General features: G+C 66.7%; 59 protein-coding genes (2 of these 59 running past the window's edge). 24 read left to right on the forward strand and 35 right to left on the reverse strand.

All coding sequences use genetic code 11. The features are described from left to right. Positions 1-387, reverse strand: partial view of a GMC family oxidoreductase gene (locus tag AOM45_RS09650; protein ID WP_051782729.1) — the 5' end (the start) only. Its footprint begins 978 nt before the window's first position; the window shows 387 of its 1,365 coding nt (coding positions 1-387); the start codon lies at positions 385-387; its stop codon lies off the left edge, out of view. Positions 388-515: 128 nt separating this feature from the next. On the opposite strand from AOM45_RS09650, the gene AOM45_RS09655 reads away from it, so the two are divergent. Next, positions 516-1,544, forward strand: a complete 1,029-nt coding sequence (locus tag AOM45_RS09655; RefSeq protein ID WP_030465073.1) for an MDR family NADP-dependent oxidoreductase — start codon at positions 516-518, stop codon at positions 1,542-1,544. Between the two features lie 59 nt (positions 1,545-1,603). On the opposite strand, the gene AOM45_RS09660 is transcribed toward AOM45_RS09655, so the two are convergent. The 6 genes from AOM45_RS09660 to AOM45_RS09685 form a co-directional block, all read right to left on the reverse strand. Continuing rightward, positions 1,604-2,776: a nucleotide disphospho-sugar-binding domain-containing protein gene (locus tag AOM45_RS09660; protein WP_030465074.1), complete on the reverse strand. Its 1,173-nt coding sequence runs from the start codon at positions 2,774-2,776 to the stop codon at positions 1,604-1,606. 13 nt (positions 2,777-2,789) lie between these two features. After that, entirely contained in the window at positions 2,790-3,563 is a 774-nt protein-coding gene (locus AOM45_RS09665) for an NAD-dependent epimerase/dehydratase family protein (RefSeq protein ID WP_030465075.1), read from the reverse strand. Positions 3,564-3,572: 9 nt separating this feature from the next. Beyond that, entirely contained in the window at positions 3,573-4,022 is a 450-nt protein-coding gene (locus AOM45_RS09670) for an ester cyclase (RefSeq protein ID WP_030465076.1), read from the reverse strand. Positions 4,023-4,121: 99 nt separating this feature from the next. After that, positions 4,122-5,705, reverse strand: a complete 1,584-nt coding sequence (locus tag AOM45_RS09675) for an MFS transporter (protein ID WP_063756952.1) — start codon at positions 5,703-5,705, stop codon at positions 4,122-4,124. 6 nt (positions 5,706-5,711) lie between these two features. Further along, positions 5,712-6,887, reverse strand: coding sequence for a nucleotide disphospho-sugar-binding domain-containing protein (locus AOM45_RS09680; RefSeq protein ID WP_063756955.1), 1,176 nt, complete (start codon positions 6,885-6,887; stop codon positions 5,712-5,714). Between the two features lie 111 nt (positions 6,888-6,998). Continuing rightward, complete coding sequence (locus AOM45_RS09685; RefSeq protein ID WP_030465079.1) at positions 6,999-8,408, reverse strand: NDP-hexose 2,3-dehydratase family protein; 1,410 nt, start codon at positions 8,406-8,408, stop codon at positions 6,999-7,001. A 169-nt stretch (positions 8,409-8,577) separates the two neighbouring features. Between AOM45_RS09685 and AOM45_RS09690 the strand changes: the two genes are divergently transcribed. Continuing rightward, positions 8,578-9,753, forward strand: a complete 1,176-nt coding sequence (locus tag AOM45_RS09690; RefSeq protein WP_035908862.1) for an acyltransferase family protein — start codon at positions 8,578-8,580, stop codon at positions 9,751-9,753. Positions 9,754-9,804: 51 nt separating this feature from the next. On the opposite strand, the gene AOM45_RS09695 is transcribed toward AOM45_RS09690, so the two are convergent. Beyond that, positions 9,805-11,016, reverse strand: a complete 1,212-nt coding sequence (locus AOM45_RS09695; protein WP_030465081.1) for a cytochrome P450 — start codon at positions 11,014-11,016, stop codon at positions 9,805-9,807. 118 nt (positions 11,017-11,134) lie between these two features. On the opposite strand from AOM45_RS09695, the gene AOM45_RS09700 reads away from it, so the two are divergent. The 6 genes from AOM45_RS09700 (at position 11,135) to AOM45_RS09725 (ending at position 16,377) form a co-directional block, all read left to right on the forward strand. Continuing rightward, the gene (locus AOM45_RS09700; protein WP_030465082.1) at positions 11,135-12,250 is read left to right on the forward strand and encodes an epoxide hydrolase family protein; all 1,116 of its coding nucleotides are present in this window, start codon (positions 11,135-11,137) and stop codon (positions 12,248-12,250) included. Between the two features lie 72 nt (positions 12,251-12,322). Further along, positions 12,323-12,874: an RNA polymerase sigma factor gene (locus tag AOM45_RS09705; RefSeq protein ID WP_030465083.1), complete on the forward strand. Its 552-nt coding sequence runs from the start codon at positions 12,323-12,325 to the stop codon at positions 12,872-12,874. Next, entirely contained in the window at positions 12,871-13,653 is a 783-nt protein-coding gene (locus tag AOM45_RS09710) for a zf-HC2 domain-containing protein (RefSeq protein ID WP_030465084.1), read from the forward strand. The genes AOM45_RS09705 and AOM45_RS09710 overlap by 4 nt, the downstream gene beginning before the upstream one ends. Continuing rightward, positions 13,653-14,465 carry an ABC transporter ATP-binding protein gene (locus AOM45_RS09715; RefSeq protein WP_030465085.1) on the forward strand — a complete coding sequence of 271 codons (813 nt, stop codon included), beginning with the start codon at positions 13,653-13,655 and terminating at the stop codon, positions 14,463-14,465. Before AOM45_RS09710 ends, AOM45_RS09715 begins: the two co-directional genes overlap by 1 nt. Continuing rightward, positions 14,465-15,817, forward strand: coding sequence for a hypothetical protein (locus AOM45_RS09720; protein WP_030465086.1), 1,353 nt, complete (start codon positions 14,465-14,467; stop codon positions 15,815-15,817). Before AOM45_RS09715 ends, AOM45_RS09720 begins: the two co-directional genes overlap by 1 nt. Continuing rightward, positions 15,814-16,377 carry a hypothetical protein gene (locus tag AOM45_RS09725; protein WP_030465087.1) on the forward strand — a complete coding sequence of 188 codons (564 nt, stop codon included), beginning with the start codon at positions 15,814-15,816 and terminating at the stop codon, positions 16,375-16,377. Before AOM45_RS09720 ends, AOM45_RS09725 begins: the two co-directional genes overlap by 4 nt. Before the next feature lie 15 nt (positions 16,378-16,392). Here AOM45_RS09725 and AOM45_RS09730 read toward each other — a convergent pair whose 3' ends face one another. The 3 genes from AOM45_RS09730 to AOM45_RS09740 are packed head-to-tail and all read right to left on the reverse strand — an operon-like array spanning position 16,393 to position 18,672. Beyond that, a complete protein-coding gene (locus AOM45_RS09730) occupies positions 16,393-17,559 on the reverse strand; it encodes an NAD(P)/FAD-dependent oxidoreductase (RefSeq protein ID WP_030465088.1) in 1,167 nt (388 codons plus the stop codon). Continuing rightward, the gene (locus tag AOM45_RS09735; protein ID WP_030465089.1) at positions 17,559-18,335 is read right to left on the reverse strand and encodes an SDR family NAD(P)-dependent oxidoreductase; all 777 of its coding nucleotides are present in this window, start codon (positions 18,333-18,335) and stop codon (positions 17,559-17,561) included. The genes AOM45_RS09730 and AOM45_RS09735 overlap by 1 nt, the downstream gene beginning before the upstream one ends. 13 nt (positions 18,336-18,348) lie before the next feature. Then, complete coding sequence (locus AOM45_RS09740; RefSeq protein WP_030465090.1) at positions 18,349-18,672, reverse strand: 2Fe-2S iron-sulfur cluster-binding protein; 324 nt, start codon at positions 18,670-18,672, stop codon at positions 18,349-18,351. A 157-nt stretch (positions 18,673-18,829) separates the two neighbouring features. On the opposite strand from AOM45_RS09740, the gene AOM45_RS09745 reads away from it, so the two are divergent. After that, positions 18,830-20,248 carry an alpha/beta fold hydrolase gene (locus AOM45_RS09745; protein WP_030465091.1) on the forward strand — a complete coding sequence of 473 codons (1,419 nt, stop codon included), beginning with the start codon at positions 18,830-18,832 and terminating at the stop codon, positions 20,246-20,248. 33 nt (positions 20,249-20,281) lie between these two features. Here AOM45_RS09745 and AOM45_RS09750 read toward each other — a convergent pair whose 3' ends face one another. Genes AOM45_RS09750 through AOM45_RS09760 form a run of 3 tightly spaced genes read right to left on the reverse strand, consistent with a single transcriptional unit; the run spans position 20,282 to position 22,757 of the window. Next, entirely contained in the window at positions 20,282-21,238 is a 957-nt protein-coding gene (locus AOM45_RS09750) for a Gfo/Idh/MocA family protein (protein ID WP_035908866.1), read from the reverse strand. Continuing rightward, positions 21,211-22,302 (reverse strand): acyl-CoA dehydrogenase family protein, encoded by a 1,092-nt coding sequence (locus tag AOM45_RS09755; RefSeq protein ID WP_035908867.1) that lies wholly within the window; start codon positions 22,300-22,302, stop codon positions 21,211-21,213. Before AOM45_RS09755 ends, AOM45_RS09750 begins: the two co-directional genes overlap by 28 nt. Next, on the reverse strand, positions 22,299-22,757 hold the full coding sequence (locus AOM45_RS09760) for a nuclear transport factor 2 family protein (protein WP_051782732.1): 459 nt from the start codon (positions 22,755-22,757) through the stop codon (positions 22,299-22,301). The genes AOM45_RS09755 and AOM45_RS09760 overlap by 4 nt, the downstream gene beginning before the upstream one ends. A 152-nt stretch (positions 22,758-22,909) precedes the next feature. Between AOM45_RS09760 and AOM45_RS09765 the strand changes: the two genes are divergently transcribed. Beyond that, positions 22,910-23,398, forward strand: a complete 489-nt coding sequence (locus AOM45_RS09765) for an SRPBCC family protein (protein ID WP_051782733.1) — start codon at positions 22,910-22,912, stop codon at positions 23,396-23,398. 103 nt (positions 23,399-23,501) lie between these two features. Here AOM45_RS09765 and AOM45_RS09770 read toward each other — a convergent pair whose 3' ends face one another. From AOM45_RS09770 to AOM45_RS09780, 3 genes are read right to left on the reverse strand one after another with little or no spacing between them, the layout of a single operon-like run. Further along, the gene (locus AOM45_RS09770; protein WP_051782734.1) at positions 23,502-23,768 is read right to left on the reverse strand and encodes an acetolactate synthase small subunit; all 267 of its coding nucleotides are present in this window, start codon (positions 23,766-23,768) and stop codon (positions 23,502-23,504) included. After that, the gene (locus AOM45_RS09775) at positions 23,768-25,480 is read right to left on the reverse strand and encodes an acetolactate synthase large subunit (RefSeq protein WP_030465097.1); all 1,713 of its coding nucleotides are present in this window, start codon (positions 25,478-25,480) and stop codon (positions 23,768-23,770) included. The genes AOM45_RS09770 and AOM45_RS09775 overlap by 1 nt, the downstream gene beginning before the upstream one ends. Positions 25,481-25,508: 28 nt before the next feature. Beyond that, on the reverse strand, positions 25,509-26,324 hold the full coding sequence (locus tag AOM45_RS09780; RefSeq protein ID WP_030465098.1) for an AfsR/SARP family transcriptional regulator: 816 nt from the start codon (positions 26,322-26,324) through the stop codon (positions 25,509-25,511). 383 nt (positions 26,325-26,707) lie between these two features. On the opposite strand from AOM45_RS09780, the gene AOM45_RS09785 reads away from it, so the two are divergent. Further along, on the forward strand, positions 26,708-27,772 hold the full coding sequence (locus tag AOM45_RS09785; RefSeq protein WP_156093546.1) for a sensor histidine kinase: 1,065 nt from the start codon (positions 26,708-26,710) through the stop codon (positions 27,770-27,772). A 249-nt stretch (positions 27,773-28,021) separates the two neighbouring features. On the opposite strand, the gene AOM45_RS09790 is transcribed toward AOM45_RS09785, so the two are convergent. From AOM45_RS09790 to AOM45_RS09800, 3 genes are all read right to left on the reverse strand, one after another. Further along, complete coding sequence (locus AOM45_RS09790; RefSeq protein WP_030465100.1) at positions 28,022-28,627, reverse strand: response regulator transcription factor; 606 nt, start codon at positions 28,625-28,627, stop codon at positions 28,022-28,024. A 244-nt stretch (positions 28,628-28,871) separates the two neighbouring features. Further along, positions 28,872-29,552: an SDR family NAD(P)-dependent oxidoreductase gene (locus AOM45_RS09795; protein WP_063756956.1), complete on the reverse strand. Its 681-nt coding sequence runs from the start codon at positions 29,550-29,552 to the stop codon at positions 28,872-28,874. Between the two features lie 66 nt (positions 29,553-29,618). Then, positions 29,619-30,209, reverse strand: coding sequence for a TetR/AcrR family transcriptional regulator (locus tag AOM45_RS09800; protein WP_030465102.1), 591 nt, complete (start codon positions 30,207-30,209; stop codon positions 29,619-29,621). Positions 30,210-30,298: 89 nt separating this feature from the next. Between AOM45_RS09800 and AOM45_RS09805 the strand changes: the two genes are divergently transcribed. The 3 genes from AOM45_RS09805 to lipA all read left to right on the forward strand — a co-directional run bounded on the left by AOM45_RS09805 (position 30,299) and on the right by lipA (position 32,604). Further along, positions 30,299-30,607, forward strand: a complete 309-nt coding sequence (locus tag AOM45_RS09805; RefSeq protein ID WP_051782737.1) for a hypothetical protein — start codon at positions 30,299-30,301, stop codon at positions 30,605-30,607. Next, entirely contained in the window at positions 30,604-31,506 is a 903-nt protein-coding gene (locus tag AOM45_RS09810) for an oxidoreductase (protein WP_030465104.1), read from the forward strand. Before AOM45_RS09805 ends, AOM45_RS09810 begins: the two co-directional genes overlap by 4 nt. 96 nt (positions 31,507-31,602) lie before the next feature. Further along, a complete protein-coding gene (gene lipA, locus AOM45_RS09815) occupies positions 31,603-32,604 on the forward strand; it encodes a lipoyl synthase (RefSeq protein ID WP_030465105.1) in 1,002 nt (333 codons plus the stop codon). A gap of 3 nt (positions 32,605-32,607) precedes the next feature. Here lipA and AOM45_RS09820 read toward each other — a convergent pair whose 3' ends face one another. From AOM45_RS09820 to AOM45_RS09835, 4 genes are all read right to left on the reverse strand, one after another. Further along, a complete protein-coding gene (locus AOM45_RS09820) occupies positions 32,608-33,633 on the reverse strand; it encodes a saccharopine dehydrogenase family protein (protein ID WP_030465106.1) in 1,026 nt (341 codons plus the stop codon). A gap of 9 nt (positions 33,634-33,642) precedes the next feature. Beyond that, the gene (locus AOM45_RS09825; RefSeq protein ID WP_030465107.1) at positions 33,643-33,936 is read right to left on the reverse strand and encodes a hypothetical protein; all 294 of its coding nucleotides are present in this window, start codon (positions 33,934-33,936) and stop codon (positions 33,643-33,645) included. A gap of 84 nt (positions 33,937-34,020) precedes the next feature. After that, on the reverse strand, positions 34,021-34,503 hold the full coding sequence (locus tag AOM45_RS09830) for a GNAT family N-acetyltransferase (protein ID WP_051782738.1): 483 nt from the start codon (positions 34,501-34,503) through the stop codon (positions 34,021-34,023). Between the two features lie 13 nt (positions 34,504-34,516). After that, positions 34,517-35,716 (reverse strand): cytochrome P450, encoded by a 1,200-nt coding sequence (locus AOM45_RS09835; protein WP_030465109.1) that lies wholly within the window; start codon positions 35,714-35,716, stop codon positions 34,517-34,519. 64 nt (positions 35,717-35,780) lie between these two features. Here AOM45_RS09835 and AOM45_RS09840 point away from each other — a divergent pair, with 64 nt between their 5' ends. After that, complete coding sequence (locus AOM45_RS09840) at positions 35,781-38,009, forward strand: LuxR C-terminal-related transcriptional regulator (RefSeq protein ID WP_162185598.1); 2,229 nt, start codon at positions 35,781-35,783, stop codon at positions 38,007-38,009. Between the two features lie 3 nt (positions 38,010-38,012). Here the strand turns inward: AOM45_RS09840 and AOM45_RS09845 are convergent, their stop codons facing one another. Continuing rightward, positions 38,013-38,381 (reverse strand): hypothetical protein, encoded by a 369-nt coding sequence (locus AOM45_RS09845; protein ID WP_030465111.1) that lies wholly within the window; start codon positions 38,379-38,381, stop codon positions 38,013-38,015. A 96-nt stretch (positions 38,382-38,477) separates the two neighbouring features. Beyond that, complete coding sequence (locus tag AOM45_RS09850; protein WP_030465112.1) at positions 38,478-39,344, reverse strand: hypothetical protein; 867 nt, start codon at positions 39,342-39,344, stop codon at positions 38,478-38,480. A gap of 383 nt (positions 39,345-39,727) precedes the next feature. On the opposite strand from AOM45_RS09850, the gene AOM45_RS50670 reads away from it, so the two are divergent. Then, positions 39,728-39,967, forward strand: a complete 240-nt coding sequence (locus AOM45_RS50670; protein ID WP_156093548.1) for a hypothetical protein — start codon at positions 39,728-39,730, stop codon at positions 39,965-39,967. 10 nt (positions 39,968-39,977) lie between these two features. Here the strand turns inward: AOM45_RS50670 and AOM45_RS09860 are convergent, their stop codons facing one another. From AOM45_RS09860 to AOM45_RS09880, 6 genes are all read right to left on the reverse strand, one after another. Further along, on the reverse strand, positions 39,978-41,261 hold the full coding sequence (locus tag AOM45_RS09860; protein ID WP_156093549.1) for a hypothetical protein: 1,284 nt from the start codon (positions 41,259-41,261) through the stop codon (positions 39,978-39,980). A 124-nt stretch (positions 41,262-41,385) separates the two neighbouring features. Further along, entirely contained in the window at positions 41,386-43,215 is a 1,830-nt protein-coding gene (locus tag AOM45_RS09865; RefSeq protein ID WP_156093550.1) for a PLL family lectin, read from the reverse strand. A 640-nt stretch (positions 43,216-43,855) separates the two neighbouring features. Next, entirely contained in the window at positions 43,856-44,434 is a 579-nt protein-coding gene (locus AOM45_RS09870; protein WP_030465116.1) for a hypothetical protein, read from the reverse strand. Further along, the gene (locus AOM45_RS53750; protein WP_162185599.1) at positions 44,410-44,883 is read right to left on the reverse strand and encodes a restriction endonuclease; all 474 of its coding nucleotides are present in this window, start codon (positions 44,881-44,883) and stop codon (positions 44,410-44,412) included. Before AOM45_RS53750 ends, AOM45_RS09870 begins: the two co-directional genes overlap by 25 nt. A gap of 180 nt (positions 44,884-45,063) precedes the next feature. Beyond that, the gene (locus AOM45_RS09875; protein WP_030465117.1) at positions 45,064-45,600 is read right to left on the reverse strand and encodes a flavoprotein; all 537 of its coding nucleotides are present in this window, start codon (positions 45,598-45,600) and stop codon (positions 45,064-45,066) included. Further along, complete coding sequence (locus AOM45_RS09880; protein WP_030465118.1) at positions 45,597-46,811, reverse strand: helix-turn-helix domain-containing protein; 1,215 nt, start codon at positions 46,809-46,811, stop codon at positions 45,597-45,599. The genes AOM45_RS09875 and AOM45_RS09880 overlap by 4 nt, the downstream gene beginning before the upstream one ends. A 260-nt stretch (positions 46,812-47,071) precedes the next feature. Between AOM45_RS09880 and AOM45_RS50675 the strand changes: the two genes are divergently transcribed. The 3 genes from AOM45_RS50675 to AOM45_RS09890 all read left to right on the forward strand — a co-directional run bounded on the left by AOM45_RS50675 (position 47,072) and on the right by AOM45_RS09890 (position 49,070). Next, on the forward strand, positions 47,072-47,263 hold the full coding sequence (locus AOM45_RS50675; protein ID WP_162185600.1) for a hypothetical protein: 192 nt from the start codon (positions 47,072-47,074) through the stop codon (positions 47,261-47,263). Between the two features lie 4 nt (positions 47,264-47,267). Further along, positions 47,268-47,594 (forward strand): hypothetical protein, encoded by a 327-nt coding sequence (locus tag AOM45_RS09885; RefSeq protein WP_156093552.1) that lies wholly within the window; start codon positions 47,268-47,270, stop codon positions 47,592-47,594. Positions 47,595-47,855: 261 nt separating this feature from the next. Next, a complete protein-coding gene (locus AOM45_RS09890) occupies positions 47,856-49,070 on the forward strand; it encodes a JmjC domain-containing protein (RefSeq protein ID WP_030465121.1) in 1,215 nt (404 codons plus the stop codon). Here the strand turns inward: AOM45_RS09890 and AOM45_RS09895 are convergent. The 3 genes from AOM45_RS09895 to AOM45_RS50680 all read right to left on the reverse strand — a co-directional run bounded on the left by AOM45_RS09895 (position 49,051) and on the right by AOM45_RS50680 (position 51,824). Next, positions 49,051-49,878 (reverse strand): hypothetical protein, encoded by an 828-nt coding sequence (locus AOM45_RS09895; RefSeq protein ID WP_030465122.1) that lies wholly within the window; start codon positions 49,876-49,878, stop codon positions 49,051-49,053. The genes AOM45_RS09890 and AOM45_RS09895 overlap by 20 nt on opposite strands. Before the next feature lie 198 nt (positions 49,879-50,076). After that, the gene (locus tag AOM45_RS09900; protein WP_156093553.1) at positions 50,077-50,481 is read right to left on the reverse strand and encodes a hypothetical protein; all 405 of its coding nucleotides are present in this window, start codon (positions 50,479-50,481) and stop codon (positions 50,077-50,079) included. A gap of 161 nt (positions 50,482-50,642) precedes the next feature. Continuing rightward, positions 50,643-51,824 (reverse strand): hypothetical protein, encoded by a 1,182-nt coding sequence (locus AOM45_RS50680; RefSeq protein ID WP_156093554.1) that lies wholly within the window; start codon positions 51,822-51,824, stop codon positions 50,643-50,645. A gap of 205 nt (positions 51,825-52,029) precedes the next feature. Here AOM45_RS50680 and AOM45_RS09905 point away from each other — a divergent pair, with 205 nt between their 5' ends. From AOM45_RS09905 to AOM45_RS09915, 5 genes are all read left to right on the forward strand, one after another. After that, entirely contained in the window at positions 52,030-52,326 is a 297-nt protein-coding gene (locus tag AOM45_RS09905; protein WP_030465124.1) for a hypothetical protein, read from the forward strand. Positions 52,327-52,370: 44 nt separating this feature from the next. Next, on the forward strand, positions 52,371-52,565 hold the full coding sequence (locus AOM45_RS50685; protein WP_156093555.1) for a hypothetical protein: 195 nt from the start codon (positions 52,371-52,373) through the stop codon (positions 52,563-52,565). After that, positions 52,562-52,744, forward strand: a complete 183-nt coding sequence (locus tag AOM45_RS09910; RefSeq protein WP_030465125.1) for a hypothetical protein — start codon at positions 52,562-52,564, stop codon at positions 52,742-52,744. Before AOM45_RS50685 ends, AOM45_RS09910 begins: the two co-directional genes overlap by 4 nt. A gap of 536 nt (positions 52,745-53,280) precedes the next feature. Next, positions 53,281-53,463 (forward strand): hypothetical protein, encoded by a 183-nt coding sequence (locus AOM45_RS50690; RefSeq protein WP_156093556.1) that lies wholly within the window; start codon positions 53,281-53,283, stop codon positions 53,461-53,463. Then, positions 53,456-55,482 carry the 5' portion of a type IV secretory system conjugative DNA transfer family protein gene (locus tag AOM45_RS09915; protein WP_030465126.1) on the forward strand. The gene runs 145 nt beyond the window's last position, so only the first 2,027 of its 2,172 coding nucleotides appear in the window; its start codon is at positions 53,456-53,458; its stop codon lies off the right edge, out of view. Before AOM45_RS50690 ends, AOM45_RS09915 begins: the two co-directional genes overlap by 8 nt.

Consider the following 55,482-nt stretch of genomic DNA (forward strand, 5'->3'; position numbering starts at 1 on the left):
GTCGATGAACGCCCGGTTCGTGGACGTCATGTCGTCCGCGGGCCTGCGGATCGGCACCACCGACTCCACGGCCTCGAAGTACGGCACCGCCAGGTCGAACGACCACGGGCCGGGCCACGCGTCGTAGTCGGAAGGCGCGCCGCGCAGGGCGATGCACGCGTTGACCGCGGAACACCCGCCGACGATCCTGCCGCGCGGCAGGTTCAGCGGCTCGCCGCCGATCTGCGGCTCCGACCGGTACATCCAGTTGTGCGCCGGGCCGGCCACGGGGTCGTCCGGTCCGGCTTCGAGCAGCAGCACGCGACGGGACGGGTCCTCCGACAGCCGTGCCGCCAGAACGCCGCCCGCCGAGCCGCTGCCGACCACGATGACGTCGAAGTCTGCCATGGCCCCTAGTCAGCCAGTGCCCTCTGCAACCCCGCTCGTGCGTGCCTTGAGGTGGCTCAGGTTCCTCTCAAGGCACGCAAAGCCGTACTCCGGGACGGTGAGAACCCCACTGTGAAAAGGAGATCCGTATGAGCGCCGAAGCGATTCCGACGACGTCGCGGGAGCTGCGCCTGGTTTCGCGTCCGGCGGACCGGCTGACCCGGGAGAACTTCGAGCTGGTCGAGGTGCCGATGCCGACTCCCGGCGACGGCGAGGTGCTGGTGCGCAACGAGTGGATGTTCCTCGGCTCGGTGTACCGGGACCTGATGAACGAGGAGACGAGCCTGCCGATCCCCAACTACGAGATCGGCGCGACCCCGTGGGGCACCACCGTCGGCACGGTCGTGGTGTCCAACAACGAAAGCCTGCCCGTCGGCACGTTCGTCCTGCACTACAACGGCTGGCGCGAGTGGGCGGTCGTGAGCCCCGAGTTCGGCGTGAAGAAGCTCGACCGCTCGCTGCTGCCCGGCGCGGAGTACTTCCTCGCCAACGGTCCCACGGCGTGGCGCGGCATCGTCGAGATGGCCGGCGCCGGCGAGGGCGACGTCGTGTTCGTGTCCGGCGCGACCGGCGCGGTCGGCACGCTGGCCGGCCAGATCGCGAAGGCCCGCGGCGCCAAGCTCGTCATCGGTTCCACCGGCAGCAAGGAGAAGGTCGACTTCCTGGTGAACGAGGCCGGTTTCGACGCGGCGTTCGACTACCACGACGGCCCGGTGCTGGACCGGCTGCGCGAGCTCGCTCCCGACGGCATCACCGTGTGCTTCGACAACGTCGGCGGCGACCAGTTCGAAGCCGCTGTCGAACACGCCCAGCCCGGCGCCCGGTTCGCCCTGTGCGGCGCGTTGAGCGGCCAGATCGGCGGCACGGACGGCGACCACCCGCGCCTGGCCCTGATGCGCGCCATCGCGAAGCAGCTGACGTTCCGCGGGTTCGCCACCTTCGACACCGAGGAGCAGCTGGCGGCGTGGAACCAGACGTTCTCGGGCTGGCTGAACGAGGGCAAGATCTCCTTCGCCCACACCGTCGTCAAGGGCGGTGTCGAGGTCGCGGCCGACGCGTTCATCGCGTTGCTGGACAAGAAGTACGCGGGCACGGTCGTGCTCCAGCTCAACGACTGAGCGAAGTTTCAACGAAAAAGCCCCCGGCCGGAACCGGGGGCTTTCTCGTACCAAGAGGATCAGACGCCCGCGAGGGCCTCCAGCTCCGGCACCAGCGCCGCCGGCGACGGCGCGTTGTGGATCTCGGCCTGCAACGCCAGCGACGCCTCGCGCGCCTCGGGCTTGTGGATCAGTTCCTCCAGGCGGTCCTGGATGTACGCCACGTCCTGCTGCTTCTCCACGCCCTCGACGGCCGCACCCGCACCGGTCGCCTCCAGCCGCTCCGCCCACGGGAAGTGGTCGGCGAACTGCGGCAGCACCAGCTGCGGCGTGGCGGCGTTCAGCGCGGTGAGGCCCGTGCCGGAGCCGCCGTGGTGCACGATCACCGAGCACGTCCGCATGAACAGGTTCAGCGGCAGGTGCGCGGACGAGATCACCCGGTCGGCGATCACCGAGTGGTCCTCGGCGGCGATCCCGTTGGGCACGGCCAGCACGACCTCGACGTCACCGAGCTTCGCGATCGCCTCGTACACCCAGCCCAGCACCTTGCGCATGCCGAGCTCCTTGGGCATCGAGCCGAACGACACGCAGATCCGCGGCTTCGACGGCTGCTCCAGCGCCCACGACGGCAGCGCGCCGAACCCGTTGGACGGCAGGTACCGCACGGGACGGCCCTTCTCGATCCCCGGCAGCTGGAACGACGGCGGGCACGGGTCGATGGTCAGCTCCGGCTCCGGCAGCCCGGTGAGGCCCAGCTGCTGCGCCACCGGGTCGAGGACCATGTGCGCGGTCTCCTCGAACGCCTCGGTCAACGGGTCGACGCCCCAGCGGTGACGCACCACCGGAACGCCGAGGATGCCGCCGAGCAACCGTCCGGCGAGGTCCATCGGGTCGGTCACGATCAGGTCGGGGGCGAACGCCTTGGCCTTCTCCAGCTGCAGCTGCAACGTCTCCGCGGTGCGGCCCGCGGGACCGTAGGCGATGTTGCCCCAGAACTGGCGGTCCGGCCGCGGCAGGGCTTCCGCCGGGGAGGCGTTCTCGCCGGCCTGCTGGATGATGCCCTGCAGCATCATCTTCTGGTCCTGCTCCTCGCCGAGCGCGATCGCGTCGAGGCCCGTCGACTTCACGAAGGGCACGAGGTGCTGCGGCGTGGTGACGATGACCTCGTGGCCGGCACCGCGCAGTGCCCAGCTCAGTGGGACGATCGGCTGCAGGTGCCCGCTCGCCGGCCACGTGCTGATGAGTACTCGCATTGCCGTTGCTCCTTCATCCGGCTGACGGTAGGTCTTCGAGCGGCACGCCGGTCGTGGCGCTGAGGTAGCGGTCGACGACGCGCCGGTAGTAGTCGGGACCGAAGCCCAGCTCGCGCACGACGGGTGCGAGCCGGCTGAGCTTGGTCAGGGAGATGTCGTGCCGCGCGTACGCGTCGCGGTAGCTCTTCCGCAACGGCACGCGCAGCCGCTTTTCCAGGTGTGCCACCACGTCCTCGACCGGGACGGGCACGCCACTCGCCACGTTCACGACCTCGTCGCTGACCTTGATCGTCAGCAGCGCGTCGAGCAGCCGCACCACGTCGAGCACGTCGATGAGGTCGCGATGCGCTCCCCGCCAGACCTCGATCTCGCCGGACCGCACCTGCGCCACCAGTGTCGGCATCATCTGGTGTGGACGCTGGTCGGGACCGACGAGATGTCCCAGGCGCAGCACCAGGTGCGCCACCCCGGAGGCGCGGATCAACGCCTCCATCGCGAGTTTGTGGCGCCCGTAGGCGTTGCCGGGGAACACCGGCCCGTCCTCCGTGCCCGGCGAGTCCGGTGATCCGTACATGGCGGCGGAGGCGGTCGAGAAGTAGACGAACATCCTGCCTTCCGCGCGGCACCTGCGGATCGCGTCGTGCAGGGCGGCGGTCTCGCGGCCGAACTCGTCCGACGACGTGGCGACGGTCGAGGAGGATCCGGCCGCGAACGCGACGACGTCATGATGCTTTCCCGCTATGCGTGCGAGGTTCATGGCCAAGAAGCCACGTCCGATGACGTCCATGGAAGTCCCTTACTGGGAGATGTCCTGTTCGCTGCGGACACCGATGTGTTGCACGAGCAGACCGTCACGGCCCTCGAAGAAGTGCGCCTGCGCGTAGGTGAAGCGCGTGCCGACGGGAGCCGGCTGGCCCTCCTCGGTCTCGACACCGGTGAAACGCACGCGCAGCACGACCGTGGTGCCCTCGGCGACGGCCTGCTGCACCTCCCACTTCGCGTCCTTGAAGCGGCGGTTGAGCCACAGGATGTGCTGCCGCACGCCTTCCGGGCCGTCGGGGAACATTCCGGGCGGGCCGGTGACGTCGAAGAAGTCGTCGTGGATCAGCCCGTCGACCAGGCTGAGGTCCTGCGTGTTCAACGCGACCTGCAGCTTGAGCGCGAGATCCTTGTAGTGCTCGCTGATGGACTTCTTGTACGTCGCGGCGAGCGCGACGTCCAAGGACGGTTCGGTGACCGCGGTCATGTTGAGTCTCCCTCGAAGATTCCTTGAAAAGAGCCCACTACGTGCGGAAGGCCCGCCGATCGTGAGGATCGGCGAGCCATCCAAGGGAAAACCTGCTGCTTACTTCTTCGCGTCCGCGTTCCACTCGGCGGCGGCGGCGTTGTCTCCGCCACCCCACTGCGCGGCCGCTTCGGCACTCCACTCGCCGCCGCCGTCGCCGCCTTCCCAGGCGCTCGGGTCCCACGCGGGCTTCGGCATCTTCGGCAGGAAGAAGATCAGCCCGGCCGCGGCCAGTTCCAGCGCCACGACCACCCAGATGCTGGTCTCGATCGCCGGCAGGTACCCGGATCCGCCGACCACCGCGAAGAACACGGTGCCGAGGACCGCGACACCCAGCGCGCCACCGAACTGCTGCACCGAGGTCAGCGTGCCGGACGCCGAGCCCGTCTCCTGGGGGTCGACGCCCGCGAGGATCAGCTCGAAGAAGGGCGCCATCGCGAGACCCATGCCGATGCCCGCGAAGAACAGCGACGGGGACATCGCCCAGCCACCGACGTCCTGGCCACCCAGCTTGATCGTGAGGTAGAACGCGACCAGGCCGACGACCATGCCGGAGAGTCCGATGTGGATCAGACGACGACCGAGCTTCGCGGCCAGGCCCGCGCCGGAGGCGGCGAAGCCGAACGTGGAGCCGATCGCCTGCGGCAGCACCGCGAGCGACGCGCCGAGCGCGGTGAACCCGAGGCCCAGCTGCAGGTAGATGCTCAGCACCAGCGAGAAACCGGTGAGCGCGGAGAACAGCGCGAGGCCCGCGACCAGGCCACCGTTGAACGCCTTCTTCTTGAACAGCGACGGCACGACGAGCGGCTCGCCGCCCTGCTTGTCGCGGCGTCCCTCGTACCAGCCGAACACGAAGAACGTGAGCACACCGGCCACAATGGACACGAAGGTCCACGCCGGCCAGCCCTCCTCACGTCCCTGCACGACCGGGAAGACCAGCAGCGCGGCACCGCCGGAGGCGAGCAGCGCGCCGACCAGGTCGAGCTTCTTCGCGGTCTTGTTGGCCTTGGGGAAGCACTTGATGGCACCGAAGATCGCCAGCAGGCCGAGCGGCAGGTTGATCAGGAAGATCATCCGCCAGCCGGTGCCGAACAGGTCGAGGTTGATCAGCCAGCCGCCGAGGATCGGGCCGCCGATGGTCGCGAGACCGAGGATCGGGCCGTAGGCGCCGAACGCCTTGGCCATCTCCTTGGGCGGGAACACCTCGGTGATGACGCCGAGTCCCTGCGGCAGCATCATCGCGCCGAAGAGACCCTGGAACACACGGGCCGTCACCAGCACGCCCGGCGACGTCGCGACGCTGCACAACACCGAGGCGACCGTGAAACCGGTGGCGCCCACGACGAACATGGTCTTCTTGCCGAAGATGTCACCGAGCCGGCCACCGATGATCAGGCCGCACGCCATGGCGAGCGTGTAACCGGCACCCAGCCACTGGATGAAGGTCGCGCCACCACCGATGTCCGCCACGATCGACGGAGCGGCGATGACCGTGATCAGGGAGTCGAGAATGTCCATCGCGGTGGCCAGCAGGATGACGCCGAGTGCAAGCCAGCGCCATTTGAACGGCTCACCTTGGGTCGCGTTGGCTCCTGGCCAACTCTGCGCACCTGAATCCGGCGCCGCGTCGATGTTCTGGGTCATAGCTCCTCACTCAGTTTCTTCCGCTGCGCCGACGGCGCTGTGACGGACGAAGTCCTCGATCACCGGCACGACCGCGCCGGGCGAGGGCATTTCCTCGATCGCTTGCTTCAACTGACTCGCCCGATCCCGGTAGGACGCGTCCTCCAGCAACGCCCGGCAGGCCTCGAGCACCTCGGCCGGTTCCACCTCCTGCGACTGGAGCTGCTTCGCAGCACCGAACTCGCAGAGACGCTGTGCCGAATCCCGTTGCTCCGCCATGACTCCCGGAGCGAGCAGCTGCGGAAGTCCGGCGATCAGGGAGGACATGGTCGATCCCCCACCCGCGTGGTGCACCGTCAGATCACAGGCGGGCAGCACGGAGGTGAGCGGCATCCACCCGGCGGCGACGACGGCGTCGGGCAGCGGAGCGAGTTTGGCGACCGCGTCGTCCGGCATCGCGAGCACGAGCTCCACACCCAGCGAGGGCAGGGTGCGGACCAGCTCGTTGAAGATGGCCGGGCCCGCGGGGGAGTTCGGCAGGATGGTGCCGAGCGTGATCATGATGCGGGGGCGGTCGCGCTTTTCGAAGACCCACGAGGGCACCGGTGCCGGCGTGTCGTACTGGACGCACCGCATCGGTTGTCCCGCAACCACATCTGATGGCCGGATGATCGCCGGGCAGGTGTCGAGCACCATGTCCGGTTCCGGCAACGCGTCGAACCCGAGCCTCTCCAGCTCGGGGGCGAGCTCCACGGCCGTCCAGCCGTCGATGTCGGAGCGGTACCCGATGCCGATGCCGTTCTCGAACCACGGGATCCCGTGGATCGACGCGGCCACACCGGCGGAGAACGCGTGCGCCTCGCCGATGATCGCGTCCGGCCGCCAGGCCTCGGTGATGGCGAGCATGCCGTCGAGCGTGCGGGCGGCGAGCCGGCCGAACCCGCGGCCGACCTGCTCGAGCAGGCCTTCCTCGGTGTCCGCCTGTGCCAGCGGGGTGCCCGCCCGGTCGTGCAGCATGACCTCGCGCATGTGCATCGGGCCGTAGGTGGCCACGTGCGGCAGGCCGGAGCCGTTGACCGTGGCGGCCATGCTCTCCGGACTCGCCACCAACACCTCGTGACCCGCCGCCCGCAAGGCCCACGCCAGCGGGACGACCGGGAAGTAGAGGCCGAACGACGGACCGCTACTCACTAGGATCTTCATGCTGACCACGCTATTCAAGCCGGGTCGGGCGGCACTCGAGTCGCGCTGGAGCCGCATCACCCGATGGTGTTTTTCCGGGAAACGACAGGTACTATTCCTGCCCCAATTCGACTAGCCCAGCGCGTTGAGGGCCGCCACGAGCGTCCTGGCCTGCACGTTCACGTACCGGCCGTGCCGCAGCAAATCGGTCAGCTGCCCGACCGTGACCCACGCGTACTGCGGCGGCACATCGGCCGGGAATGATTCGTCCGCCTCGACGACGAGGTAGTCGCTTTCGGTGTCGAGGAATCGCCCGCCCTCTTCGGAATGCACCGTCGAGTAGTGGACCCGCGACTTCTCCGCGGACAGCACGTGGTCGAGGAACGGCGGCCGTTCGGCGTCGTGGTAGTTGCCGGGCACGCACTGCACGGTCGGCCCGAGCTCCACGGTGTCGAGGAACCCGCCCTCCAGCCGCGCGTGCACCAGCACGTGCAGCACCCCGGCGAACTGCTTCACGATGAACGCCGCGACACCCCTGCCGTGCTGCTCGAACAACGGCTGCGTCCAGCTGGTCACCTCGCGGTTGCCCGCGATCGCCCGCACCGCCACGCACCGGAAGAACTTCCCGTCCTCGCGGCAGATCTCGTCCTCGGTGCGGATCCAGCCGGGCACCTCGCCGAGCGGCACGCGCGAGACGTCGATGTCGTGGTCGGCGCGCTGCCCGGTGAACCAGCTCAGCACGTCCGGTGTCGCCGACAACGCGCCGGCGTGCGGGTCGCGGGAGGCGAGCAGTGCGGCCTGGAACTCGGTGGCGGGCTCGGCGTACCCCGGCGCAGGCAGGCACGACAGCACCGTGCGCGAGTCCATGTTGACGAGGTTGTCCCTGTGCAGCAACGCGTTCACCTGGCCGAGCGTGAGCCAGACGAAGTCGTCGTCGGCCGGGACGTCCTCGGTCACCTCGACGACGATGTTGCGGTTGCTCTTGCGGTAGAACCACGACCCGTGCTCGGACTGGAGCACGTCGACGATGACCTTGCCGCGCTGGGCCCCCTCGGCGAAGTACTCCAGGTACTTCACCTTCGCGCCCTTGTGCACCCGCGTGTAGTTGGACTTGGTGGCCTGCACCGTCGGCGAGAGCTGCAGCAGGTTCGGGTTGCCGGGCTCCATCTTCGCCTGCATCAGGCAGTGCAGGACCCCGTTGAACTCCTTGACGAGGATGCCGAGCATGCCGACCTCGGGCTGGCGGATGATCGGCTGGCTCCACGACCGCGTGGCGGTGTCGACCTTCAGGCCCTCGACGGTGAAGAACTTGCCGCTCTGGTGCCGGATGTTGCCGGTGCCGGCCTCGGTGTACCAGAGGTCCAGGTCGGCGAACGGGATGCGCTCGACGCGGAACGCGTTGGCGAGCCAGCGTTCGGTGAGCCACAGGTCGAAGTGCTCGGTCGGCAGGAACGCGCCCTGCTCGGTGGCGGCGGACTTCGCGAGCCTCGCGGGGAGGTCGGTGTCCTCCCGCCTGCGCAGCTCCGTGGTGGACGATGTCACGGCAACCTCCCTGGGGAACTCCCTTGACGGGAAACGGTGTCCGCGCACGCTCGAGCGTGGATCGGGACACGGCTGAGGGAAGCGGTTTCGAGCAGGTCGCGAGCCATTCGCCATGACGGGTTCTCACCATCGGGCGACCCACCATCGTCCTTTCCGAAAGGTCCCCACCGTGTCGAGCCAAGTAGCGAGTTCGTCGAGACTCCCGTCGCTGACGGGCATGCGGTTCGTCGCCGCGGCAATGGTCTTCGTCTTCCACGGCAGCCTGGAGTTCCTCTTCAGGACTCCCGAGGTCGGCTTCCTGTACATGCTGGCGACGAGCACCGCCGGGTTCGTCGGCGTGTCGTTCTTCTTCATCCTCAGCGGGTTCGTGCTCACCTGGTCGGCGCGGCCCGGTGACACGAAGGGGAACTTCTTCCGCCGGCGGTTCGCGAAGATCGTGCCCAACCACGTCGTCACGTTCGTCGCTGCGATCGTGCTGCTGCTGGTGTTCCGCCAGGCCGTCGACCCGGCCTCCGCGGTCGCGAACCTGTTCCTGGTGCAGTCGTGGATCCCGAACTACGACGTGCTGTTGTCCGGCAACGGTGTCGCGTGGTCGCTGTCGGTCGAGGCGGTCTTCTACCTGTCTTTCCCGTTCCTGCTGGTGCTGATCAACAGGATCCGGCCGTCGCGGCTGTGGTTCTACGCCGGCCTCACTGTCCTCGCGGTGCTGCTGGTGCCGTTGGCGGCCAAGGTGTTGCTGCCGTCGACGCCGGTGTGGCCGTGGGGTCCCGCGTCCTACGTCCAGATCTGGTTCGTCTACAACTTCCCGGTGACGCGCCTGTTCGAGTTCGCGCTCGGCATCATCCTGGCGCGGATCGTCATGACCGGTCGGTGGATCGGCCTGGGCGTCAAGTGGGGCATCGCGCTCGCGGCCGTCGGCTACGTCGCCTCGCTGTTCGTACCGTTCCTCTACGCGTTCGTCGGCGCGACGGTCATCCCGCTGGCGCTGCTGATCCCGGCCGCCGCGGTCGCGGACGTCAAGGGGCGCAGGACGTTCTTCGCACGGCCGAGCATGGTGTGGCTCGGTGAGGTGTCGTTCGCGTTCTACCTCGTGCACCGGCTCGTGCTGACGTACGGCCACTGGGCGTTCGGCACGGAGATCAACGCCTTCGGCGCGCTGGGCGGCAAGGCCTGGTCGGCTCCGGTCGCGGTGGCGTTCCTGGTGGCGGCGTTCGCGGTGTCCCTGCTGGTGTCCTGGGCGCTGTTCGCGTGGGTGGAGACGCCGTTCATGCGCCGGTTCGGCCGCACCCCGGCGAAGCCGTTGCAGACCTCGCCGCAGGAGGACGTCGTTGGCGCGGTTCGGTAAGCAGGACACGGAAAAGGCCCGCCGGTCAGCCGGCGGGCCTTTTCCGTTCGTTCACCAGGTGACTGGCATCTCGTACACGCCATACATGACCGCGCCGTCCTTGTACTGCAGCTCGTTCCACGGCTTGGCCAGCTTGATGTCCGGGATGCGCTGGAACAGCTTGGTGAGCACCACGGTCAGCTCGACGCGGGCGATCTCCGCGCCGATGCAGTGGTGCACGCCGTAGCCGAACGCGACGTGGTTGCGCGCGTTCGGGCGGGTGATGTCGAACTTGTCGGGCTCGGGGAAGGTCTCGGGGTCGCGGTTGGCGGCGCCACCGCAGATGATCATGCCCTCGCCCTCCTTGATGGTGACGGGGCCGGCGTCGATGTCGGCCAGCGCCACGCGGGAGGACGCGAGGTCGCCCGGCGTGAGGTAGCGCAGCAGTTCCTCGACGGCGTTGGGCGCGAGGCTCCAGTCGTTCTTCAGCTTCTCCAGCTGGTCGGGGTGCTCCAGCAGGGTCATGGTGCCGATCGCGATCATCGCGGCGCTGGTCTCGTGGCCGCCGTTGAGCAGCAGGCGGACCAGGTTGACGAGCTCGCGGCTGTCGTAGAGACCGGCCTCGTGGAAGCGGACGACGATGCGGCTGATCAGGTCCTCGCCCGGTTCCTTGAGCTTGCGCTCGAGCAGCTCGGCCAGGTAGCCGTTGAGCTCGGTGATCGCGGCCATCCGCACCTCGGCGCTGGACTTGCCGCCGAACAGCTTGTCGGTGCGGTCGTGCAGGTAGTCGTGGTCCTGGTGCGGGATGCCGAGGATCTCGCAGACGATCGTCAGCGGCACCGGCAGCGCCAGCGCGGTGACGAGGTCGCACGGCGGGCCCTGGCGCAGCATCTCGTCGATGCGCTCGTCGACGATCTGCTCGATCCGGGGCAGCATCGCGCGGACGCGCTGCTTGGTGAACTCACCGGACACCGCGGCCATGCGGCGGTAGACCGTGTGCTTGGGCGGGTCCCACCCGATGAACGAGCCCTCGGTGCGGAACTGCGGCGGGATGTCGATGTAGTACGGGAAACCCTCGTGGCCGCGGTCGGAGCTCGCGTTCGGCTCGGTGAGGAGCTTGCGCACGTGCTCGTAGCTCGTGACCACGTACGCCTCACGACCGGTGCGGAGCCCGACCTTGGCGATGGGGGTTTCCGGCCGCAGCTGCGCGTATTCCTCCGGGGGCTGGAACGGGCACTTGCGGTGCCACGGGAAAGGCGTCAGCTCTGGTTCGGCGTTGGTCATGGCGGTTCCCTTCTCGTCAGCCGCGCTCGACCGTGCCAGCCGCGCGTGGAGATGGCCTGGATGTCCGCTCGACCGCCTTCGAGGTGACTTCGAGGTGCCGTCCGTAACGTGCCCACGCATGAACGTCACCGAGTTCGAGGTCACCGTTTCCGAGTCCTCTGTGGACGATCTGCGGACCCGTCTGTCGCTGACCCGCTGGCCCGACGCGGAGACGGTGGCGGACTGGTCGCAGGGCGCACCGCTGTCCTTCATCCGTTCGCTTGCGGAGCACTGGGAGCACAAGTACGACTGGCGGGCCGTCGAGTCGCGGCTCAACGCGCTTCCCCAGTACCGCGCCGAGATCGACGGGCTGGGCATCCACTTCCTGCACGTCCGTTCGCCGCACGCGGACGCCACCCCGTTGCTGCTCACCCACGGCTGGCCCGGTTCGGTGCTGGAGTTCCTGGAGGTGATCGAGCCGCTGACGAACCCCGCCGACCCCGCGGACGCGTTCCACGTCGTCGTGCCCTCCCTGCCGGGCTACGGGTTCTCCGACAAGCCCGCCGAGACCGGTTGGGGCGTCGAGAGGATCGCTCGCGCGTGGTCGGCGTTGATGACCGGCCTGGGTTACGAGCGCTACGCCGCGCACGGCGGTGACTGGGGTTCGTTCGTCACCGCGGAGCTCGGCCACATCGACTCCGAGCGGCTCATCGGCATCCACCTGACGATGGTGTTCGCGGGGCCACCCGAGACGCAGGTCGAGCTGACCCAGCGCGACTACGCCGGTTTGGCGGCGTTGAAGGACTTCCAGGCTCGTGAAGCCGGCTACTCGGCGATCCAGATGACCAAACCGCAGACCATCGGCTACGGCCTGCAGGACTCCCCCGTCGCCCTGCTGGCGTGGATCGCCGAGAAGTACTACTCCTGGACCGACCACGACCGCGCGTTCGAGGACGTCGTGCCCGTGGACAAGCTGCTGGACGCCGTGTCGGTCTACTGGTTCACCGGGACGGCGACGTCGGCCGCGCGCCTGTACTGGGAGTCGCACAACCGCGTGCCGATGCACCAGGTGTCCGTGCCGACCGGGGTGACGATCTTCCCGAAGGACGCGCGCATGCCGAAGGCGTGGATCGAGGGCAGGTTCAGCGACCTGCGCTACTGGCACGACGCCCCCGCCGGCGGCCACTTCCCCGGCATCGAACGCCCGGACGTGCTCGTCACCGAGCTCCAGACGTTCTTCCGCCAGGTCCGCTGACTGATGTGATCCACACCACAGCAAGACGAGAACCCGATCGCGGATCTCCACGTCTTGCTGGGTGTGAGAGCAATCCGGGGTGAGCCGGCCGGCCTGGACGAGGAGCAGCTCGTGCGCCGTGTCGCACGGGGTGACCGCAGTGCGTTCGAAGAGCTCTACCGCCGCACCTCGCCGTGGCTGACGGTGAGGCTGCGCAGGCGGTGTTCGGACGAGCAGATCGTCGCCGAGGTGCTCCAGGAGACCTACCTCGCGGTGTGGCGCGCCGCCGACGCGTTCGCCGGCACCGCCGTGGGCGGCAGCGCGGTCGGCTGGCTGTGGTCCATCGCCGCCCGCCGGCTGGTCGACGCGTTCCGCCGGCGTGCGCACCACGCCCAGCCGCCCGCCACCGCGGCCCCCGAGCTCAGCGTCCGCGCCGCCGAGGACGAGGCGCTCGACGCCGTGCTCGGGGACGAGATCGGCGACGCGTTGCGGACGCTCGCCCCCGAACTGCGCCAGGTGCTGCGGGCGATGGTGCTCGACGGGCTGTCGGTGCGGGAGACCTCGGTGCTGCTCGGAGTGCCGGAGGGCACCGTCAAGACCCGTGCGAGACGGGCGCGAATCGCGATGCGGGAGGCCCTGTCATGACCGCGCACCACCCCGGCGAGCAGCTGTTGCGCCAGTACGCGCGAGGTGACGACATCCCCGCCGACCGGCTGTGGGCGGTCGAGGCGCACCTCGAGGGCTGTGCTCCGTGCCGCGGCCGCCTCGACCCCGACCCGATCGCCGAGCAGGTGTGGGCCGATCTCGCACCGGTGCTGGACCGGACCCCGCAGATGCCGCGGGCCCGGTCGTGGTTGCGGCACGTCAGCCACTGGGTGTCCCCCGTGGCCGGGCCGTGGCTCGCGATGATCCTCCTGGTCACCGCCGTTGCTGTGGCGCTGGACCAGGCCGGCTCGGTGGCGCGCGGGCAGATCTCGCTGGTGCTGCTGGTGGCGCCGGTGCTGCCGGTGCTCGGGGTCGCCGCGTCCTGGGGCCGGGCCATGGACCCGGCCTACGAACTCACCTCGGCCACCCCGCGCGCGGGGCTGCCTCTGGTGTTCCGCCGGACCGTGGCGGTGCTCGCCGTGGTCGTGCCCGGTCTGCTGGTGGCGAGCCTGGTGACCGGAGCCTCGCTCACCCGGTGGATGCTGCCGTGCCTCGCGTTCACCACGTGCACGCTCGCGCTCGGTGGCCTGATCGGCATCACCCGTGCCGCCCTCACGCTCATCGCGGGGTGGGCCGCCGGGATCGTTCTGCCGACGATCGCGCTCAGCCGCACGTCCGTCGCACTCGACGTCGCCGCCGCACCGGTGTGGGCGGCCGTCCTCGCGGCAGCACTGATCGTGATCGCCGTCCGTTTCCGCACCCAGTCGAGGAGTTCGTGATGCGTGCAGTGGGAGCCGAGGAGGTCGCACCGACCTCCCATCCCTGGGAGATCCAGGCCGACGGCCTGGTGGTGCGGGTGGGAGGCAGGCGTGGCCGCAACGCGGTGAACGAGCTGACCCTGCGCCTGGGCAGGGGCGTGCACGGACTGCTCGGCCCGAACGGCGCGGGGAAGACGACGCTGATCAGGACGCTGGCGACGGTGCAGAAGCCCAGCGCGGGGTCGCTGTCGCTGCTCGGCACCCCGCTCGGTGGCTCCGCCGGACTGCGGAAGCTGCGGCGGAAACTGGGCTACCTGCCGCAGCACTTCGGTTACTACAAGCGGTTCACGGTGCGGGAGTTCGTCGAGTACCTGGCGTGGCTCAAGGAGATGCCGCCGGAGACGATTCCGGGCGCGGTGCAACGCGCGCTGGAGAAGGTCGGGCTGGCCGACCGCGCCGACGACCGGCTCAAGACGTTGTCCGGCGGCATGGTGCGCCGCGTGGGCATCGCGCAGGCGATCGTCAACGACCCCGAGGTCCTGCTGCTGGACGAACCGACGGTGGGCCTGGATCCGGCGCAGCGGCTGCGTTTCCGCGAGCTCGTGGTCGAGCTGGGACAGCAGTCGTGCGTGCTGATCTCGACGCACCTGGTCGAGGACGTGGCGGCGGCGTGCAGCGACGTGGTGCTCGTGGCGGAGGGATCGCTGGTGTTCCAGGGAACTCCCGCCGATCTCGTCGCCGCCGGGACGGAGGACCACGTGGGCGACAGCCCGATCGAACGCGGTTACTCCGCGTTGATCAATGCGGCGCCGGGCCAGGGTGGTGGCTGGTGATGAGGACCGGGTTGCGCATCGAGCTGCGGCGGTCGTCCGCGCTCTGGGCCGGGCTGCTCCTGGTCGTGTCCGCCACGACGATGCTGCTGCTGCTCACGACTTCGTACGCGAAATGGCCGGGCAACTCGACGTCGGCGGTGCTGGCGCTGCGTGAACCGCTGGGATACGTGTGGGCGCTCGTGGTCGGTCTGGCCGTCCTGCAGGGCATGCGGGACAGCCGGGCACGGGTGGAGGAGCTGTTCGCCACCACCTCTCGTCCCGGCTGGGTCCGGCTGGGCACGCTCGCGTCCGCGGTGGCGGGTGTGGTCGCGGCGGCCACCGCGCTGCTGTGCGTGGGCGTCGTCGGGAAAGTCGTGGCCGGCGGCGGCTTCGTGTCGGCCGGGTTCGTCCCGCTCATGCTGACCGTGGTGCTCGCGCTGGCGGCCAGCGTCGTCCTCGGCCTCGCGGTGGGACGGCTGCTGCCGCACCCGCTGGCGGTGCCGGTGGCGTTGGTGGCGACGTTCACGGTGGCCACGATGGCCGTCCAGGCGCAGGACGTGCGGTCTCCCGACGGCGTGATCCCCCCGCTGGCACTGCTGGTTCCCGTTTTCGCCCCGCCGAACTCGGACCTGGTGACGACCTCCACCTCGGTGGACGTCGGCCAGATCGTGTGGTTCGCCGGACTCGGCGTCACGGCGTTGCTGTTGCTGGTGGCGCGATCGTGGCGCGGAGGTTTGGTGGCGCTGGTTCCCGCCGGGCTCGCGCTGGCGCTCGCCGTCTCGATCCTGCCGTCCAGGTTGTCCGACGTGCTGGTGACCGACTCGATCGGGGGCCGGCTGGTCTGCGACGGTCAGGTGTGCGTGAGCCAGGTGCACGAGGCCGGTCTGCCCACGGCGGCCGAGGTGGGCCGGGACGTGCTGGCGAAGCTGTCGGTGCTGCCCGGCGCGCCCACCGAGGTCCGGGAGGACACGTCGGCGATGGCGCACTACGCGGTGCCGCGGCGCAGTGGCGATGTCGTCTACCTGAGCTCGCAGGGGCATGCCTCGGTGCTGGGGATGCCCGCGGAGCAGATGCGTCGCGAGTTGCTCGCCGGAGCGGGCGTTCCTTCCTGCACCGAACCGAACAGCACCGACAGCCGGGAGTCCGCGGTGCGCTATCTGACCGCCGCCTACTTCACCGGGCAACTGACCGCGCTGGCCTCGGACCCGTACGTCTGGGGCAGCTCGTCCATGCGCGCCGCCATCGAGGAGGACTGGCGGGCGTTCCGGAGCAAGTCGCCGTCCGAGCAGCTGGGCCGGGTGGCGAAGGCGCGGGAGATGCTGCTGACGTGCCAGGATCCCGAGCGGATCCGCGACGTGCTGGTGGCGCCATGAGGCCGGTCGCTTTGTACGCGCGCTCTCGCAGTGTGCCCGCTGCCCTCGCGGCACTGCCGGTGGTGGTGTTCCTCGCGTGGTCCGCGATGCACTCGCCGTGGACGCCGTTGAGCGCGTCGCTGACCTCGCTGGCGGCGGTGCTGGTGATCACGGTCGGTCTCGCCGGACAGGATCCCGAACTGGACAGGTCCACCGCGGTGCCGTGGCCGGTGTGGCGGTTCTGGCACCTGGTGCTCGCGGGCGTGCTGGCGGCGATCCCGGTGTTGCTGGCGCAGGAACTCGGACCCGAGACGTTCGGCTTCGAGTTCGTCGTGCGCGACACGGCGGGCATGGTCGGGCTGGCCGGGCTGGCCGCGACGGTGATCGGGGCGAGGTTCGCCGCCGCGGCACCGGTGCTGTGGTGGGCCGTGAGCGCGATCATGCCGCCCACCGAGTCGGTGCCCGGCCGGATGATCACGTGGCCGGTGCGTTCTCCTGACGACGCGGTGGCGATGTGGACGGCGGGTGTGCTGTTCCTGAGCGGAGTCACCGCTTACGTGGTGCGCGGCGGGCGGCGCTGAACCGCCCGCCGCTCGTCAGGCCGCGGTGCGCAGGTCGAAGCCGGGAACGGCGACCATCTCCGGCCGGATCGGGCAGTTCGCCGCGAGCAGCCGCCGCGCCAGGACGTGGTCGACGGGCTTGTTGACGGACTCGACGCCGAGCAGCTCGTCTCCTCGGAAGCAGAACACCGAGAACGCGCCGGTCGTCGGATCCCCTGTCACCACCACGTTGTCGTGGCCGTCGGTGAGGCCGGCGATCTGCACCTTCATGGCGTACTGGTCGCTCCAGAACCACGGCACCTGGGCGTAGGGCTCGGCCGAACCCCGGATCACCGCCGCGACGCAGCTCGCCTGGTCCACGGCGTTCTGCACGGACTCCAGCCGGATCTGCCGCGTGCCGTGGGGAAAGCGGGCGCAGTCGCCGATCGCGAAGATCGCCGGGTCGGACGTGCGCAACCGCGCGTCGACCACGATCCCGTCGTCGACCGTGAGCCCGGCCTCCTGCGCCAGTTCGACGTTCGGCACCACACCGATGCCCGCGACCACGAGATCGGCGGGCAGCACGGTGCCGTCGGCGAGCACGACCTCACCGGGCCGCACCTCGGACACGGTGGCGTTGAAGAGGAACTTCACCCCTCGCCTGCGGTGCACCTGGACGACGTGCTCTGCCGTGTGCTCGGACAGAACCCGTGACAACGCACGGGTTTGCGCCTCGACCACGGTCACGTCGCACTCGGCTTCACTTGCCACGGCGGCGTGTTCGAGCCCGATGAACCCCGCGCCGATCGCGACCACACGGCCTCGGGGACGGGCGAAGTCGGCGTCCCCGATCGTGCGGATCGTGTGCGCGCCGGGGATCGGCCGCGGCCGTGAACCCGTTGCCAGCACGAGGTTCTCGTAGTCGAGGACACGGCCGGACCGCAGCACGACCTGCCGCGCGGCGCGGTCCACGGAGACCGCCGGGTCGTCGAGCACGAGGGAGATGTCGTGCTGGGCGTAGTAGGTCTCCGGCCGGAACACCAGGTCGGCGACCCCGATGTCCCCTTGCAGGTAGGCCTTCGTGAGCGGCGGCCGCTGGTAGGGCAGGACACCCTCGTCGCCGACCAGCGTGATGGTGCCGCGGTGTCCCAGTTCTCGCAGGGACACCGCGGCTTGGCAGCCCGCCTGGCCCGCACCCACGATGACGACGGGCGAGTCCGTCATCAGTAGTTCCCCAGGCCACCGCAGACGTTGAGCGCCTGCGCGGTGATGGAGTTCGCGGTCTCCGTGGTCAGGTAGGTGACCAGGCCGGCGACCTCCTCCGGGGTGGAGTAGCGGCCGAGCGGGATCTTCGCGTTGAACCTCTCCAGGACGTCGTCCTCGGTGATGCCCCAGTGGTTGGCGTACCCCTGGCGCACCTTGCCGGCCATCGGCGTCTCGACGTAGCCGGGGCAGACGGCGTTGACCGTGATGCCGGTCTTCGCGAGCTCCAGCCCGACGGCCTTGGTGAAGCCGACGACGCCGTGCTTCGAGGCGCTGTACGGGGAGGCGTAGATGACGCCCTGCTTGCCGCCGGTGGACGCGATGTTGATGACGCGGCCCCAGTCGCCCTGGTTCATCTGCCCGGTGGACAGGACTTCCTTGGTGACGCGGAAGACGCTGTGCAGGTTGGTGTCGATGACGTCGGTCCAGATGTCCTCGTCCAGCGTGGCGATCTCGCCGCCACCGCCGCGACCGGCGTTGTTGACGAGGATCTCGATGCGGCCGAAGACTTCCACCGCCTTCATGACGGCCTTGCGGATGTCCTCTGTGGACTTGACGTCACAGGTCGTGCCGTCGGCCTCGTACCCCTCCTCGCGGAGCTGCTTGACCGTGGAGGCGACGTTCTCCGCGTCCCGCGCGACCACGAACACCGCGTGGCCCGCCGCGCCGAGCGACTCCGCGACGGAGAGGCCGATTCCGCTGGTTGCGCCCGTGACGAAGGCGACCCGTCGAGTCATGGTTCAACGCTCCTCAGAGTTGCTTCTCGGGAAGGTGCACGACGAGCCCGTCCAGCTCCTCGGTGACCGGGATCTGACAGCTCAGCCTGCTGTTGTCCTGACGGGGGCTCGCGGTGACGCACAGCAGCCCGTCCTCCAGGTCGTGCATGGCGGGCAACGGTGTGGTGTTGTCCCTGTCCACGTAGATGTGGCACGTCCCGCACGTCGCGCCGCCGCCGCACTGGGCGAGGATGCCCTCGACGCCGGCGAGCTTGGCACCGCGCATGATCGAGTTGCCCGGCTCGACGTCGACGACCGACGACGTCCCGTCCGGGTGGACATAGGTGATCTTGGCCATCGCGGTGTCTCCCCACGGAAATAGGCTCGCCGGACGTCCTCGAAGGTGCCGGTGACGCCTGGGGATCGCCTGGAACTCCCCTCGAACGCGTTCGAGACCTCCTCTAGGGCCTTTTGCGACCCTCACAACCCGACGCAACCGACGCGGAGGTCTCACCGTGCCCGACGCACTGCACGAGTTCTACGAACAGCGACCGCAATGGTCCGCGCCGTCGGCGGAAGACGGCCTGCAACGCGCCACCATCTCGGTGCCGCGCGACTACAGCGACCCCGGCGGCGCGCGGCTCACGATCGCTCTTTCCCGTCTGCCCGCGACGAATCCCGCGAAGCGCCGGGGTGTTCTGCTCTCGGTCAACGGCGGCCCCGGCGGTGACAACGGCGAGGGCCTCAAGCTGCCGCTGGAGTTCCCCGCCGAGGTGCGCGAGGCCTACGACCTGATCGGGTTCGACCCGCGCGGCACCGGCGAGTCCACCCGGCTCTACAGCGAGGTCGTGGTGCCCGTGGCGCCGTTCGACTCCCGGCCGCCGGACTCGTTGTTCGAGCAGCTGTCCGCCGACATGCGCGAACGCGAGCTGGCGTGCGCACGCGCCGGCGGCGACCTGCGCCCCCACATCACGACCCGCAACACCGCGCGGGACATGGACGTCATCCGCGGCGTGCTCGGCGAAGACAAGATCAGTTTCGTCGGGTACGCCTACGGCACGCTGGTCGGCGCCGTCTACGGGTCGATGTTCCCCGCGCGCCTGGACCGCAGCGTGCTCGACTCGTGCGTGAACCCGGACTGGACTTGGCGCGAACAGTTCGTCACGCAGGCCGAGGCCGTGTACCGCAACGTGCAGAAGTGGGCGCAGTGGACCGCCGAGCGCAACGTCCACTTCGGACTCGGCACGTCCGCCGCCGCGGTGCTGGAGACCGTCGAGGAAGTCGTCTCCACGCTGGAGGAACTGGGTGCCGTGCACCTGCGCACGTTGTTCGACGGCGCGGTGGGCACGCGGGCCACCGACCGCGGGCAGTGGGACTCGCTGGGCCACCTCGTCAGCGACCTGCGCAAGGTCGAGGACGTCGCCACCGCCCAGAAGCTGATCGCGGGAGAGGGCACCTGGCGCCCGCAGGACACGACCGGTGAGCTCCGGATCGGTGTGCTGGAGGCGATCACGATGGAGACCGAGTGGCCGGCCGACCTGGACGTCTACTACTCGGACATGCGCTACCACCGCGAGCACCACCCGTACGGCTTCGGCGTGCTGCGCGCCCAGCCGTGGGTCGGCGCGTTCCGCACGTTCGAGTCGCTGGAGGAGCCCACGCACGTCAAGCGCGTCGGGTACCCGGTCGGGCTCGTCGTGCAGGCGGACGGCGACCCGTTCGACCGCTACGAGGGCGGTGTGGCGATGGCCGAACGCCTGGGCCACCACCTGGTCGTCGTCGAGGACTCCGGTGACCACGAGGTGTACGCGTTCGCGGGCAACGCCGTGCTCGACTGCATCGTCAACGCCTACCTCGTCGACGGTGTGCTCCCGGAGAAGCGCGTCGGCGTGCCGGGTTCGACGCCGCGGCCGGACATCGCGCCTGATGCCTGAAAACGAAGAAGGGGCCCTCGCGGGCCCCTTCGTTCATCTGGTGGCTTGCAGGACCGCGTCCACGAGCTGAGCCAGTTCTATCGACTCGCACGACGTGGGACCGCCGGTCCTCACCGCGGACACGAAGCTGCGGGCCGCGTTGGTGTACTGGTCGTCTGGTTCGAGGCGGAGCTGTTCGCCGCCGAGCCGCACGATCGGCGCGAGGTCCGCGGGCGGGGCGTAGGCGCGGTCGACGGTGATGTGGCTTTCACTGCCCCACACCGAGTAGTTCGCCCGGTAGGTGTGCTCCATGCCGAACGTGAGCTGGGCCGTGACACCGCCGGGAGCCCTCAGCAGCACCGATCCCGAGACGTCCACGCCGTAGGTGGCGTCGACCTTCAGGTTCGCGCCGAGCACCTGCAGTCCGGGGCCGAGCATCAGCATCGCGGCCTTGAGCGGGTAGACGCCGACGTCGAGCAGCGCCCCGCCGGCGAGGTCCTTGCGGTACCGGATGTCCCCCGACGGCCGCGGCGGGATCGTGAACGCCGCCTCGAACGCCCGCACCTCGCCGACCGCGCCCGCGAGGACGAGCCTGCGCACCTCGTGGTGCTGGGAGTGGAACGGGAACAGGAAGTTCTCCCGCAGGACGAGCCCGCGTTCCCTGGCCTGGGCCACGAGATCCGCGGTCTCCTCCAGCGACGGCGTGACCGGTTTCTCGGCCAGCACGTGCTTTCCGGCGCGCAACGCCCGTTCGATCCACACCGCGTGGTGCGCCGCCGGCAGCGGCACGTACACGGCGTCGAGGTCCATGCCGAGCAGCTTCTCGTACCCGGTGACGGCCTCGCAGCCGTAGTCTGCCGCGACCTTGCCCGCCTTCTCACCGTCGCGGCTCGCGACCGCGACGATGTCCACATCGGACAGACCCGCGAACGCGGGCAGCATCCTGCGGCGGGCGATGTCGGCGCACCCGACGACGCCCAGCCTCACTCGCCGATCAACGCCGCTGGCCATGTCCGCACCGCCGCTGTCTCGTAGCGCAGCGCGACGTGACTCGACGCGCTGACGACGTCCCGCCAGAACCGCTGCAACGGCGAGCTCTCGCTGAGCCCGCTCGTGCCGGCCGCCCGGACGAGGGCTCCCACCGCCTCGACGACGCTGTCCGCGGTGAAGGTGGCGTTGCGTTCGCAGCGCGCCATCAGCCTCGGCGTGAACGTGCGTTCGTCGAGCACCTGTGCGTTCTGCTCCACCAGGAACCGCGCGGCGTCGATCTGCGCGGAGGCCTTGCACAGGTCGACGCCCTGGGAGACGTTGACCTTCTTGCCGCGCAGGGCGTTGGTGGCGGCGTGGAACGCGCCGTACGCGGCCCCGACCGCGGGGGCGGCGAACGTGAGACCGCCGACTGCCTGGAACGGCACGTTGTGCGCGGGCAGGTCGCTCGTGCCGTTCTGGCCGGACACGAAGTCCGCGCGCAGGTACGACAGGTGCTCCGGCACGAACACGTCGTCGACGATCACCGTGTGACTGCTGGTGGCGCGCATGCCCGCGTTGTCCCAGGCCTCGACGACCGTGAAGTCCTTGCGCGGCAGGGCGAAGAACCGCGCCTCGGGTTCACCTCCGGTCGCGACCACGCCGCAGACCAGCGCCCAGTCGGCGAAGTCCACGCCGCTGACGTACGACCACCGGCCGCTCAGCCGGTGACCGCCCTGCGTGACCGTCGCCTTCCCCATCGGGGGCTGCGCGGTCACGATGAACGTGTCGGGGCTGCCACCCCACAGCTCCTCGTGACCGAGCCGCGGCAGGTGCGTGGCGTAACGGGCGGACAGCGCGGACAGCGAGGCGCACCAGGCCGTGGAGGCACAACCCTCACCGACCGCGATGACGGCCTGGGTGAACTCGGTGAACCCGCCTTCGCTGCCGCCGTAGGACTTCGCGACGAAGTGCCGCGCGAACCCGGCCTCCCGCACGGCCGCCACGACCTCCGGCGCGAGCCTGCGCGTCCGGTCGGCCTCCTCGGCGTGCTCGGCGACGAGCGCGCTCACCTTCTCCGCGACCGGGACGAGACCGGTGTCGCTCATGCGGCTCCTTCCCTTGCCGCCGCGGCGGCGATGGCGACGGGCGAAGGCTCGTCGCGGTGGATCGTGCGCGACTTGGCCTGCAGCTCGCCGTTCACGCGCACGAGCACGTCCTCGATGAAGAACGTGGGCTCGAACGTGACGTTGCCGGCCTTGTCGGTGCGGGTGACCAGCGAGCAGTACGAGACGTTGATCGTGTTCTCGTCGACCTCTTCGATGACGTAGTGGTCGTTCCAGTGCCGCACCGCTCCGTTGGCGTAGCGCGGCAGAGCGGCGTTGGCGCCCGCGATGAGCTGCGCCCTGCCGACGACCTTCTCGCCGCGGTGGGCGTGGTCGGTGACGCCGTCCTCGGTGAAGGTAGCCGCGTACCCCTCGATGTCGAGTGCATCGAGCAGCCGCATCTGCAGCGCGTAGAAGGTCTTCACCTCGATGTAGGTGGTCACGCTGACTGGGGACACTACGACTCCCTCCTCCTGTGATCTGTGCCATCGACGATCCACAACGGTGCTGGAAGTCCGGTGGAGGAAGCCTCGTTCGAGGGCGCTTCTAGTTGCCGTGCAGCGGTTTCACGGAAGCTGAGTCCGATTTGTCCATCACACCTGGAGGGCTCATGTCGGAGGCAACTCCCGATGTCGCCAAGTCCGTCACGGTCGAGTGCTCGATCGAGCAGGCGTTCGCGATCTTCGCGGAGCACCCGCTCGACTGGTGGCCGGAGAAGCACGTCTTCGTGCAGGACCGTCAGGCCATCACCATCGAGCCCGTCGTGGGCGGCCGCTACTACGAGACCGGTGCCGACGGCCAGGAGATCGCCTGGGGCACCATCACCGAGTGGGACCCGCCGAAGCGCCTGGTCATGACCTGGCGCGTCGGACCCGGCTGGCAGCCGATCTACGAGGACTCCAGGGCGTCGTTCATCAAGGTGGACTTCGAGGCCCTCGGCCCGGCCACCACGCGCGTGACGCTGACGCACGCCGACCTCGACCGTCACGGCTCGCCGCTGGCCGGTCAGATCTTCGGCGCCCTGAACGGTCCCAGCCCCGGCGACACGCTCGCCAAGTACGCGACGGCGGTTGAGAAGCACGCACCCGCGAAGGTGTGACCCGCCCGCGCGAGAAGAGCCCGCTCTCGGTGGAGAGCGGGCTCTTCTCGTTGCGGGGAAGGACGAAGAGGCCCGCCCCGGAGGCTTGGGGCGGGCCTCTTCCTCAGGCGCCGATCTGATTCCGTGCCGGATCGGCCACCGCCACGACGCTCTTCACGTCGACCAACCGGGAGAGCTGCTTCACCAGCTGATCGGGATTGCGTCCGGCCGGCAGCCACACCACCACGTCCATCCGGGAGACGTCGCCGCGCTCGGTGGGATCGAGGCTGAGCGACTCCACGTCGACGCCGCGACTGGAGAACAGCACCACGACCCTGGCCAGTGCCCCAGGAGCGTTGCGCAGCACCAACGACAACTCATGTCTGTTCATCACAGGTCCTCGTCGAACAGGGGCTTGATGCCCCGCACGGTCATGATCTCGTCGTTGCCGGTTCCCGCGGCGACCATCGGCCACACCTGGGCGTCCTCACCGACCACGAAGTCGATCACCACCGGCCGGTCGCGCACCTCCATCGCGCGCATGATCACATCGTCCACTTCGGACTTCTCGGTGCACCGCAGCCCGGCACACCCCAGTGCCTCGGCGAGTGCGACGAAGTCGGGGACGCGGTCGTGGGTGGACAGACCCGTGTTGGAGTACCGGCCGCGGTAGAAGAGGTTCTGCCACTGGCGGACCATGCCGAGGTTGCCGTTGTTGATGATGGCGACCTTGATCGGGATGCCGTCCAGCGCGCACGTGACGAGCTCCTGGTTGGTCATCTGGAAGCAGCCGTCACCGTCGATCGCCCACACCGCGCGGTCCGGCACGCCGCACTGCGCGCCCATCGCGGCCGGCACCGCGAAGCCCATGGTGCCGAGTCCGCCGGAGTTGATGAACGAACCCGGCCGCTCGTAACCGACGAACTGCGCCGCCCACATCTGGTGCTGCCCGACGCCCGCGGTGTAGATCGCCTCGGGTCCGACGAGCGTGCCGATGCGTTCGATCACGTGCTGCGGCGCGAGCTTGCCGTCGGCGGGCCAGTCGTAGCCGAGCGGGAACCGGTCGCGCAGGCCGTCGAGGTAGGCCCACCACGACGTGAGCACCGGGGCCCGGCGCACGGCCGCGTTCAGCGAGACCAGCACGTCCTTGCAGTCTCCGACGATCGGCACGTCCGCCTTGCGGTTCTTGGAGATCTCGGCGGGGTCGATGTCGGCGTGGATCACGGCGGCGTTGGGGGCGAACAGGTCCAGCACGCCCGTAACGCGGTCGTCGAAGCGCGTGCCCAGTGCGATCAGCAGGTCGGACTGCTGCAGCGCGGCCACGGCGGGCACCGTGCCGTGCATTCCCGGCATGCCGAGGTGCTGGCGGTGCGAGTCGGGGAACGCGCCGCGGGCCATCAACGTCGTGACCACCGGGATGCCGGTGCGTTCGGCCAGCGTCCGCAGTTCCGCGGCGGCGCCGGCCCGGACCACTCCCCCGCCGATGTAGAACACCGGCCGGCGGGAGGAGGCGATCAGCCCGGCCGCGCGCCGGATCTCGTTGGCGGCGGGCGTGATCCGCGAGATCGCGACCGGCGCTGCCGGCGTGTACGTGGTGGTGGCGGCCAGCACGTCCTTGGGGATGTCGACCAGCACCGGGCCCGGCCTGCCACCGGCGGCGAGTGCGAACGCCTCGGCGATCACCGCCGGGATGTCCGCGGGGTCCGTCACCTGGAACGCGTGCTTGGTGATCGGCAGGGAGATGGAGCGGATGTCGGCTTCCTGGAAGGCGTCCGTGCCGATCATCGACCGGTTGACCTGGCCGGTGATCGCCACGATCGGCACGGAGTCCATGTAGGCGTCGGCGAGCGGCGTGACGAGGTTCGTCGCGCCGGGGCCCGACGTCGCCACGCACACACCGACCCTGCCCGTCGCCTGCGCGTACCCCGATGCGGCGTGCCCGGCGCCCTGCTCGTGCCGCACGAGCACGTGCCGGATCTTCACCGAGTCCAGCAGCGGGTCGTACGCGGGAAGGATGGCCCCGCCGGGAATGCCGAAGATCACTTCACAACCGGCGTCCTCGAGCGCGCGGACCAGCGAGCTCGCACCGGTGACGGTATCCACTTTTCTGGTCTCCCCGATCGGCCGCGGATCAACCGGCGAGCTGCCGCTCCAGCTGACGTGCGGACGTCGGGCCGTTCAGCGACGGGTCGGAGCTGAGGATCGCGCACTGCAGCTGGCGCAGGCGTTCCGACGGCTCCAGGCCGAGCTCCTCGATCAGGGTGTCGCGCAACGACTGGTACGCCTCCAGAGCACGCCACTGACGGCCAGCGCGGTAGAGCGCGAGCATGTACTGCGCGCAGAGGTTCTCGTGCATGGGGTGCTGCGCGGTGAGCACGGACAGCTCGCTCAGCAACGACTGGTGCTTGCCCAGCCGCAGGTCCGCCTCGATCCGCGCCTCCAGGACGCCGAGCCGCGACTCCTGCAGCCGCGTGACCTCCATGCCCAGCCGCACACCGATCTGGACGTCCACGAGCACCGGCCCGCGCCACACGTCGGTGGCCGACCGCAGCAGCCGTGACGCCGACTCGAGGTCACCGACCTCCAGCGCGCGTTGACCGGCCGTGGCGAGCCGCTCGTAGCTGCGCACGTCGATGGTCTCCGGCGCGACGTCGAGCATGTAGCCGCCGTAGCGGGTGACGAGCACGTTCTTCGCCGCGCCGGCACTGCCCTCGGGAAGCGCCGCCTCGATGCGGCGACGGACCTGGAGGACGTATGTCTGCAACGTGGTGAGCGCGCTTCTCGGCGGTGTGACCCCCCACAGCTCTTCGATCAGGGTGGGCACGGTGACGACGTGCCCCGCCTGCAACGCGAGCAGCGAGAGGACCTGCCGCGGCTTCACCGCGCTCGGCGTGATCGAGATGCCGTTCTCCCTGGCCTCCAGCGGTCCGAGAACTTTGATCTCCATGACGGGATCCCTCCCCAGTTCCAGTTTCAGCGGCGGCTTGCTGGTTGTTGTGCCATCAAGTTCACCTGAGCCGGGCTATCGAACGCCACGTAGCTCGGCACGACTACGAGATGGCGAACTACCGCTCCCCGTGTGAGATATTCACGGGGCCGGACGTACCCAAACAATTTCACCGGGTAACGGCCCGAACACCGCTCGTGACCAGCACGTTAAATACTCGTCCTTTCGAGCGAAATTTGTCGAAACCGGTAACTGCGGCACTAAGTTCTGTACCGATCCAGAAGTTGATCCGCAGCAGGACCGCACTGTCTAGCATTTGCCGTGGGTTCGCCGAGAGGCCGGTCGCACGCCCCGACCACTCTCGGGCCACTCTTGGGGGAATCGTGAATGACTCGCCTGGATCGCCGAGACCCGGCTGGATCATCCACGCCGTTGTGGCGGGCATCTGTCTGGCCGACGTGACGCGGCTGCTTCTGCGGGACCGGGAAACGACTCATTCCGCCATATATCTCGTCGCATTGGCCTTGACACTCGCACTGCAGGCGCTCCAATTCGGCGGCCTGAACACCCCCGCACGCCGCACCGCCCTGGCCGCCCAGGTGGTGCTCGTGTTCCTGCCGTTCCTCCCGACCGGCCAGCTCTGGACCGCGGTGCCCGGCCTGGTCGCCGGCAACGCGCTGGCGCTGTTCGGACCGCCGGCGGGCTGGACGGTGTTCGCCCTGGTGGCCGCGGCGACGAGCCTCCTGCAGACCTCCGCCTCGCCGCTGGAGGCCGTGATCGCGACGACCGCGACAGGCCTGGCCGTCTCCGGCATCGCCTTGGGCAACGTCTTCCGGCCCGCGACACCCCCCGAACCGGTCGGCGCGGCCCTCGCCGAGGAACGCCTGCGCGTCGCCCGCGACCTGCACGACCTGCTCGGCTACAGCCTGAGCGCGATCAAGCTGAAGAGCGAACTGGCCCACCGCCTCATCGCCGAACGCCCGGACAGGGCCCAGGAACACCTCGCCGATATATTGGATATCGCTGGAAACGCCCTCACGGACGTGCGGTCACTGGCCCGCAGCTACCGCCGCCTGTCGCTGTCGGACACCTCGCACTCGGCGAAGACCATGCTGACCGCCGCGAACATCGACGTCCGCGTCGAGCTCGACCACGACCCGTTGCCGGAAGAGATCGAAACGGTGCTGGCCACAGTTCTGCGAGAGGCCGTCACGAACGTTCTGCGCCACAGCGAAGCAGAGAACTGCGCCATCACCGTCCGCCAGACCGGCGACGAGGTGAAGCTCGACGTCGTGAACGACGGCGCCACCGACCGCCCGAGCTCCTCGGACTGCAACGGCGTCCGCAACCAGGCCGAACGCGTGCAGGCAGCAGGTGGCGTGTTCATCGCCCGGCACGTCGGCACGGACCGCTTCCACGTCCACGCGGCCATCCCGATCGCAGCCTGACCCCGGCCACCCACCCGAGCCACCACCGATATATCAGTTGGCCACCACCACGCCGCTGACCTGCTCAAACACCCCGGATGCAAAGAACGTTTGCGGATGTCCGCAAACGTTTTTTGCATCCGGGCGTTCCAACGCAAGGGCAACGACGCCGCGACCTGCACCTTTGCAACAGGACGTTTGCGGACGACGACAAACGTTCGTTGCAACGCCCTGCGCAAGCCGAGGCAGAACCAGGGTCGGGAGCCGGGGTCAGAACCAGCCGGCCTTGCGGGCGATCCGCACCGCGTCCACGCGGTTGCGCGCGTCGAGCTTCGCCGTCACCGCCGTCAGGTAGTTGCGGATCGTACCGACGGACAGGAACAGCGTGCTCGCGATCTCCATGGCGTCCGCACCGTCGGACGCCAGCCGCAGCACCTCCAGCTCGCGCGGCGTGAGCGGGCACTCGTCGGTGTCCCACGCCGAGAGCGCCAGCTGCGAGTCGATGACCCGGCGGCCGACGGACACGCCGCGGATGGCGTCGGCGAGTTCGTTGATGGGCGCGTCCTTGAGGATGAAACCGTTCACGCGAGCATTGAGGGCGCGGCGCAGGGTTCCGGGGCGGCCGAGGCTCGTGAGGATCAGCGTGCGGGTCCCGGGAGCCGTGTCGTGGATGACCGTGGCCGCCGAAAGGCCGTCCATACCGGGCAGGTCGATGTCGAGGACGGCGACGTCCGGTTGACTCCTCGCAACAGCCGGGACGATTTCGTCACCTGTTGCCACCGACGCGACGACCTCAATGTCTGGTTCGAGATTCAACAACGCGACCAATGCGCCGCGGACCATTTGCACGTCCTCGGCGAGTAACACTCTGATCATCATCGGCCCCCTTGCCGGGTCCCCCCTGCCAACTTTCCGAGTTTTACACTCGGTGACCGCACGGGACAAGCATTTGAGCCGACGATGCCTTTCACTACTCCGAATGCCTTAAAGCAATTCGAAATATCGATGGGCTGATGCCGCCCTGTCACTGAACGCTAACGCATTGCCACTGCTCCGGCAGCGCGCGAGCGGAACTCGAGCGGCTCTCAGTACCCATCACAGCCGTGAACGCGACAACCGCTCAGCGGGTCTCGCCCCAGCGCTCCAGCAGTTCCAGTCCCCCGTCGACGGTGATCACCTGACCCTGGATCCAGGCGGCTTCCTCCGTGCACAGCAACGCGACCGCGTTCGCCACGTCCTCCGGCACCGTGACCCGGCCGGACGGGCTCTTGATCGCGAGCCGGTCCACCAGTTCCGGGTCGATGTTCATCGGGCCGTTGTCGACCACCGTCGTCACGACCGCGTTCACCGCCACCCGGTACCAGGCCATCTCCAGCGCCAGCGTGCGGATCACGCCGTGCACCGGCGTCACCGTGTAGCCGGCGACGACGACGCGGCCGCCGTCGACGAACGCCTTCGCGAGCGGTTCCACGACGTTCAGCAACGGCGTCAGGTCCGGGGAGACGGCGTGGTGCACGAACAGGTCGAGCCGGCCGCGTTCCAGCTTCACCTGCTCCAGCAGGGACCGCACCGCGTTCTCGTCGTGCATGTCCAACGGCACGACGGACGCCGAACCCGGTTTGCCCGCGAGCACGAGCATCGCCCGGTCGGCGTCGACATCGCCTGGGGACGTGGTGAGGATGACGTGGGCGCCGTTGTCGCAGAGCTTGCCGGCGATGGCAAGTCCGAGACCGTGTGTTCCCGACGTGACAAGGGCGATCTTGCCGTCGAGTCCCAGGCGCGTGTTGACCGGTTCGATCATGATGCTGACCACCTCGTTGTCCGCGTGGTGATCGACGTTGCGCCCGGCCGCTAGGGCCGAACTCGACTACTTCTTGCGCAAACCCTCCAGCACCCGCAGGATCGCGCGTTCGACGTCGCGGCCGGTGCGCTTCGGGTCCGACGAGCTCGCGATCGTGCTCGCCCCCGACGACAACGCGCCGAACAGCAACCGCGCCATGACCTCCACGGGCAGGTCCTCGATCTCGCCGGCGTCCACGAGCAGCTGCACGGCCGATCGGAGCAGCCCGAAGCTGAAGTGCTCCTCCGCCTCGCGCCAGCGCTCCCAGCCCATCACCACGGGCGCCTCGTGGACGATGATCCGCTGGTACTCCGGGTCCAGGCACTTGCGGACGTACGCGCGCAGGCCCGCGACCGCAACCTCCCACGGGTCGCCGTCACCGCTGATGACCGCGGTCAGCGACTCGATCGACTGGGTCTCGACCTGCGCGAAGGCCGCCTCGAACAACGCCTGCTTGCCGCTGAAGTGGTGGTAGAGCGCGCCTTTCGTCACGCGGGCGCGTTTCACCACCTCGTCGAGCGAGGTACCCGCGTACCCGCGCTTGGTGAACAGGTCGACAGCGCTGTCGACCAGCGCCTGCCTGGTCGACTCCGAGTACTCGGCGCGTCGTGTTCGCACGGGCGAAACGTATCTCACATACCGACGGTACGTACCGGTGGTATGGTCGTGTCATACCGAGGGTATGCGAGAGACCGGGGGTACGAGACATGGGCTGGGCAGACCACTACCGCCGCCGTGACGCGATCGACGCCGTCCTGCGCGACGCCCGCCGCGACCCGTCCGCACCGCTGATCGTGGATCCGGACGTCTTCTCGTCGCTGCAGGACCTGCTGCTGGCGCTCGATCACCGCTGGCAGAACAAGCTGACCGCACGCATGGAGACCGCCGCGCTGGAGGGCCGGGTGGACGAGGACCGCGTCACCGCGGAGCTCGCCGCCGAGGAGCCGGTGTTGCGAGCCGTGCTCGACGCACACCTTTCGCTCGGCAGTTACCGGGCGGTAGGAATAACTCCATGAGTCGTTGGACCGAAGCCGACATCCCCGACCAGACCGGCCGCACCGTCCTCGTGACCGGCGCGAACTCCGGTCTCGGCCTGCGCACCGCCCAGGTGCTCGCGGCCAGAGGAGCCCACGTGATCATGGGCTGTCGCTCGGTCCAGCGCGGCGAGCAGGCACGGCGGACGGTCACCGGGTCGGCCGAGGTCCTCGAACTGGACCTCGCCGACCTCGGCTCCGTCCGCGCTGCCGCAGACAAAGTCACAGAGAAGGTCGACCAACTCGACGTTCTCATCAACAACGCGGGCATCATGGCCGTCCCGCTCGGCCAGACCGTCGACGGCTTCGAGCGCCAGTTCGGCACCAACCACCTGGGCCACGCCGCCCTGACATGGCTGCTGCTGCCCGCACTGAGGCAACGTCCGGGCGCACGCGTCGTGACTGTCGCCTCTCTCGCGCACCAGTACGGCCGGATCGACTTCGACGATCCGAACTGGGAGCGTCGCTCGTACAGCTACCGCGGCTCGTACGGCCAGTCGAAGCTCGCCAACATCCTGTTCGCGCGTGAGCTGGACCGCCGCTCATCGGACGTGACGTCCATCGCGGCACATCCCGGCGTGACGGTCACCGAACTGACCAACAACATGGCCAGCGAACACAAGTCGTTGTTCCTGCGGATCGGCGGCAAGATCAGCCACCTGTTCTCGCAGTCCGTCGAGATGGGCGCGCTGCCGCAGCTCTACGCGGCGACGTCACCGGACGCACGCGGTGGCGAGTACTACGGCCCCGACAGCTTCAACGGCTACCGCGGCCACCCCGCCGTCGCTCGGATGACCGCCGCCGCCCGCGACGACCTCGCCGCGAGCCGTCTGTGGGACCTCACGATCAAGATGACCGGGATCACACCCGACCTGCCGTGACGACGGATGCTCGACCAGAAGCCCGGTTTCGGCGTTCATCCTCAGGCGAAGCGTGCGTGATGCCGGACACCCGGCGGCGCAGCGTAGGGTGAGGTGGTGACTGTGGTACCTGAGGGTCGGAAGCTGCTGCGGCTCGAGGTCCGCAACAGCCAGACGCCGATCGAGAAGAAGCCCTCGTGGATCAAGACGCGGGCGAAGATGGGCCCCGAGTACCGGGAGCTCAAGGGTCTGGTCAAGCGCGAGGGCCTCCACACGGTCTGCGAAGAGGCCGGCTGTCCCAACATCTACGAGTGCTGGGAAGACCGCGAGGCCACGTTCCTGATCGGCGGCGAGCAGTGCACCAGGCGCTGCGACTTCTGCCAGATCGACACGGGCAAGCCCGCCGACCTCGACCGCGACGAGCCCCGCAGGGTCGCCGAGTCGGTCCAGGCGATGGGCCTGCGCTACTCCACGGTCACGGGTGTCGCCCGTGACGACCTGGAAGACGGCGGCGCGTGGCTGTACGCCGAGACCGTCCGCCAGATCCACGAGATGAACCCCGGCACCGGCGTCGAGCTGCTGATCCCGGACTTCAACGCGGTCCCGGAGCAGCTCAACGAGGTCTTCGAGGCACGCCCCGAGGTGCTCGCGCACAACCTGGAGACCGTGCCGCGGATCTTCAAGCGCATCCGCCCGGCGTTCCGCTACGAGCGGTCCCTCGAGGTCATCACCAAGGCCCGCGAGTTCGGCCTGGTCACGAAGTCGAACCTGATCCTCGGCATGGGCGAGACCCCCGAGGAGGTCACCGAGGCGCTGGCCGACCTCTACGACGCGGGCTGCGACATCATCACCATCACTCAGTACCTGCGCCCCTCGCCGCGCCACCACCCGGTCGAGCGCTGGGTGAAGCCCGAGGAGTTCGTCCAGCACAAGGAGACGGCCGAGGAGATCGGCTTCCTCGGCGTGATGGCGGGTCCGCTGGTCCGTTCCTCCTACCGCGCCGGACGTCTGTACGCGCAGGCGAAGCAGAAGCGCGGAGAGGACCTGCCGGAGAACCTCCAGCACCTGCTCACCGTCTCGGCGTCGCAGGAGATCACGAGCCTCCTCGCGCCCCGCTGACCCTCAGGAGAAGCGGACCTCGCCCACGACCACTCCGTCGAGCTCGCGCACGAAGTCGGCGCCGAACGCGCTGGACGGCGTGTGCGAGCCGGGCGCCGCGCCGTTGATCTTGCCGATGGCGCGGAGCACGGAGTCCGCGGTGAGGCTGTAGGCGTTCGGCGTGGTGATCGCGCACTCGACCTTGGTCTTGGCGTCCCACGCCTCGCCGAACACCTCCGCGCGCGTGTTGGCCCGCTTGCGCTCGTCAGGCCCCTTCACCTTCCCGGCGACGGTCTTGGCGACGTTCTGCACGAGCGATGTCTGCAGCACGGGCGCGAACGCCTGCTGGAGCTGCCCGATCAGGCCTGGTACCACGGTGAACGTGGTGATGTTCGGGATACCTGTCGAACGGTATGCAGTAGACACGTCACCCCACGGGATACTGCCTACTTCACGCGGACCGGACCGGAAGTGGGCGGTGCGGCGACGGTGCCCGATGCGGACGCTCTTCAGGTCGCCGTTCACCCTGATCCGCCCACCGACGGCGGAGGCTTCGACCGACGTCTTGGCCGTGCCCGCGCTCGCTCCTCCTCCGACGACGAACGCGAGATCTAGGTGCGTGGCGGTCGGCAGGGCGTTCTTCAGGATGGCGGCGACACAGTCCGTGGGCACCACGTCGAACCCGGCGCCGGGCAACAGCACGATGCTGGCCTTGCGCGCGTCGACGTCCCTCTGGCTGATGGACTCGAAGACGTCTATCTCGCCGGTGATGTCGAGGTAGTGCGTGCGTGTCTTCAGGCAGGCATCGACCATCGCGTCGGAGGTGTGCGCGAACGGACCGGCGCAGTGCACGACGGCGTCGACGTCTTCGAGGTTCGCCGCCGCCCGGCTCAGGTCGAACGCCCGGTGCTCCAGGCCCAGGGCGGCGGCGATCGGTTCGATCTTCTCGTTCGAGCGACCGGCGAGGACCGGCCGTTCGCCCCGCTCGACCGCGAGCTCGGCGATCAGTCGTCCGGTGTAGCCGTTGGCGCCGTAGACCATCCACGTCATGCCGCGACCTTACCGGCGAGTAGCCCTGAGTGAAGCAAACAGCGAGCCGATCAACAGCAGTGCTCCGACACCGATCACCGGCAACGCCCAGAGCAGCCTGCGGTGCCTCAGATCGGCGCAGATGTCCACATAGGCCGGTCCGATCGCGGCCGCCGCCGGCTCGTCGAAACCGATGCCCAGGCCGTTGCCGCACGGGATCAGCGACCCGCTCGGCGACTCGACGGCCAGCATCACGAAGAGGATCGCGCCCCCGCCCAGGAGGAACGCGAGGCCGACGACGACGGCGAACGTGCGCACTGACATGGAAGAAAGTTACGTCTCAAATGGACTCGGGGATAGCCCTGGTCAGACGCATTGGGGTTCATCCCCTAATCCCCCGCTGAACGTTCACACACCCCCATTCGGCGAGAACGAGTAGCGCTGCTCCACCCGGCCGTGGGCCGGATGCGGCGCAGGGTCGCCGAGCTTGATCCATCCGAGGCGCTCGTAGAGCCGCACGCCGCGCTCGTTGTCGACGTAGACCAACAGCTGGGCACCGGTGTACCCACGCGCGGTCAGGGCATCGGGCAGTGCGCGCAGCAACGCCTCGCCGACGCCCTTGCCCCACGCGTCGGGATGCACGCCGACGTAGTTGATGTAGGCGATGCCCGGTTCCGTCTCATGTGGACCGCCGGCCAGAAAGCCGACCGCCTCACCGCCTTCGCGCGCCAGCAGCAACAACGACGGTTCGTTCGCCAGCGCGTTCTCGATGCCGGGACGCGCCTGGTCGAGTGCCGGGACCTCCTCGTAGCCATCCCTGGCCGTGACCGCGTGCGCCCAGATCAGCGCGGCCGTGTCGACGTGCTCGGGTCCCCCGTGAACGATCTCCATGCGCCCCAGCGTGTCAGCGCCTCAGCACGACGGGAAGCGATTTGAGGCTGACCATGATGTCGTTGTGCGTGACCGGCGGCTGCTCGGTGGCGGAGCAGACCGTGTGCGGAAAGCGGGTCACGAGCTCGCGCAGCACGGTTTCGGTCTCCAGCCTGGCGAGTGCCGAGCCCAGGCAGAAGTGCGGTCCGTGGCCGAATGTCGCGTGTCCGGTCGTCGCGCGGTCGACGCGGTACCGCGCGGCGTCCTCGTGGGCAGCGGGGCACCGTCCCGCGGAGCCGAGGTTGATCAGCAGCAGTGTGTTCTCCGGCGCCGTGACGCCGCCGATCTCGACCGGCTCGGTGGTGATGCGGTGGGTGGCGTTGCGGACCGGCGAGTTCTGCCGCAGCGTCTCCTCGACGAGCACGGGCACCAGAGCGGGGTCTGCCGCTGCCTTCTCCCAAAGGTCGTTGTCCAACGCGTCGTGCACGACGTTCGCGATGAGGCCCGCCGTCGTCTCGTGGCCCGCTACTACGAGAAGGAACGCCATCGCCATCAGTTCGTCGTGGGTCAGCCGGTCGCCGTCCTCCTCTGCGGCGACCAACGCGCCGAACAACGAGTTCTCGTCGAGCGCGTGACTCGTGAGCAACGTGTGGAAGTAGCCGCCCAGCTCGTCGCTCGCGGGCTGGGACACCTCGGGCTCCATCGACATCATGGTCTCGATCAACGTGCGGACGCGCGCCCTGTCGTCCTCCGGCACCCCGAGCACCTCGCCGATGACGTGCAGCGGCATCGGCACCGCCAGTGCGTGGACGAGGTCGATCTCCTCGCCGACCGGCAGCCGGTCGATCAGTTCGGCGGTGATCGCCTCGATGCGCGGTGCCAGGGCTTGCACGGCCTGGCCGTTGAACGCCTTCACCGCGAGCGCGCGCAACCGGGCGTGTTTCGGGTTGTCACTGTTGAGCATGCTCGGGCCGAAGAGTCCGGCGAGATCCGTCTGCGTGCTGCCCAGCTCGGCCAGCTGGCGTTTGATCTCCCGTTGCAGGGCGTCGCTGTCCTTCGACAACCGCTGGTCCAGGAGCAGTGTGCGGGTGAGGTCGAGTCCGACCGTGACCACGTGCATGCGTACGCCGTTGGGCAGCGTCACGGCGTGCAGGGGTCCCTCTGCTCGTGCGTCGTCCTCGATCCGATGGTGGTCGCGTGCGCGCAGATCGCCGCCGGTCAGCAGGTTCGACATGCTCGGGGCTCGCCTCCAAGGAGATCGACTAAGGGTGTCGGTGTTGTGGCTTAGTGTGCTGGGCATGACGTCGTTCGTAGGCCGAACCGCGCAGCTCGAGGAGATGGCGCGGCGGCTGTCGGTGGACAGGGCGGTGACGCTGACCGGAGTCGGTGGCGTGGGCAAGACGCGCCTGGCCCTCGCGCACGCGGCCGCGGTGCACGGCTCGTACGCCGACGGGGTGTGGCTGGCCGAGCTCGCCCCTCTGCGCGACGACCAGGAGGTCGTGCGCACGGTCGCGCACGCCGTCGGCATCCGCGACCAGTCCACGCGCGACTCGATGGGCACGCTCGTCGGTCATCTGCGCGCGCACCCCCGGACGTTGCTCGTGCTGGACAACTGCGAGCACCTGCTCGCCGAGTGCGCCGGGCTCGTCGCCGCGCTGCTGAGCGAGGCCACCGAGCTCCGCGTGCTCGCGACCAGCCGCAGCCGGCTGTCGATCCCCGGCGAGTCGGTGCTGACCGTGCCGCCGCTGACAGTTCCTCCCGCTGTCGTTTCTACTCTGGAGGAGGCGAATGTCCACGAATCGGTCCGGTTGCTGGTCGACAGGGCGCGCAGCGGGCGCGGCGGCGAGTGGGAGCCGTCCGAGGACGACGTCCGCCACCTCGTGAGCATCTGCCGGCGCCTGGACGGTCTGCCCGCCGCGATCGAGCTGGCCGCCGTGCGGTTGCGGTCGATGTCGCTCGCCGACCTCGACCAGCGGCTGACCGAGATGTTCAAGCTCCTGAACCGCGGCTCGGCGAGCGCGCTGCCGCGGCACCGGACGATGCGCGCGATCGTCGACTGGTCCCACCAGCTCTGCACCGGGCAGGAACGGCGGCTGTGGGCGCGCCTGAGCGCGTTCCGCTCGTCGTTCGACCTGGCCGCCGCCGAGAACGTGTGCTCGTCCGAGGAGCTGCCGTCCGGGGAGATCGCCGACGTGCTGCACGACCTGGTCGACAAGTCACTGGTGATCCCCGACGCGGGCCGTGTGCGGTTCCGGCTGCCCGAGCCGATCCGCCAGTACGGCGTCGAGCTGCTCGGCGCCGAGGCACCCGTTGTGCGGCAACGGATGGCGGGCCACTACGTCGCCACGGCCGCCCACGTCGCGCGGTCCTGGTACGGCCCGGACGAGCTGGTGCTGCTGCGTCAGGTGCGCGCGGACATGCCGAACTACCGCGCGGCGCTGGAGGTGCTCGGCGCCGACCCGGACGCGTTGCGGCTCGCGACGGACCTGGCCCGCACCCGCGAGTCGTTCTACAACGGCTGGCTGCCGGAGATCCGGTCGATCCTGGAGCAGGCCCTCGCCGCCACACCGCCGCAGCCGGACCCGGCACGGCTCGGTGCACTGGCGGCGCTGGCGTTCATCGTGCTGTGCCAAGGCGATCCCGTCGACGCGATCGTGCGGGAGGCGCTGGAGCTGGCCGAGTCGCTGCCGCCGGGTCCCGTGCCGGCCGTCGACAACGTGCTCGGTCTGGTGGCCCTGTTCGCCACCGCGGACGCCGAGGAGGCCTTCGCCCGCTTGACGTCGGCGCGCGACGCGATGGCGGCGATGGGCCCGGACTGGGCGGGTGACCGTTCGATGGCGGTCGTGATGCTCGCGAACACCGCGGCGTTGCTGGGCGACGCCGAGCAGGCGCGTTCGTACACGAAGCAGTGCTACGACGAGCTGGACGCGGCGGGCGAACCGTGGCTGCGCCCCTGGGCGTTGTGGACCATGGCCGTGGCCGAGCTCCGCTTCGGCACCGCCGCGACGGCCGAGGGGTTGCTGCGCCGGGCGTTGCGCGACCAACTCGACATCGGCGACCGCTGGGGCCCGACGTGGGCGGTCGAGGTCCTGGCGTGGATCACCGCGGCCCTCGACCAACCAGAGCGCGCGGCCGAACTGCTGGGCGCGGCGTCGGCCATGCAGGTGATGGCGGGAGTGGGCGTCGCCGGCATGAGACCGATCGCCCTGCACCGCGCCGCCTGCGAAAGCCGCCTGCGCAGGACCGTGGGCGACCGTTCGTTCGAGGCCTGGTTCGCCCGCGGCGCCCGCATCACCGACTACGACCAGGCCGTGGCGCTGGCCCTGTCGCCCGGCGAAGGACTCCTGACACCGGCGCAGACCAAGGTCGTCAGACTCGTGGCGGCGGGCCGCACGAACCAGCAGATCGCCTCCGCGCTGCACGTCTCCGTCCGCACCGTCGAAAGCCACGTGGCCCGCGTCCAGCAACAGCTCGACCTGCCGAACCGCGTCACCATCGCCGTGTGGTGGCAGAAACAACAGCCGTGAGCACTACAGGGCGTCGAGCGCCCGGATCGACTCCACCGCGGGCAACCGAGGCGGCGGCGCGGCGATCGCCTTGCGCCCGAGCACCCACCCCGGCAGGTGGTGCTGCAACGCCGCCCGCCCCTGCGCCGTGATGTCGACCGGCGCCGCCATCCCGTGCTCCACGGCCCGATCCGGCCGCACCCACGTGATCCAGTGGCGCTGGTGGAGGACCTCCAGGTCGTCGGCGTCCCACTGCTTGGCGGGCCGGTGCTCCAGGTACCAGCTCGTGGCCCCGCGGTGCACGCCGCCCTGCTCTGCCAGCGCCAGGAGCTTGATCTGCTCCTGCGTGACGGTGGTGCTGACGGGCTTCACGGCCTTGGCCTTGCGCTTCACAGGTCGAGTCCTTCGGGGTGGCGGGCCCAAACGTCCTCTGGCAGCGATCCAAAATACGGCACGACCCGGCGCCCTCCAGATCTTGTGCGAGCAGTCTCACGGACAGTTGGACAAAGGACACGGCACCGCGTCGGCCTTGCTGGTCGTGCGAAACGGCTGCCCGTTGTTGGTCACCGTCTGCACACCGCTCCTCCCCTCGGTGGACCAGTCGAACTCGATCACCCACGTGCAGTCGCACTCCGAGGTGCGGGCCGTGACGGTGAAAACCTCCACCGCCGTGGCAGAAACGCTGTAGGGGAACTTGATCGGATCGGCCCGAACCCCCTGAGCCACCAGTTCAGCGGCCGCCCCGGAATCCAGGTCGTCGGGAAAGCTGACAGGCTGCCGACTGTCCAGGTCCACGGCCATGTAGTGCGCGTAGACCGGCTCACCGCACTGGCGGTAGAGCAACGTCCCCTTCAACGGCGGCCGCTTCTCCAAGATCTTGACCCGAACTCCGGTGATCGCCACGTTGCTGGTGGCCTCACGCCCCTGCGCCGTGACGGTGAACGCCGCCTCACTGGCCTGCGCACCGTCCTTGGAGTGCTCCCACGTGGCCCACTGCTCCGGCGACAGCGACACGGACGGATCCATGACGGCCTCCAACTCGGCCGGCGACTTCGGCGTCACCCACGACAGCTGACACCCGTCCACCACCGTCTTGACGGCCACCGCCAGCGGCTCGGACGGATCCGGCGCCGACGACGTGGAAGGCGCATTCCGCACGAGCACCACGGTGACCGAGGCCGCGATCACGAGGAGGCAGACGAGGATCATCACGGTCCACCGCGGCCCGAGACTCAGCACAAAACTGTTGCCGCGAAAGAACCCGACGTTGCCGTAGTTGGACCCGAGCTGGGCGACCGTCTCCGCTTCACCCTCGACGCGGTTGGTGGTGGAAGACGGTTCCTGTTCCTCGTGCACCGGCCGACCTCCTGCGCCGCAGCGGGTTCTACGCCCTTGCTGCTTCGGCCGAGATCATCGGGGTGTTACGGAATTCCACACGAGCGGGGTCCGGGGTCGAAGCCCGCCGGGCGGGGCCTGGGGCTTGCACCCCAGAAAACACTGAGGCGACGTGGTCTGCGCTTTCCGCAGACACACGCCGCCTGAGACGAATGGGCGCAACTGAGGCCCTTGCCCACCGGTCCTTCCCCGTTCAGCGACTGCTCGACATGGCCAGGACATGGGCAGACGGACAACCGGGCCAGGCTCACGAGCAGTCGAAGTGCCGCTTGATGACGCAAGCGACGTCAGCGGACATCGACAGGATGGTTGAGGCGTATCGGTCTGGGCTGACGGTTCGGCAGGTGGCCGCCGAGACCGGTTTCCACCGATCGACGGTTGGCAAGCACCTCGAGACCCGCGGCATCGACACGAGACAGCTACTGCTTCAGCCTGAGCAGATCCAGGAAGCCGGCAAGCTGTACGAGGCAGGCTCACGGCTGGAAGACCTCGCCCAGCTCTACGGCGTCAGCGACACGATGATCCGCACTCACTTGCTACGAGCTGGGGTGAAGATGCGGTCGGGTGGGCGGCAGAGGCGATGAACGACTTAGCTCAGTACGAGAATCCCTGCCGGAAGATGGCGTGCACCTCTCGATTAGACTTAGACTCGAAATAAATTGCATCCTCAGTAATAGCCAACGCAGAGCCAATCGGAAAACCAACTTTGGGGACCGAAAGTATGTTTTCACCCCTGACGACATCATCAACCACAAGCGAATGGCTGTCACCATCGGCCACAAGGTAGGCCAGAACATCTCCACGCAAATGAGGAAAGAATCCACCACTCGCCGAGTAGATTTCAGAACCTTCGAAAGTGCTGACATGCACCCGAGGCCTAGAGCTGCGCCAATCCACCCAGGCTATACGCTCTCCAGACGCGCTCGGCTGACTAGCTGACGCTAGAAGAGTCCGCGAAGTGGCGCCATCAACGAGGGCGCGCACCTTAACGACAACCTCTTCCCCTTCAAGCTCAGCCCACACAATATGATCGTCGGTGAGTCGGGCGCTATCACCAGCCTCACTAAGCTGTTCCCAACTCTCCCCCACCAAACTGTAGAGCCAAATGCCGCCGCCGAGGCCACCCTGAATGGATAGACCTTGAGCGGCCACCCAATCAGAGCTTATGTCCGTAGGCCCACCTGCTTCGGCGATGATTGTTCGTTTGCCGGTGGCAAGGTCGTAGAGCACGACGCCGCCGGACTGCCTGTAGGCAACAACCAAAGTCCCGTTAGTCTTGGGCATGTACTCGAACTCGCCGTCGGGAGTGAGCTTCTTGACTTCGCCTGCCCCAAGCTGTGCATGCACCGCCAACATGCTGGTACCCGGAACGCCTTGCGCCCAGACAACCACGTCATTGCTTGCGTCTACGTCACGCTGAAGCTCGCTTGCCGAAGTCAACTGTTCTATGCCCGAAATTGTCGGTATGCGCAACGGAAACATTCGCACACTCTTCGGAACTTTGAGCTTAAACTCTGCGTCCAGCACCTCGGCCACAAACAACAGAGCACCCTCGTACAAGTCCCGCGTGGTGGCCAGATCCGTGTACTGTGCGAAGTGCTGAAGATTATTCCTTCGCTCCCGGAGAACTTCGACCGTCGATGCCTGCTTATAGGTGCCGCATTGCCTCAGCGCATCAAACAGGGTAATAGAATTCTTGCCATTCATGATGGACTCGCCGCGATCCAGCAATACCGCCTTGAGCAACATCTCGATACCGAAATCTAGCGAGAGCACAACCTGAACAGCATCGGCATGATCTTTCGCCAGCGAGTGACCATACGCATGCTCGAATGCCAAGATGGCTGTTCTATAGAACTGTCTGACCGCTGGCTTCATGGTCATATTATAGCGGCAAGCAACCACTACCTGCATGTCAATAAAAATGGAGTCGACCAGGAAGCGCGACGCGCTTCCTGGTCGGGATCTCCGAGGTGATGCTCTCGGTAGCTACTCGCGAACTCTACTGCGACCAGGCGTGACGCAGGTTGCCGTTGGTGACGTCGAAGTAGAGCAACTTGACCTTGCCGTTGTAGGGAATCGCTACGGGGTCCCAGCCGACATTGGCGTTGTAGCGCCCGGTCGGCTGACCGCCAGCGCCATCGAGGTTCTCGAAGTGCCAGCCAGTGGCGTCACTGAATGCGTGACGGAGGTTGCCTCCTGATGCTTCGTAGTAGTAGAGCTGGAGCGTTCCGCCCAGCACCGTTGCGGTTGGCATGAGCCCGACGTTCGAGTCGTAGTGGCTGACCGAACTCGGGCTTCCTTCGAGATCTTCGAACTGCCAGCCTGTTGTGCCGTTGTCCCAGGCGTGACGCAGGTTGCCCCGAGTGCTGTCGTAGTAGAACAGCTGGAGCGTCCCGTTGTACGCGACGGCGGACGGGTTGTAGCCGATGTCCCCGTCCAGGTGCCCGATCGATCCGGGGTCGCCATCCAGGTTCTCGAAGTGCCACCCGGTCGAGTTGTCCCACGCGTGACGGAGATTTCCGTTGGTGATGTCACGGTAGAACAGATGCAGGATGCCGTTGTAGACGACCGACGTGGTGTCGGTGCCGATGTCGGCATCGTGGTGGCTGATCGAGCCGATGTCGCCTTCGAGGTTTTCGAAGTGCCAGCCAGTCGAGTTCAGCCATCCGTGACGCAGGTTGCCGTTGGTCTGGTCGTAGTAGAAGACCTGCAGTCGACCGTCCGGCGTGACAACAGCGTTCGATGTCGCACCCACGTTCGCACTGGCGTGCCCAGCGATGGCGCTCGCCGCCCCGTCCAGGTGCTCGAAGCTCCATGAAGTTCCGTTCGTGCTCCAGCCATGGCGGAGGCCGCCGTTGGTGAAGTCCTTGTAGAACACATGGAGCAGACCGCCATGGACGACCGCGGACGGCGAACCTCCGAGGTTGGCACTGATGCGCCCGTCGGAGCCGCCTGAGCCATCCAGAATCTCGAAGCTCCACCCGGTGCCGTCAGCCCAGGCGTGCCGGAGCTTGCCGTTTGAGGAGTCGTGGTAAAACGAGTGGATTGAAGTCCCGAATTGGATGAGCGCCGGCTGTCGACCCAGGTCGTAGTCCTGATGCCCGATGGAGCCGGGGTCGCCGTCCAGGTTCTCGAAGTTCCACGGGACGGGCGGTGGCGGCGGTGGCTCCGGACTGATCGGGTAGGCCGGTGACACGTTCTCGATGCCTGGGAACTTCACCGTTGCGAGTGTGTCCGACAGTTTCGGGCTCGGCGCGCCGCCGCATGGTTCGAACCAGACCTTCACGTCGTTGTAGTAAGGGCCCTTGAAGGCGTCGACCCACTGAGCGCCCATGAGCGAAACAGCCCGGTCTAGCACCTGCGCGAGGCCACCATTGGGTACGGTGATTCCCAGACACATGTCCCTGAGGATCACTTTGCTCACGGCATCGCCGGTGGCAGGGCCTGAGCCAGCACCGATGTAGATCAGGGCGTTCCTGAGTGCAGGCGGCGAGACACTCGCCAAGACGACGGTGCCGAGCGTGGTCGCCGTCCCCTTGATAACTGATCCCACGGCCGCGCTTTCGAAGCTGAAAATCGTCTGCATAGCGACTGTAGTGCCGCTACTCGTGAGACGAATCTCCATGCCGTTCGGCCCGGCGTAGTGGCGACCCCATCCGAACCAGTAGTAGGTAGGCGCCCCATCGTGTTCCACCGGGATCTGATGGTTGACGATTTGGGTGTACGCATCAGGGAACTGCTCAGCGTGAGCCGGGGTGACGAGACTGGTCACCGTGAGGATGACTCCGGCTAAGGCTGTCGCGAAGACCCTTGGCCTTCGTTTGAGCATCTGATCTCCTCGATCCAAGAGTCCGGGACGGTCCCGAACCTTGGTATTATCGATTTGATCCCAAACAAAGTCAAAGCATTGCGCCTCCACAGGCGAACAACACCCAGTCGGCCGATACTAAATCTCCATCGCCGGGACCGGCCGTCAGCCAATGGGATTGCACTCAAAACAAAGTAGCCAATCCTAAGGAACGCGAAGTTCAACAAAGCTACCGCCAGAACATCCTGCTCATTCCGCTTAAAAAAGTAGGCCCATGCCGTCACGGATGCTATCGTGACGGCAATCCAGATAGCCTCTTCTCTGCGGCTTCTCTGCGTGTGCTGGCCCTTGGCATCGGCCTTAGACAGGCTATAGCGATACTCAACGAACGCGTAAATCAATCCGGTTGGAACAAAGATAAACGCCACGAACGCCGCGGACGCTGAGTCAAACGGAGCTTTTGAGATAGTAGCCGCAATCAACACCAAGCAGGCTAGCATCCATACCAATGCTTCCCACGTGCTCTTCAGGAGGGCCGAAAAACTTGACTTCGCCATGAAATGATCTGCATTAAACTTCTATTATTGTGCTGGATGCAGACAAACACGTCAAACTTGGGCGTCTTCAGTGCCAACTCTCCGGATAAGGCAGAGTCGGGAGCCTAGAATAACGGCCGCTCCTCCAGAAGTTTCGAAACAACGTTCTCACAAAGGTAGACGTAGAGCTTGTACCCTTCCTTAATCCTATCCGGCAACTCACGGACTCGTTGCTCGAAACCGACCCTAAACTTCGCCAATCTTTCTCTCTCGGCAGGATCGACTTTTCTTTCGCGCTCCGCCATAAAGTCAAGCATGTCTTTGTTTCTTGCAACTTTCTGGTCAATTGAGGTGGTGTCACCATGACCAAATGTTGCCTGAAGAAGAAAGCTAACGATCAGCGAGACGATGAACATGTCATCAAGGCCGCTCGATCGCTTTAGTGTGTAACACTTCTGCTTGAATACCTCATAGTTGACGGGGTCGATCCGCAAGTCAGCAAGCGTCTCCTCATCATGAATTGGCTCGCGAACGCGGGGACGTATGATTGCTTCCCACAGCCAGCCGGTTATTTCGTCACGCTTCACCTTATCAAGCGCATCAAGACATTCGAAGAGGTAATCGAGTGTGTTCATCTGCATACGCTTGATGTACTCAAGGTGAGCAGGGTGCATTATATTCAGGAAGTCGAGCTCTTCCGCCAAACCATATTACTCAGCAGCAGAGGCTTTCCCTTCGACGCCGCTTCCAGGTCCGGCAACTCCCATGTTTTTATCCTGAATCTAGGCCTGTTGTTGGCCTTGTACTTTTCAAGATGTTCTTTCGCGGGATTAGAAAAAAAGTTCGAGGCTACAAGCAGCAGAACATCGGGACTCTCAGCTTCAGCCCAGGCTAGCGCACCCGCAATCTTCGTTGGCGGAACTCCTTGTTTGTAGTGTTTGCACTCCACAAACCATCGCTCTACATATACGGCGTTGTCAATTTCTGTCCGCACGAACTCGCACTCAATATCACGACCTTGGTCCGATGGGCTTGAGCTGAGCCCTGTCCCCTTACGCCACCGAACATTCACGAATCCCATGGCCTTGAGAAGATCGACGCAATACTTCTCAAATTGCGTTTCAGTGAGGTGATCGGTACTAAATTGCCTCACGTCCGCCCTCCGCAAAAGACGGCCGAAGAAGCGTCACTGCCGCAGGAGGCAAATGGGCAGCACTGAATCCCATCTGCGTGTTTTCGTGGGGTTGAGTCGTCAGCGGAGAGGCGGCTATACATGAAGGAATTGTACGCGCAAACAAGTGATGAGCACAGCCTTCATGCTGGCATCCCACTCCTACACGGAGTGCTTTACCGCGTCCAGTGCCGCCTGCCACGGGTACGAGTCCATGACCTTGCCGCCTGTTCGAGGCGGATGTGGCACGAAGCCGCCTTCCCCGAAGAGCACGGTCACGCCGGACTCCCTCAGCTCCGCCACACTGCGGTGGAAGACCCGGTTGTTCGCCAGCGCCGTGTTGACGAACGGCAGAACAGCGATCGGCACACCCAGCCCGGTGAGTTCGGCGAGCTGGGTCAGCACGTAGGTGTCGGCGATGCCGGCGGCCCACTTGTTGATCGTGTTGTAGGTGGCAGGAGCCACGATGACTGCCGCAGCTTTGGGCAACGCCGGCTGTCCGGCCCGCTGGTGACCGGTGCGTACTGAGTGACCGCTCAGGGCTTCGAGCGCGTCCAGGTCGAGGAAGTGTTCAACCGCAGACGGCGAGGCGATGCACCACACGTCCCAACCGTCAGCCTGGGCAAGCTTGACCATGCGGTCGATGTGGTCGGCCGGACCCGCGCCGCAGATCATGAGGTACAGGACGGGTGCGCTCACGCTTCAACTCCCGCACGATTCGCCATCTGAGCGGCGAGCCGAGCCGACTCGCCAGTGGTGTTGCTGAGCAGTGACCGCAGCAAGCCATGCGCTAGCGGCCGACAGCGGACTTCCTCGGGTGCGATCTGCTCAGCGCGTCCCAGCATCCGCACGGCCTGACGGTAGTTGCCGACACCGGTGTGCGCCTCGGTGAGATCGAGCAGGTAGTTCGACTGCCGCTCAGCCGACAACGCGGCCACTGCCTGTGGATCGATGCTCTCGGCAAAATCCAAGGCCTGGCCGCACTCACGGAGTCGTACCAAGGCTGACACCCGGTGAATCTGGGTATTGGTCAGACCGAAGAAGGTGTGGTGGTCGTTGTAGTGAGGCTCGTACCGCAGGGCCGCCGCTCGTGCCGCCTCGTGCATGTCGCGCGCCAGTTCAGCGTCGTCCTGCCCCGCAGCCGTCATGGAGGCAGCCAGATACAGCATCCCTTGTAGCGACAGCAGCTCGGCGGCGTTGGCATTGACCTCATCGTGCATGCGGTCGGCCATAGCCAACAGGGTGGTGATGGCCTGCGCCTGTTCATCGATGCTCGTCATGGCGCGGGCGACACTGCGGGTGGCCCGCGCCAGTGACCAGGTGTCCTCAATGCCCATGGCAGTGTGCATCGCCCGGTCAGCCGCCAACCAGGCAACGTCGTTGGCCTCGAATTTGAGGAGCATGGATGAAGCCAAGCGGTAGACCGTGACCAGAATGCGGTAGGCCGCCACCTGGTCACGGGCAGATGCCGTCTGGACCGCGGTTTGCGCTTCGGCCATGAGCATCGGCAGATGCCGGGCGACGACCGTGAAGCGTGAGGTCATCCAGGCGTGGTCCAGATAGGACGCTTGGCTGGTGACGGCTTCCAGGTCAACATCCTCAGGTGCTTGTGTCTGCAAGCCGGGATAGGCCGCCAGCGCCCGGCGGATGGACTGCACTTCGCAGGCGTCGACACATTGCCGTGCTCGCTGGGCGTGGGACTCGTCGGTGAGCACGGCCGGGTCAATCCCGAGTGCCTCGGCCACCCGCTCAATCATCGGTAGGCGCACCAGTTCACGCTCGCCGGATTCGATCTTGTCGAGCCACGAGGTGGAGCGACCCACCATGTCGGCGAACCGCTGTCGCGATAGCTTGCGCCGCCTCCGCCAGTAGCGCACACGCGCACCAATGTGCTCGCTTGACGGCTCCATGCTTCACCCCCTCGGCTCCATCGAAGACGGTTTCACTCTACCGAGCTGACAGTCACACATTTTGTACAAGCCGTCACGCACGGTCGCTCTAACGTCGCCTTCGGCACCCGGCGGCGGGTTGACAGAACTCTCCCCGAACCGCAGGCGAGCAGCCTCACGTAGCCCTCCCTCGCTCGTCTGCGGCTGGTATGTCCCCACCGCTGGGTGCCGCCAAACGCCCGCAACCAGGAGCACCGATCATGGCGACAACGCTAGCCCGCGTGATTCCGTTGGTACGCAAGGAAGTGGCGCCGCTTCCATCACTGCCTAAACCGGCCGATCTGTACTGCCGCGTCGTCATAGCGTTGTTCCTGCACACGCCACAGAAGGCTCTGTGGCTCTGCAAAACCTGTGGCGAGGCGTGGCCGTGCGCCCAGATGAAGCAGGCCTGCTTCCTGATTGAGGCGTTCTAGGTCCGTGATGGAAGACGAACTACTGCAACGACTTCGCACAGAAGCCGGATACCGGGCGGTACCGCTTCTCGATCCGGACGGCTACTTCGCCGGGCTTCACCTCCACCGCTTCTTACCGGGGCGGGTCATCGACGTGGTTCAGGTGTGGAACGAGCACTTCGACTACCTGACGGTGCGAGCACAGCTCGAGGACAGCTTTGGCGCCGCGGTGCCATTTGCGCCACCGGCGGCCCTTCACCGCGACAGCGGAAAGTTCGCTGAGGTGGCAGTCCAGTTGCTACCACCGCGTCCTGCCTCCCGGAGCTGGCCGACAAACCCGGCTGACACCTAAGCCATCTGTCCGGATGGAACCAACCGCAACGGAAAGGAGGTGAAGTATGGCTGAACCCGAGGGCTTGGTGCTCGGCGTCGAGCGGACGCCCATCGTGCAGGACCGCACTGAAGTGCAGTTGTCCGACGGCGCGCAGGGCGACTGGGGCGACACCCGTGATCCGTAAACCGCCAGCTCACTAGTTCGCACTCGCATGTCCAGGAGGGACCCCGCTCTGCCCACAGCGGGGTCCCTCCTGCTAAGCCGGAGGAGGACTCTCCTATGAACCATCATCGGTTGGTTGGCGCCATCGAGAAGGCGCTGTGCTGGGACGGCCCGTCAGAGCTCGGCGACACGTTCGCCCGAGGCAAGCTCGCAGATCGCGACCTGTGCGGGCGACTGCTGACCCCTACCCGTCTCCTCGACCTCATCATGCGGCGGAGCCTGACCGCCGCTCGCATCAGTTGCCTGCAAGACGGCGACTACGTACACCCACAGAACTACCTGACCACACGGGCGATGCGCCGCGCCGAGGCCATCCAGATGGTGGACATGGAACGGCTCGGCATCCTGCTTCGGGACGGGTGCACGCTGGTACTCGACGGCGTGAACGCCTACGACGCGACGCTGGAAGTGGCCTGCCGGGCGTTGCAATGGTGGTCGCGCGAACTGGTCCAGGTGAACGCTTACCTCACCACAGGTAGCGCGGCGGGGTTCCAGATGCACTGGGACGACCACGATGTCGTCATCGTGCAGGTGGCCGGGGAGAAATCCTGGGAAGTGCGTGGACTGTCGCGGCCCGTGCCGATGTACCGCGACGCGGTGCCGAACCCGACGCCGACGGACGAGATCGTGTGGAAGGGCACGCTCCAAGCGGGCGAGGTGATGCACATCCCACGTGGCTACTGGCACCAGGCGACTCGCCAGGAGCGCGGCGACGGCTTCAGCCTGCATCTGACCTTCGGGTTCCCGAAGCGCACCGGCGTGGACTACTTCACGTGGATTGCCGACGAGTCGCGCAAAGCCGAGCTGATGCGCCACGACGTAGACCGCTGGGGCACGGCCGGCACACGCAAAGAGCAACAGCTGGCCTTCACGGACATGGCAGTGCGGCTGGCCGCCACCCACTCACTGGACAACTTCCTGGCGGCACGTGAGTACCAGTTGTCGAGCGCCCGTCATGTCATTACGCACGGGCTGTTCGGAGCACCGCTCTCGGTCGTCTGCATGACGGAGTTCCCGCCACGTATCGAGCAGAACGACGACCAGATCGTCGTGGCCGCGGCTACGCGGCGCATTGCCTTTGCCCGCAAGGCGTTGCCTGCTGTCGAGCTGTTGACGTGTGGCAGGCCGGTCTTCGTAGACAAGGTGGCCGCGGCAACGGGCCTCGACGCGATGACCATCGCTGAGACGCTGATCCGCGAAGGCATCTGCGTCGAGGTCACGCCCGAGCTCGCGGCCGGATACGACGGCTTGCTTACCCATGAAGCTCCTTGACCAGCTCGGCCGCCCGAGTTTCGGCTGGTTCGAGCAACGGCCCGGCGTAGCCGGCGGGGGCGGCCATGATCTCAGCGCAGTGGTAGAGCTGGCCGAGCTTGCCGGTAGGGCTGTCAAGCTCGGCCTGGCATTCCCGGTACACGCGATCCGCCAGCTCGGGAACGGCGAGCGACGCACTCCACAACGCTGAGGCGTCAAAGCCGCGGGGTGCCATGCCCCAGTCCTCCCAGTCGAGGAAGTAGCAGTTCGGGGCGGTCAGGTTGCCCCAGGCGAGGTCGGCGTGAGCCGCCCTCCATTCCGTGATGGTGGCGTCCACCTCGGGGAAGACCTCGTGGATGGTGTCGCTAAAGCGATCCTGCGTGATGGGTTGCAGGTGTGGGGTGGCCGTCCGGGTCGTGGAGTGGGCGGCCAACGCCGTCATGGAGGTGCTAAAGGTCGCCCACCACGATTCGGACAGGTCCGGAGCAGTAGTGAGGGTGCCGCCAAGCTTCACGGCCTGGTCCGAAACACACTCCGTTTCGTCGGCCCGCCACATGACGCCGCGTTCGTGGTCAATCCAGGAAACGCCTTGGTGCCAGGCAGGCATCGCGACATCCTTGAGAACTGAAGCGCATTCAATCCCCCAGCCTTGGCCATCTATGCGGTCGAGACCTCGGACCTCAATGCGCACCCACGTACCGCGGTCGGCACGGAAGCCCAGCGAGCGCCTCTTTCGTACTTCCGTGCTGGAGTCGAATGCTGTCTGCAAGGTCTTCTGCGCACGGTCAATGATGTCGTCGCAGGCGGCTTTACGGAGGTCGAGAGACATACGAATAATGCTAGCGCAGATGCGCAGACAGCAGGGTGCGGGCGCACACCCAAATTAGCCACATTTAACCATGCCTAAAAGCATAGACGCCCGGCCTCCAGAGGAGACCGGGCGTATCGCTTTGAGGGCACACAGGATGCCCTTGAAGTCGCGTTGATGACGGCAGATATGAGCAGTGCGCAACCCAAGCGACGAAGCTCACCGCTTGCCGTCGGGCTCAGAGCTCCAGCGCAGCCACTCACGGTATGCGCGCTCGAAGTTCTCCTGGGACAGGAATTCCCAGAACGTCTGGGGCGTGTGCCCTGTCAGTTCCGGCACGTTGACCTGCAGTAGCGTGTACTCGTCCGGTTGACCAGCCGGGTTGCTGAGGTAGCGCCGGTGCATCGGGTTGGCCAGGCACATGGACAGATACGTCAGCATGACGGTAACTGCGGTGGTGTAGTCACCCTTCACCCCCAGAAAACCGCTTTGCTGCAGCCATCCGTCGTACGCCGACTGCAGGGTGTTGAACGACTGGTTCTCGAAGTGGCTCATCCAGCCGATGAAATCCTCGACCAGAACCATTACGTGGTCCGCCCTGAGTGAACCATCCTCGCCGGACATTACTGCTCCAACAGCTAAGGCTCATGCCCTTCATGAGTCCGCCCAAATGCCCGCATGTTGCCTGTAGGCATCTGGCCGTACTCCCGAAGATGAACCAGTGCAAATTATGCACATTTCATGCGCTTTTGTCAATTGTGTGGATATATCCGAATTCGCTCGGACTACCCGTGAAGAATGTCGTCAGAACTTAGGTTGATCCAGCGCATTGGCAGAACTGCAAGCTCGGCGCTCATCTTTACCCATTCTGCGCTGACGGTATCATGAAGTTCACTGGCTGCGGCAATTAGGTTGTGAATAGGGCACGGAACCCCTATTCCTTCTGGCGTACCACATTTGCACGCTTCGCTGAAGTGAAAGAACCTATTTTCCATGAGGCTTGCGTATTGGTTGACATCTAGCCCATCGAAAGGCGACGTCACAAACGAGCCGAGCGAAGCCGATCGCGAGCCGCTCTCTTTCTCTACAGCTAGACCGTAGACCACGTCCGCGTCTTCCGCCGGGAATGGAAACGTCTGCTTGAACCATGCAATTGCTTGTTGCGCTTGCTGAAGATGTACAGAGGAAAAGACGTCAGCATGGATTAGCTGCCACACCATAGCTGTCGTCAATAGCGCATCATCCTGACATGCCTGACACTTGGATGCGATCCTCCGTGGAGGCAGCTGGACGTTCTTCTTCCTGAGGTCGTCGCGCTGTTTGAGATATTCAGTCATGAACCTGATCACTGGAACCAAGAGCCCATCTAGCTTGAACAGCCAGAAGAACCGGTTCTTCCATTTCCAATAGATCATGTCTGCCGCCGGCTCGGTGTAGTCAGTTCTGAATAACTCTTCTGCATACGTTTGCCCCGGCCTCTCCTCCCAGTCCAGTAGTGATTCGACGAGAAGTGGGAGCAGCTCCTCTTCGTAGATCTTGCGGCGAAAATGCCCTTTAGCGATATTGGTCGCATGGCCAGGAACATGCATCCGTACCGTCTCGTTGTAATGAAGACGAGCTAGCTCCCATCGACGTTCAACGCTCTCCGTCCGGGTTCGCTCTGTTGCACCAAAGAGAAGCGCAAGAACCTCCGCATAAGGTCTGCGTAAATCTGGTTCACCAGTGGTGCCGCAATGTGGAATGCGCTGAATGGCACGCTGAAGTGCTGTCCGCAGAGTGTAAACACTGACCAGCTTTTTGCCGTAAAAGTCCAACCCCTTACGAGGGTTCACTTCGCTAACCTTCAGGACGTTCGTAAGAGACTTGAAGACGACAAGCGAATCGCAGACTTTATCAAGGGCGCTTCCTACTCTCACGATGTCTCGCAGCTCTCGTTCAAGATCCTTTTCACGCTTGGTCGCGTACACGCCGTATCGGCGAGGGCGGTCCTGATCTAGTCCTGAAGTCATCGCTGGGCCACCTTGTCAGTCCTCATCTGTTGGTCACGCTGGTCAGCAGTTGCCTCCACATGGCAACCAAGCAACCCACCCGTGGAGTTGGACGGGAAGCGACACCCCTTGGCAAGGGGACCACGGCTACCCGCTCCGCCTCCATATCTGAGAGGAACAAGGCATGAACGATCTTGAAGGGCTCAGCCGCTACCGCGCTGAGCTGATGATGCCGACAGCTCCGGACTACCGCGTCGAGCGGCAGGAGCTGATGGAGGCCTACCGGGTGGAGTTTCGCCTGGCTACCGCGCCACAGCACGCGAAGCGCGCGGTTGACGGTCTCGTCGAGCTCCACAACCACATCAACCACGCGGGCATCGCCCACCCGGCAGTGTCCGCAATGGCCCGCCGCTTCGAACTGGTCTACGCGGAAGCCGCCGCCGAACTCATCGAGAAGCGCATGCGCGGGCGGTACGTGTGACTCCCTCAGCCGGCATAGCAATGATTATTGCTGGCCTACTTCTCGTGGCAATCGGCCTCGGCGCCTGGGCAGCCGAACTCTACAACGAGCTGGAAGAGCTCAAAGCCGACGACAACCGACTGATACGCGAGCTTGTCAGCGAGATGTCGCGTCGCGTCGACTCGTGGGTCTACAACCACGACTGTCGCGAGTGTCAGCTCGAACTCGCCCATCGGGGACTTAGGAGGAGCGATTTATGATCGATCCCGTAGAGAAGTTGCGGGCACAGGTCCGCAAGTCCATCACACTCGTCTTACTGCTTGCCTTCTGCGCAGGCGTCGCACACCAGCTGATCCAACCGCTGGTGTACTTCCTCGGCATCGTATCGGCGTTGTTTCTGCTGCGCGGGCTCGTGCGCTGGCTCCTGAGCCGCCGATAGTCACCCGACAAAAATCACCATTCTTTCCAGCCGGGGCGGAGCTATGCCCAAATCCGCCCGGTGCGTAGCCGATTGAGAGGAGGTCACCGATGCCTCGCAAGAGCAGAAACCAGCTCGTCGACCACAAGGCCGACCTGTCCGAACAGCGCCTTCGGGAGGAGAGCGTTCGACTCCTGGCCGTCAGGCTCAGACGAGCGTGGCGCAAGCGTCTTCGAACACGAAGCAGCTAGGTGCTTGTTTCAGACTCCCGTTGATTAACTCACAACAGCAACCAGATTTTTCGTCTGGCGCTACCGTGGCCACGGTGCTTCCTCGGGTCATTTTGACCTATTGCAAGGCAAGACCTTTCCTGCGCATAGTAGTTACAACACAAACACCTGCGTCGTGCCACCATTGCGCGCGCATCCATCCTCACCACTTCTTTTCTAACCAGCCTAATCAAATAACCAAGTTGCTGACGGCGTCCAGATCAGCAGCCTGGCTCGTCGCAACCCAAAACATGGAGGAAGAGCGACTACTTACGAAGGGGGTTTCGTATGACAGACGCAATCGAACCGTCATCGGTACGGGTTACCGGTGTCGAACGCCAAGATCCGGCGCTGCGCAAGCTGGCTCGTGCATTCCTCGCGCTGGCTCGCCACCAGCTCAGCCAGAAGAAGTCAGTGAATGAAGCGCAGACCGCGGCGGAGCCACCGGCAACGGAGGTGGGCCATGGATGAGTTGGTGTGGTTTGACCTCTATCCGCCGCGCAGCCTCGACCTGGCCGCGGTCGTCGGGCTCATGCGCCCGCTAGCGAGCCGGCCGCAAGTCGGGTTCTGGCAGCGAACTCCGACGGTGGTGCTTGAGGCATGGATGGGGGCCGACTCGACGGAGTGGCTGCTCGGGATGGACCCGCAGCTGACGTCTACGATCCCCGGTCAGTTCCGGGCGCACCTGCCCAAGCTCGGGCTGCATCCGAGCGCGCACCCGCACCGGCCGCTGCCGCTTCTGGCCGCCGATGTGCGCCTGTCCAGCTTCGCCCATCCGTTGCGGCTGGACGTGGCAGAAGCCGTCAGCGCGGGGATGCGGGCAGTGGCCAGCATGTTGGAGGACGCCGAGGCAGCCGTACTGCAATGGATTCTGGGGCCTTCCTACGCTCGGGCCAGTCGGCCGGAGGTCTTCAACATGCTGGAGGCGCTTGGGTTCGAGAAACCCAAGGCCGTAAGCGCTTCGGACAACCAAGCCTGGCGCAACAAGACGACCGAGCCCCTTTACAGCGTGCAGGGACATGTGGGGGCCACGGCCGCGAGCAAGGCTCGGATGTTGACCATCATGCGGTCGGTGGTGTCGGCGCTAGCGCTCGCCGACAGTCCGCACTGTTTCGTGCGCATGGACGAGCCGAAGCCGCGGCGGCCGTACGACATCATCCGCGTGCACCGGCCCGCCGTGACCTGGTCGTCGGTGGTGAGCAGTTCGGAGCTGGCGGTGCTGTTGGGTTGGCCGCTCGGCAGCGTTGGCGACGGCGCTTCGCTTCTGGGCCAACCTCCGACGGATCTGTTGGTGCACCCAGAAGAAGCTCATCGGTACCGCGGAGCTCGGGTGCTCGGCACCCGCACGCACCCGGCTGACCGCGGCCAGCTCGTCACCATGCCTCAAGCCTCAAGCACTCACGGATTTCACCTCATAGGTCCCACCGGATCGGGCAAGAGCACCGAGCTGGCGCAACTGATCCTGGCTGACGCGACAGCCGGCCGGGGCCTGCTGGTGATCGAGCCGCGGGGCGACCTGGTTGACGACGTGCTGGCGCGGCTCCCCCGGCACCGGCACGCGGACGTCGTGGTCATCGACCCGAGCGAAGACGATCAGGTGGGCTTTAACCCGCTGGCAGGGCCGGAAAAGCAGGCCGAGCAACGCGCGGACGAGATCGTGGGTCTGCTGCGCAACCTGTTCGGCAGCAGCGCCATCGGACCGCGCAGCAGCGATGTGTTGTTCCACAGCTTGCTGACGGCCGCGCGCATGCCGGACGGCACGCTGGCCGATGTCCCGATCTTGATGCTCAACCCGGCATTCCGTCGGCGCGCCCTGGCAACGGTCGGGGATCCGCTGGTGCTGACGCGCTGGTGGGCCCGATTTGGCGGCCTGTCGGACGGTGAGCAACAACAGATCATCGCGCCGGTGCTGAACAAGCTTAGTCCCTTCCTGGCCCGTCAGCCCATCCGCCGGATGCTCGGGCAGGCGACCCCGCGTTTCTCCTTTGATGAACTGTTTCTGAAGTGCCCTCTGATCGTCCTCGTCAGCCTCAACCGGGGTGTCATCGGGCCGGAGGCCAGCCGTCTGCTTGGCGCGTTGATCTTGTCGGCGGCCTGGGCCGCTGCTCAACGCCGGGCCACGCTGCCCAAGTCCAAGCGGTTCCCCGTGTCGCTGATCGTGGACGAGTTCCAGGACTACGTCGGCGCACTGGACTTCGGCGAGGTACTGGCGCAATGCCGGGGCTTGGAAGTTGCGACAACGGCCGCGCATCAGCACTTCACCCAGCTGTCCCATAGTCTGCAAGCGGCCGTCACGGCCAACGCTCGGTCGCGGCTGTCGTTTCGACCGTCCTTTGACGACGCCCGCTTGCTCGCCGCCATCTTCGGCGATCCGGTCACGGCTGACGATCTACTCCGGCTCGGCGCCTTTGAAGCCTGCACCCGCTTGTTCGTCAAGGGCACCATGACGGTGCCGTTTGCGGTCAGGACCTTGCCGCTGCCTGCTCCGGA

Source organism: Lentzea aerocolonigenes (genome assembly GCF_000974445.1).
Classification (GTDB): Bacteria; Actinomycetota; Actinomycetes; order Mycobacteriales; family Pseudonocardiaceae; genus Lentzea; species Lentzea aerocolonigenes.

Excerpts from the sequence above, each read along its gene's own strand:
- AOM45_RS09655 (WP_030465073.1), top strand. The coding sequence starts at position 516 with ATGAGCGCCGAAGCGATTCCGACGACGTCGCGGGAGCTGCGCCTGGTT.
- AOM45_RS09660 (WP_030465074.1), bottom strand. The coding sequence starts at position 2,776 with ATGCGAGTACTCATCAGCACGTGGCCGGCGAGCGGGCACCTGCAGCCG.
- AOM45_RS09665 (WP_030465075.1), bottom strand. The coding sequence starts at position 3,563 with ATGGACGTCATCGGACGTGGCTTCTTGGCCATGAACCTCGCACGCATA.
- AOM45_RS09670 (WP_030465076.1), bottom strand. The coding sequence starts at position 4,022 with ATGACCGCGGTCACCGAACCGTCCTTGGACGTCGCGCTCGCCGCGACG.
- AOM45_RS09675 (WP_063756952.1), bottom strand. The coding sequence starts at position 5,705 with ATGACCCAGAACATCGACGCGGCGCCGGATTCAGGTGCGCAGAGTTGG.
- AOM45_RS09680 (WP_063756955.1), bottom strand. The coding sequence starts at position 6,887 with ATGAAGATCCTAGTGAGTAGCGGTCCGTCGTTCGGCCTCTACTTCCCG.
- AOM45_RS09695 (WP_030465081.1), bottom strand. The coding sequence starts at position 11,016 with ATGACCAACGCCGAACCAGAGCTGACGCCTTTCCCGTGGCACCGCAAG.
- AOM45_RS09700 (WP_030465082.1), top strand. The coding sequence starts at position 11,135 with ATGAACGTCACCGAGTTCGAGGTCACCGTTTCCGAGTCCTCTGTGGAC.
- AOM45_RS09710 (WP_030465084.1), top strand. The coding sequence starts at position 12,871 with ATGACCGCGCACCACCCCGGCGAGCAGCTGTTGCGCCAGTACGCGCGA.
- AOM45_RS09715 (WP_030465085.1), top strand. The coding sequence starts at position 13,653 with ATGCGTGCAGTGGGAGCCGAGGAGGTCGCACCGACCTCCCATCCCTGG.
- AOM45_RS09720 (WP_030465086.1), top strand. The coding sequence starts at position 14,465 with ATGAGGACCGGGTTGCGCATCGAGCTGCGGCGGTCGTCCGCGCTCTGG.
- AOM45_RS09725 (WP_030465087.1), top strand. The coding sequence starts at position 15,814 with ATGAGGCCGGTCGCTTTGTACGCGCGCTCTCGCAGTGTGCCCGCTGCC.
- AOM45_RS09730 (WP_030465088.1), bottom strand. The coding sequence starts at position 17,559 with ATGACGGACTCGCCCGTCGTCATCGTGGGTGCGGGCCAGGCGGGCTGC.
- AOM45_RS09735 (WP_030465089.1), bottom strand. The coding sequence starts at position 18,335 with ATGACTCGACGGGTCGCCTTCGTCACGGGCGCAACCAGCGGAATCGGC.
- AOM45_RS09740 (WP_030465090.1), bottom strand. The coding sequence starts at position 18,672 with ATGGCCAAGATCACCTATGTCCACCCGGACGGGACGTCGTCGGTCGTC.
- AOM45_RS09750 (WP_035908866.1), bottom strand. The coding sequence starts at position 21,238 with ATGGCCAGCGGCGTTGATCGGCGAGTGAGGCTGGGCGTCGTCGGGTGC.
- AOM45_RS09755 (WP_035908867.1), bottom strand. The coding sequence starts at position 22,302 with ATGAGCGACACCGGTCTCGTCCCGGTCGCGGAGAAGGTGAGCGCGCTC.
- AOM45_RS09765 (WP_051782733.1), top strand. The coding sequence starts at position 22,910 with ATGTCGGAGGCAACTCCCGATGTCGCCAAGTCCGTCACGGTCGAGTGC.
- AOM45_RS09770 (WP_051782734.1), bottom strand. The coding sequence starts at position 23,768 with ATGAACAGACATGAGTTGTCGTTGGTGCTGCGCAACGCTCCTGGGGCA.
- AOM45_RS09780 (WP_030465098.1), bottom strand. The coding sequence starts at position 26,324 with ATGGAGATCAAAGTTCTCGGACCGCTGGAGGCCAGGGAGAACGGCATC.
- AOM45_RS09790 (WP_030465100.1), bottom strand. The coding sequence starts at position 28,627 with ATGATCAGAGTGTTACTCGCCGAGGACGTGCAAATGGTCCGCGGCGCA.
- AOM45_RS09795 (WP_063756956.1), bottom strand. The coding sequence starts at position 29,552 with ATGATCGAACCGGTCAACACGCGCCTGGGACTCGACGGCAAGATCGCC.
- AOM45_RS09805 (WP_051782737.1), top strand. The coding sequence starts at position 30,299 with ATGGGCTGGGCAGACCACTACCGCCGCCGTGACGCGATCGACGCCGTC.
- AOM45_RS09810 (WP_030465104.1), top strand. The coding sequence starts at position 30,604 with ATGAGTCGTTGGACCGAAGCCGACATCCCCGACCAGACCGGCCGCACC.
- AOM45_RS09820 (WP_030465106.1), bottom strand. The coding sequence starts at position 33,633 with ATGACGTGGATGGTCTACGGCGCCAACGGCTACACCGGACGACTGATC.
- AOM45_RS09825 (WP_030465107.1), bottom strand. The coding sequence starts at position 33,936 with ATGTCAGTGCGCACGTTCGCCGTCGTCGTCGGCCTCGCGTTCCTCCTG.
- AOM45_RS09830 (WP_051782738.1), bottom strand. The coding sequence starts at position 34,503 with ATGGAGATCGTTCACGGGGGACCCGAGCACGTCGACACGGCCGCGCTG.
- AOM45_RS09835 (WP_030465109.1), bottom strand. The coding sequence starts at position 35,716 with ATGTCGAACCTGCTGACCGGCGGCGATCTGCGCGCACGCGACCACCAT.
- AOM45_RS09840 (WP_162185598.1), top strand. The coding sequence starts at position 35,781 with ATGACGTCGTTCGTAGGCCGAACCGCGCAGCTCGAGGAGATGGCGCGG.
- AOM45_RS09860 (WP_156093549.1), bottom strand. The coding sequence starts at position 41,261 with ATGAAGCCAGCGGTCAGACAGTTCTATAGAACAGCCATCTTGGCATTC.
- AOM45_RS09865 (WP_156093550.1), bottom strand. The coding sequence starts at position 43,215 with ATGCTCAAACGAAGGCCAAGGGTCTTCGCGACAGCCTTAGCCGGAGTC.
- AOM45_RS09880 (WP_030465118.1), bottom strand. The coding sequence starts at position 46,811 with ATGGAGCCGTCAAGCGAGCACATTGGTGCGCGTGTGCGCTACTGGCGG.
- AOM45_RS09890 (WP_030465121.1), top strand. The coding sequence starts at position 47,856 with ATGAACCATCATCGGTTGGTTGGCGCCATCGAGAAGGCGCTGTGCTGG.
- AOM45_RS09895 (WP_030465122.1), bottom strand. The coding sequence starts at position 49,878 with ATGTCTCTCGACCTCCGTAAAGCCGCCTGCGACGACATCATTGACCGT.
- AOM45_RS09900 (WP_156093553.1), bottom strand. The coding sequence starts at position 50,481 with ATGTCCGGCGAGGATGGTTCACTCAGGGCGGACCACGTAATGGTTCTG.
- AOM45_RS09905 (WP_030465124.1), top strand. The coding sequence starts at position 52,030 with ATGAACGATCTTGAAGGGCTCAGCCGCTACCGCGCTGAGCTGATGATG.
- AOM45_RS09910 (WP_030465125.1), top strand. The coding sequence starts at position 52,562 with ATGATCGATCCCGTAGAGAAGTTGCGGGCACAGGTCCGCAAGTCCATC.
- AOM45_RS50690 (WP_156093556.1), top strand. The coding sequence starts at position 53,281 with ATGACAGACGCAATCGAACCGTCATCGGTACGGGTTACCGGTGTCGAA.